This window comes from uncultured Arcticibacterium sp., from assembly GCF_964021845.1.
Classification (GTDB): Bacteria; Bacteroidota; Bacteroidia; order Cytophagales; family Spirosomataceae; genus Arcticibacterium.
Genome location: NZ_CAXHZC010000007.1, coordinates 115344 through 173014, shown reverse-complemented (window position 1 = coordinate 173014; position 57671 = coordinate 115344). Strand labels below are relative to the sequence as shown.

Here is a 57671-nt window from a genome sequence, read left to right as displayed (position 1 = left end):
GCTGACTTTGATGGAAATGGAAGAATGGACCCTGTGATTTCGTGCTATATCCAGGGTGTGAGTTATCCTGCATACAGTAGAGATGAGATTTTAGATCACATAGCACCTTTAAGGAAGGTTTACACCACGTATGAAATTTACTCTGGAGTAACTACAGAGAGCTTTTTAGAAAATTTCCCTGATGTAAAGCCTGAGGTTTTAAAAACAACTAACCTTTCCACGTCTTATTTTAGAAATGATAATGGCAAATTTGTCAAAGTAGATTTACCCGTTCAAATTCAGGCGGCTCCGATTTATACCATGCTTGCCAAAGATGTAAATGGCGATGGTAAAAAAGACTTAATAGCTGCAGGAAATAACACGCACACACGTGTAAGAATTGGCAATATCTCGGCAAATCATGGTCAAGTTTTTCTTAATAATGGTCAGGGTGGTTTTACTTATCTGGCTCCTTCTAAAGTTGGATTAAATCTAAATGGTGAGGTTAGATCTATGTCAGAAGTGAATGGGAAACTGCTCATTGGCCAGAACCAACGCTCACTTCGAGCATTTTCTTATTAATTTTTACGGCCTCACAATATTCTACTAGTAAGTATGTTATGATGTTTCTGTAAAATTTTTCAATTTTTATTTTTGTTTTATAAGATTTCTGTGCTTTCATTTGTGTCATAATTAACCAAATGGTTAAACTAAATAGATAGACCAAAGAGTTGACACAAGAAGCATCTACAGAATCGAAAATTTTAAAAGCCGCAGAGGACATCTTCATAAGAGATGGAATTGACGGTGCCCGAATGCAGGAGATTGCTGACACGGCAGGTATTAATAAGGCCATGTTGCATTACTATTTTAGATCTAAAAAGCTTCTATTTGACAAGGTATTTACTGAGAAAGCAAAGTATTTCTTTCCGGAGGTTTCAAACATTTTCATGTCTGACAGCTCTATGATTGAAAAACTAGATGCTTTTGTAGAAAAGTACATTCTGTTTATGAATGAAAACCCATACATCCCTTTTTTCATAATCAGTACAGTAAATAAGAGAGGCAATGAGGAGTTTATAGATAAACTTCCTTTTAAAGAAACCATAGCAAAGAATTTTATGGAAAGCTATGCTCATGATTTAGAATTAGGTAGGGTACAAAAGGTTGACCCTATGCAGTTGCTGCTTTCAGTACTTGGGATGTGCATTTTTCCGTATCTCTCCAAGCCTATTCTGACTCATAACTTTGGCGGGGATGATGATTTTTTCAAGGAATTTATGCTGGCGAGGATTGTGGAGGTTAAGGCTTATCTCAGGAAAATTTTAATAGTGGATTAGATATGAGAAAAACACTTGTAATAATATTTTTAATGGCTGGTTCTCTTCATGCTCAAACCAATTTGGGTTTAGAAGAGTTGATTGAAAAGGCTCGTGGTTTTAATCCTCAGCAAGAGCAGAAAGGCCTAATTGATGAGATTACTGCTTTGCAAATCAAAAACCTTAAAGGTGCATATTTACCGCAATCTTCTCTGAATGGGCAGGCATCATGGCAGTCAGAAGTGACTTCATTACCTATTAGCATTCCCGGAATTGACATTGAGCTCCCAGCTCAAGACCAATACAAAGTCACTTTGGATATCCAACAAAATATATATGATGGTGGCGTAACCGCTAGTCAAAAATCTATGGCCTTGGCTAATCAAAAAGTAGAGCTCGCCAAAGTGGATGTGGACCTTTACAAATCAGAAGAGCAAGTAACCGCCTTATACTTCGGTGTGCTTTTTGCCAATAGGCAGAAAGAGAACGCAGAATTGATATTAGCCGAGGTAAACGCCAACCTAAAAAGGGTGAAGGCTTCCGTAGATAATGGCGTTGCTATCAAAAGTAACTTACTGGCTTTAGAGGCAAAAAAAATTGAATTAGAACAGAGTCTCTTGGAGATTGAAAAGAAAAAGGAAGCCGCTATCGAGGGCATTTACCTCTTAACGGGAGTTCAACTTGATAAAACTGCAACGCTAGAATCTCCGGCTAATTATCAATTTGACTCATATCAAAATGACCGACCAGAGCTAAACTTACTTTCGGCACAGCAGCAGTCTATACTGGCCTCGGAGAGTTTAATGAAATCAAAGAACAAACCGAAGATTGCCCTTTTTGGAACAGGCGGTTATGGTAGGCCAGGTCTTAACTTTTTGGCTAGAGATTTCTCTCCTTATTTCATAGGTGGTTTGCAGTTAAAAGTACCTTTAAGTCATTTGTATACAGGAAGTCAGCAGAATGATATTCAACAATTAAAGGTAAACCGCTTGAGGCTTGAAAAGCAAAAGGAAAGCTTTGATATAGCATCTAATGTACAGTTGGCTTCTGCCCGAAAGGAGATTGAAAGGCTGGAAAGCTTAATAGAAAGTGACAGGAAATTGATTAGCATCCGAGAAGAAATTACAGGGGTCGCTAGTGCTCAGTTAGAAAACGGAGTTATAACTGCCACAGATTATTTAGAAGAACTTAACAAACAAGATTTGGCGAAGCAAAATTTGATTCTTCATGAGGTTCAAATAATGCAAGCCTACAGAAATATTAAAATCATTTTGGGTCAATAACATGAGAAACAAGCATAAAATGACGGGACAAAATATATTAAAATTAAGCTTTTTGGTGGGCACATTGGCTAGCTGTAGCGGAGGTGAAAATGACTTTGACGCTTCTGGTGTATTTGAAGCCACAGAAATTATAGTTTCTTCAGAGAGTTCAGGTAAAATCTTGGACTTTGGAATTGAAGAAGGTACCGTTTTGACCGCAGGTCAAATTATTGGAAATATTGATTGCGAAAACCTTAACCTTCAAAAATCCCAATTAGAGGCTAGTTATGAGGCTATTGGAGCCAAGAGGAATTCTTCTGGACCGCAGGTTGGTATTTTAAAACAGCAATTAGTAACGCAAAACAAGCAACTAGCCGCTCAGCGTCAACAGTATGCGGTTTTAGCGAAAGAGCAAAAACGCTTACAAAAGCTAGTAGAAGCTGAGGCCGTTCCGGTCAAACAGTTAGATGATTTGGACGGGAGTTTAGAAGTACTTCAAAAGCAAATTGATGCAGCTGAAAGTCAACTTAATGTGACAGAGCAGCAGATAGTTTCTGCGGAGCAGCAAATTGCGATAGGAAACCGTGCGGTAATGAGTGAAGAAAAACCCATGCAAGAGCGTATAGCTCAGGTGGAAAACATGATAGGCAAGTGCCAAATTCAAAACCCTCAAGCAGGTACTGTTTTGGTGAAATATGCAGAGCAAAATGAAGTAACAGCTCCAGGAAAAGCTCTTTATAAATTGGCAGATATGTCAACATTAAAACTAAGAGCATATTTGACAAATGGCCAGCTTTCAAAAGTAAAAGTAGGGCAGGAGGTAACCGTTATGGTAGATGACGGCGAAGACTCTTACAAAGAAATGAAAGGAGTGGTAGAATGGATTTCTGACAAAGCAGAGTTTACGCCGAAAACCATTCAGACTAAAGATGAACGTGCAAACCTAGTTTACGCCTCCAAAATCAAAGTGGAAAACGACGGTTTCTTAAAAATAGGCATGTACGGTGAAGTGAAACTTTAATGGCTAGTGTAAAAGTTGAAAATATCACCAAAACCTATGACGAAGGGAAAGTTGTAGCCCTTGATAACATTAGTCTGACGGTTAATGAGGGCGAGCTCTTTGGTATAATAGGCCCTGATGGAGCTGGAAAAACCACCTTGTTTAGGGTCTTGGCTACGCTGTTAGTTGCTGATTCTGGGAAAGCGGAGGTTGCTGGTTTTGACGTGTTAGATGGCATGTGGGATATTCGAAAAATAGTGGGGTATATGCCCGGCAAATTTTCGCTTTATCAAGACTTGAGCATTGAAGAAAACCTAAACTTCTTTGCCACAGTTTTTGACACCACTTTAGAAAAAAACTATCATCTCATTAAAGATATTTATGACCAGATAGAACCATTCAAACAGAGAGCAGCAGGAGCACTTTCTGGTGGAATGAAACAAAAATTGGCACTATGCTGTGCTTTAATTCACGAGCCTAAAGTACTTTTTTTAGATGAACCGACTACGGGTGTTGACCCTGTTTCAAGAACAGAATTTTGGGACATGCTGGATAAGCTAAAGGCCAAAGGAATTACCATTGTGGTTTCTACGCCTTATATGGATGAAGCTAATAGATGTGATAGAATAGCTCTTATGCAAAACGGGCAAATTTTAGAATTGGATACGCTTCAGAATATAATAGAGCGTCATAAGATAAAAACCTTTGGTGTGAAAGCGGCTAAAAGATATCAACTCATGCAAGATATTAAGACCTATGAAGGTACAAGTAGTTGTTTTGCTTTTGGGGAGAAAAACCACGTGACGCTGAAATCTGATTTGCCAGATGAGGAGGATTTAAAAGCTTATTTGGTAAATCGTGGTCATGCAGATGTTTCTGTAGCGGAAGTGGAACCAGGGATAGAAGATACATTCATTAAACTGATGCTAGAAAATGAGTGATGTGGTAATTCATACGGATGGGCTTACGCGGAAGTTTGGAGACTTTACGGCGGTAGATAATATAAGTTTTGATGTAAAAGCAGGGGAGATATTTGGCTTTTTGGGAGCTAATGGTGCAGGAAAAACCACGGCTATGCGTATTCTTTGTGGTCTCTTGGAGCCTACCTCGGGTATAGGTAGGGTAGCAGGTTTTGACGTGTATAAGGAGAATGAGGAAATCAAGAAAAACATAGGCTACATGAGTCAGAAGTTCTCTTTATATGAGACGCTGACGGTACGTGAAAACATTACTTTTTTTGGTGGCATTTATGGCATCCCTAGGAAGGAGTTGAAAGAAAAAGGAAATGTGTTAATTGATAGGCTTGGCTTAGAAGAGCAAGCAGACAAATTAGTAGGCTCTTTGCCTTTAGGCTGGAAGCAAAAAATCTCTTTTTCTACTGCCATTTTGCATGAGCCTAAAATTGTGTTTTTAGATGAACCTACAGGAGGTGTAGACCCTATAACAAGACGACAGTTTTGGGATATGATTTATGAGGCATCTAACAGAGGGATTACGGTTTTTGTGACTACACATTATATGGACGAAGCCGAATATTGCGACCGTGTAAGCATCATGGTAGACGGAGCCATAGCAGCCTTAGATGCACCGCATGAGATGAAAAAGGCTTTTGAGGCCAAGGATATGAACGAGGTGTTTTTGAAACTGGCTAGGGGAGCCAAAAGAGGAGAATAATGAAAATCTTTTTAGCTTTTGTAAGAAAGGAGTTTTGGCATGTACTGCGTGACAAGCGAAGCATGATTATTTTGATGGGCTTGCCTATTGTGATGATGTTGCTTTTTGGCTTTGCCTTGACTTCAGAGGTTAAAAATTCGAAAGTTGGTATTCTTGATTTTTCAAAAGATGAGACTACAAGTTTATTGGTAGACAGATTTGACCAAAGCAAGTATTTTAGTGTAAACAAGGTACTCAGGAGTGAGAGTGAAATAGAAGAAAGTTTTAGAAGAGGGGAGGTTAGGCTGGTGATTGTTTTTCCTGAAAATTTTCAGGCCGATTTATTACATAGCAACAAAGCTCAGGTGAGGTTAATAGGTGATGCTTCGGACCCAAATACCTCAAATATTATGATAAACTATGCCTCGGCAATATTTGGAGCCTATCAAAATGAGCTTTTGGGTGACAGCAAACTGCCTTATCAAATCAATACCGAAACTCGGATGCTCTATAATCCACAGTTAAAAGGAGCCTATAGCTTTGTTCCCGGTGTGATGACCTTGATTTTGATGCTTTTGGGAGCTATGATGACTTCGGTTTCCATAGTAAAAGAGAAAGAAACAGGGACTATGGAAATTCTCTTAGTGTCGCCCATGAAGCCGCTTTTAGTGGTCTTGAGTAAGGCGGTGCCTTATTTAGTGCTGTGTTTTGTAGATGTGATTATCATTCTTTTGATGGCAGTTTATGTGTTAGACATGCCTATTGTAGGGTCTGTTCCGCTGCTTTTGGCAGAGAGCCTTTTATTCATTTTTACGGCATTGTCTTTAGGGCTTTTAATATCTGCCATAGTTGATACGCAGCAGGTGGCCATGTTTATTTCTTTGGTGGGTTTTCTTATGCCAGCTTTGGTGTTTAGTGGTTTTATGTTTCCTATTGAAAACATGCCGCTACCGCTACAAGTCATCAGTAATGTGGTACCTACCAAATGGTACTATAACATCATTAGTAGTATTATGGTGAAGGGTCTTGGTTTTGCTTTTGTAATGAAACAAACGGCCATTCTTTTAGGTATGACTATATTTTTCTTAGCCATAGCCATCAAGAAATTCAAAGTGAGGTTAGAGTAAAAATGTCTTTGACGAAATGTTTATAACAGGTATAAACTAAAAATATGAATTCCTTATAACTCCCTGTACTGTTTGAGCACGGTCTAAATTCGAGCTTCAAAAAGTTAATTTATAAGCTGCCAGTATTTAGAATTTTGATTGTGTGAGTTTACAGGGTGCAGTTTTTTTTGGTTCGTTTTTTTTCAAACGGTGCGACGCCTCGCAAAAATGAAGTCCCCGCTGGAAAGCGAGCGACAAAAAGAGTTCGTCGTTTTAAATATGAGGCGAAATCTACAATTGTTGATCGCAGAGGTTATTTTTCGGAGTTCGGGATAAAAAAGGGACATCGGTATTTTAAAAATTAATAAAAGTGAACAACCTATTTTTTCTTCTGGAGAAAGAGTTTAAACAGATTTTCCGTGACCCGGCTATTCTGCGTTTAATTCTTTTGATGCCTATTATTCAGCTTATAATGATTCCTTTGGCGGCAGATTATGAGGTGAAACAAATCGATATTTCTGTAGTAGACCAAGACCATTCTCCGTATTCTAAAAGGCTTACAGAAAAACTCACTTCTTCGGGCTATTTTCAGCTAGCCGAATACCATAACTCCTATTCAAAAGCCTTAGAAACCGTAGGAAATGGTAACACGGATATAATTTTAACTATTCCGCCTAATTTCGAAAGAGATTTAATTAAAGAGAATAAAAATACGCTTCATCTGGCGGCAGATGCCGTGAATGGAGTTAGAGCAGGTTTGGGAGTAGCTTATGCGGGTCAAATCATAAACAATTTTAATCAGGAAATTAGAGAAGAATGGGTGCAGTTTCCGAGGATGATGCCATTGCCGCAGATAGAGATTACTTCATCAAATTGGTACAACCCACACATTAACTATTACCTATTTATGGTGCCTGGCATCTTGGTTATTTTGGTAACCATGGTGGGGAGTTTTATAGCCGCATTAAACATTGTAGCGGAAAAAGAGGTGGGTACCATAGAGCAGCTTAATGTTACGCCCTTAAAGAAGCACGAGTTTATTCTTGGTAAACTTATTCCGTTTTGGGTGCTTGGTATGGTTTCTATCACGCTGGGCATGTTGTTGGCTTGGGTAATATTTGGAATTATTCCTGTGGGTTCCTACTTAACCGTTTATGCTTATGCGGCGGTATACCTTTTGGGTGTTTTAGGGATAGGTCTACTGGTAAGCACTTTTGTAGACACGCAGCAACAGGCTACCCTTTTTGCCTTTTTTATTATGATGGTTTTCATTCTTTTGGGAGGGCTTTACACACCTATAGAAAGTATGCCAGACTGGGCACAGTGGCTAACTAAAATTAACCCGCCAGCTTACTTTATTAGAGTAATTAGAGCCGTATTTATAAAAGGAAGCAGTTTTTCAGAACTCCTACCGGACTTCTTTGCCATGGTGGGTTTTGCTATATTTTTCAATTTCTTAGCGGTAAGAAATTACAGTAAAAGAACTTCTTAAGCGAATGGATAATAATTGATACTTAAGGAACGTAGGATTAAAAAATAGAATCCTCCCCAAAGTCTAAATTGGTCAAACAAATTTCCTAGTCCCTGCAAAATCTTCACGGAATTGTTTAGGTGTACAGTTTTTCTTTGACTTGAAAAGTCTATTGAAATAAGAAAGATTATTAAAACCACACTTATATGCTATTTCAGAAATGGTTTCTGTGGTGTCAATTAACCTACGAGAAGCATGTCCTAGCCTGATTTCATTCAGGCTGTCTATAAAGGTTTTTCCAGTTCTTTTTCTAATAAACCTACTAAAAGAAACGTCCGTCATTCCTGCAATTTTGGCTACGGTAGATAGTGTTACTTCTTTAGCATAGTGGGTTCTCATATGCTCAAAAACCGCTTCTATTCTTCGGCTGTTAAAACTTGTTTTATTACCCATGAAAGTATCGTCAGATAACAGACGGATATCTTCTGATATAGAAAGCTCGTGCAGGATACTCATGAGCTCAATTGTACTTTCAAATCCCGTTTTCTCTGTTAGAGATTGAAGTTTTGGTCTTAGTTTTAGAGCCAGTTCTGGCGAGAAAGTTATCCCTCTTGCCGATTTTTCAAATAGTTTGGTTATCAGATAGGATTGATTCTTTTTTAAGAAGTTTTCTCCGAACAAATCCATATGAAATTGGATGGTTATTTCATCAATATGTTTCCCTGTTTTTTCAAAGTTATAATCGTGATTTACCCACCCGTGCGGTAAATTGGGACCAACTAAAACTAGCTCCACATCATTAATAACCTCTTGATGGTCGCCCACTATTCGTTTTACACCTTGTGCATTTAACAAAAAGTTAAGTTCAAATTCTTCATGAAAGTGAAGAGGAAAGTCAAAATTTGTTTTGGTCCTAGTGATAACGTAAAAACAGTCATACTCGGTCAATGGAGTTATTTCTCGGTAAACTTGAGCCATTTAATATATAGGGTAAAAGTATTTGTTTCAAAAATAGTTGATTTTGTATTACATTTCAAACAGTATTTTACTATTATACTAAAACGATTAAGCTTGTTTTCTGTACTTTAATGATAGGAACTAATGAATGTTTGTCAGTTTTAGGTAGATAAAATTGTATTATTAGTATAGTTTAAATTATTGGTTTTCGGTCTCTTTCTATTATTCTGTCTGGCTTAAAAAAAAGTATCTTTTTGGTATGTGGTTCGTGGTTATTTCTATTTTTGACGTTCGGAAGGGTTTATCTGTGTAAGAGTTTTGATGAGTTTCTTCCTAAAAAAATATCAACCAATTATTTACTATCCCTAAACCAATCTCATGTCTGAAAAGAAAACTAACAACATGTCTGCTCTCTATACGCTCATGACCGTATGGTTCTTTTGGAGTTTTGTGGCAGCTTCTAATGGCATTCTTATTCCATTGTTTAAAGAGAAATTTGTCCTATCACAAACAGAAGCACAGTTAGTAGATTTTGCTTTTTACGCAGCCTATTTCGTGGGCTCATGGCTATATCTAATATTTTCTAAGTTAATGAAGACCGACATTCTTAATAAAATTGGCTACAAAAACGGAATAGTCATAGGTCTTGGAATGTCAGCCTTGGGAACACTTTTATTTTATCCAGCGGCAGTAGCAGAATCTTATGAGTTGCTTTTGGGAGGTTTGTTTATAGTAGGTCTAGGTTTTAGTCTTCAACAAACGGCTACGCAGCCATTTATGATAGCTTTAGGGCCTGCCGAAACAGGTGCACAGCGTATTAATATGGGCGGTGCCGTAAATAATTTTGGTGGTACCATTGGTCCAGCCTTAGTTAGCTACGCCATTTTTGGTTCTATTTCTAAAGACGCCGCTTTAAATGCGTCAATTCAAGATGTAAAGATTCCTTATTTGATATTAGGAGCCCTTTTCGTAATTGTTGCTATTTTCTTTTTGGTGTCTAAACTTCCAAGAATAAATAATGAGGAAGAAGTTCAAGTTGATAATAACTTAACTTTTGGTCCATTGATATTGATAGGTATTTTTGCAGTTACATCTATCTTTTTAAGTATTGAAGACGCCATTATGGTGAGTTTTGGTATTATGGTACTTTTCTTAGTTTATGCCTTATACAGAGGATTTACTTCAGGTCCATTATCAGGAAAAGAATCCTCCGTTTTTGATTATCCACAAGCTCTTTTAGGTATGGCCGCCATCTTTGTTTACGTAGGTGTGGAGGTGACAGTAGGTTCCAATTTAGGAGAATATTTAAAAGAGACACAAGACTTAGATTCTTCAGAAATTTCTAAATATGTATCGCTTTTTTGGGGTAGTATGATGATTGGCCGTTGGACAGCCGCTATGCCGGCTTTTAACCCTTCTGCTATGTGGAAGAAAATTTTGACTTGGGTAGTTCCGTTTTCGGCCTTTGGTATTGTATTAGGTGCCAACTCGCTTTATAGCGGCGACGTATCAGACCTTTACCCGTACGTGGGTTGTGTGATAATCATGATTTTAGCATTTATAGCGGCAAAAGAAAAGCCAGTACTAATCCTACTAATATTTACAGCACTAGGAGCTATTATGACTTGTATAGGTATTTTTAGTACTGGAGATGTGGCTCTTTTCTGTCTTATTTCTGGTGGTCTTTTCTGCTCTATCCTGTGGCCAAGTATTTTCTCATTGGGTACGGCCGGTCTTGGTAAATTTACCAATCAAGGTTCAGCATTGCTTATCATGATGATTTTAGGGGGAGCTATTTTACCGGTAATTCAGGGGAAATTAGCAGATATGATAGGCATTCAATTTTCTTATACTTTGGCAGCGGCATGTTTTATTTTCTTATTTGTTTTTGGTTTAGTAGCTCAGAAAACATTGAGAAAGCAAGGCATTGACTTTGATGCTGAAGTAGCTAAAAAGGGAGCTTCAAAAGGCGGACACTAAATATGCAAGAAATTAATATCAGAGAATTTGGAGAAGATGATTTTGAGCAATTGCTTGAGCTTTTCAAAGAATTCTCTGTTTTTGAGAAACGCCCTCAAATGATGGTCAATGATTTAACCACAATGAAGGCCGAGAAAGATTATTTTAAAGGCTTTGCGGCAGTTTTACCTAACGGTCAAATTGTGGGCTACGCTACCTATAACTTTGTATACTATACTTGGAGCGGAAAATCCATTTACATGGATGATTTATACGTCAAACCTGATTTCAGAGGAACAGGCTTAGGCAAAGGGCTTATCAATAAAGTCATAGACTTCGCAAAGGAAAACAACTGTCAAAAAGTAAAATGGCAGGTGTCTCACTGGAATGTCAAAGCCAAAGAGTTTTACAGAAGCCTAGGAGCAGTAATTGACGATAACGAACAAAACTGTGATTTGAAGCTACTATCATCCGATTAAAGAGTATAAATGAATTGAATTCGATATATCGCCCTGTGCTGTCTGAGTACAGTCAAAATCCTCTTTAAATTATTATAATAATATATAGCTGATATTAGGATTTTGAGTGTGCGAGTTTTCAGGGTGTTGCTTTTTTTGTTTCGTTTTTTTACAATAAAAAAATGAAATCCCGGCTGGAAAGCCTGCCGAACAAAAAGCAGTGGCAAAGAAATGAACAGCATTAATTTTGAAAGAAAGTCTACTTTTAACGCGATTATGATGTTTAGATGAATTACATTAATTTAATATTGAAAAAAACGTGAACCCAAAAATCATAGACTCAGCCGAAAGGAAATTTATAGGCATGAGTCTAGAAATGACATACTCAAATAACACCACAGGTCAATTATGGGGTGGCTTTATGCCAAGAAGAAATGAAGTTCAAAACAGAATTCATCCAGGTTATTTCTCTTTACAAGGCACCAACCCTGCCTATACTATGTATGATAGAACCGTAGATAGGACATTTACAAAATGGGCTTTGGTAGAAGTTAACAGCTTTGATGTAGTACCTGATGGCATGGAAACCTTCGTTTTACCAGCAGGTAAGTATGCAGTTTTTCTTCATAGCGGAAAAGGTGTTCCAGCTTTCATAGAGAAAATAAAAACAATTTTAAGCAAATGGCTTCCAAGCTCAGGGTATCAAATTGACAACCGCCCCGACTTTGAAATCTTAGAAGAAAATGCCCGAAATAACCCAGAAGCAGAAGAAGAGATTTGGGTACCTATAAAGTGAGAGTTTTGTATGGCTTCAAAAAGGAGCTTTCAAACTTTATGTAGGCTGATTTAGAGTTGCAATATTTTTAGTAATTTGGTTTATGCGTTTATCTAAACTGATTTTATTTTTATTCTTAACTAGCAGTAGTGTTTTTGCTTATTGTGGAGATAGTGGGATTTGGGTATTTCCAAACGACAGAAAATTAAATAAGAATCCTGTATTTATAGTAGAAGGTTTTGCAAGGAGCCAAAAGGCTATTTTATCCCTAAATAAAGAGCATAAAATATATTTAAAAAGTGGCAATAGTAAAGTTGATCTAGTAGTGTTAGAAACGCTTATAGGTGATTTTCAACTAACGCAGGCTGTTTTGAAACCAGAAGTGGAACTTATTCCAGGTTTAGTGTATAGCCTGGAAATAGATAATCTTAAGAATCCCGAAATACTTAGAAGGTTTAATTTTGAAACAAAGAAATTTGAATCAATAGAATTTATTGTTGGGGAAGAGTTAGATTTAAAGAAACCGAGAATTAAAAGAAAACCTCAAGTTTCAGAAGAGGTTCTTACTTATTGGGGGTGCGGGAAAGAAGTCAAGGTCATCTTCGATTTTAAAGTTAAAGATGATTCTGAGGTGGTAGTAAGAGCATTAGTGAGGAACAGAATGACTGGAAAGGAAACCGAATTCTATGTTTCTTTAATAAATGATAAAATGGTGTTGGGTAAAAATATGTGCTCTGGGGCTTTCTTGTTCGAGGAAGAAGTTCGATATGAGGCCGAATTTGTCGTAATGGACGCTTCTGGTAACAAAACCGCATATTCTAGAAAGCCTATTAATTTATCACGTCCTGCAAAACGAACTTATCCTGAATTTTCAAAATTAGATTTAAAGTTTGAATCAATAGAACTTGATGATTTATAGAACAAAATCATAAAATATGAAAAACCTAAGCCTACTACTTCTAACCCTTTTTGCTTGGCAAAGCCTTATCGCTCAACCGCCACCAGACCATCAATGGGTGGAGGTGATAGTTTCGCCAAATAACGCAGACTGGCTTTATGAAATGGGAGAAGAAGCCGAGTTTACGGTGACCGTACTTAGAAGAAATGTACCCTTAGAAAACGTTACCATAAAGTATAGCATTGGCCCAGAAAAGATGCCAGCTACTTTAGAAAACGAGGTTACTTTGACCTATGGAGCTACTAAAATCATGGGCGGCACCATGAAAAACCCAGGTTTTTTAAGATGCCATGTAAGTACGGAGGTTGATGGTAAAACCTATACAGGTTGGGCTACGGTGGGTTTTGAGCCAGAAAAAATTCAACCAACTGTTAAGAAGCCTGTCAACTTTAATATCTTTTGGAATGAAGCCTTGGCAGAAAACGCCAAACTCCCATTAGACACCAAAATGACACTCTTACCAGAACGCTGTACGGAAAAAGTAAACGTGTATCATGTAAGCTTACAAAACTGGAAACATGGAGCAAGACTTTACGGAATTCTTTGTGTACCCAAAGCTGAAGGAAAATACCCTGCAGTGTTAAAAGTACCGGGTGCTGGCATTAGACCTTATTATGGTGATGTTCAGTTTGCGGAAGACGGCGTTATCAGTTTTGAAATAGGGATCCATGGTATTTCAGTGATTATGCCGCAGCAAAATTATGATGATTTATTGGCTGGTTGGAATAACCACTATTGGAATAATAACCTGAACGACAAAGACACTTATTTCTACAAACGCGTGTATATGGGCGTGGTGAGAGCCAATGATTTCATCACATCGCTTCCGCAGTGGGATGGTAAAAACTTAGGCGTAATGGGAAGCAGCCAAGGCGGTACACTTACCCTAGTTACCGCAGGTTTAGACAAAAGAGTTACGGCAGCTTCACCAGTTCACCCAGCTATGTGCGATTTGACAGGCTATTTAGAAGGTAGAGCGGGGGGTTGGCCACACTATTTGTCAGATACCACTAAATGGTCTAGAGCAAGCCACCAAGATGTTATGGAGACTATTGGCTATTATGACGCAGTGAATTTCGCTAGACAGGTTACAGTACCTGTTTTATTCTCTTTTGGTTATAATGATACCACTTGCCCGCCCACCTCGGTTTATGCAGCCTATAATAGCATCACAAGTCCAAAGGAAACATTTTTAGCCGTGGAGTCTTCTCACTGGGTTTTCCCTGAGCAGCAGCAGAAACAACGAGCTTGGATGATGAGGAAATTGGGGAAGTGAATTCAACCAAAAAATGTTAAATTTGTCTAGGCTAAAATGTTTTGAAAATGACACAATTATTAGTTGAGGTTCCAGAAGGCGAATTAGATTTTTTCAATTCGCTTATAGAAAAGTTTAAATACAACTCAAGAGTATTGGAAGATGAGGGTGAATTCTCGCCGGAGTTAAAGGCACTTTTAGATGAACGATTAGAGGAAGACGAAACGAAGTATGTCTCTTTTAGAGAAAGCCATTTGGAGTTGAAAAAGAAGTACGGAATTTAAGGTAATAATTTACCAAAGGCTGTAGAGTAAATAAATCCCAAAACTATATATCATGTTTAAATTTTTAAAAAATATTTTGTCAAAACCAGAGGGATACAAGGAGTATCAAGATTTATTACATGTTTTTTTAAATGATACGGCACTTTCAGAGAATCAAAAAAGCGAATTAGAGGATTTAGCTAGGTTCTATAACATTTTGGATAGTGATTTACGAGTAATTCATAAAAAGGAAATTACAAATGTTTTTAAAGCAATTACTTCGGATGGTATAATAACCGAAATCGAAAAGGCTCACTTAGAGGACTTAATGAGCTATTTTGGTTTTGCTAGAAGCGACTTTGGTTTTAATCAAAAGGAGTTTAATAAGTGCTATACTCTAGGATTAATTGAAAATGGAGAATTGCCAAAAACAAACATTCCTACCTTAAACTTGATTCTAAAAAAAGATGAGTTTTACCATTGGGGGTGTGAAATGAAATTGAAGCAATTTAAAAAAGTCAATAGTGGTGCATCATACCGAGGTCTATCAAGCTCTGTTAAAATAGCGAAGGGTGTTCGTTATCGAATAGGTTCGTATAAGGTATCATCAAATACAAGAGAAGAATTAAAGGTAATTGACAACGGGTTATTTTGGTTAACTAACCAAAGAGTTGGCTTTCAAGGAACTAAAAAAAGTTTTTCAATGCCTTATACTAAGATACACTCTTTCGAACTCACAAAGGACGGGATTTATTTATTTAAGGATGGAAGAGAGTCACCTTTTATAATGGAGTTAGATGACTATGATGTACCCTGCCTTTTAATATCGACTATTCTGAATTCTTAACATTGAGAAAAAAGCGAACCAAACTGGCTCGCTTTTTATCTGAATAACTAATGTTAAAATCACTTCTGTAAATGCACCGTTCTTTGAGGAAACGGAATCTCTATTTTAGCGTCATCAAATCCTTTCTTAAGCTGCTCATGCATGTAGAAATACACATCCCAGTAATGCTCACTCTTTGCCCATGGACGAACCGCGAAATTGACAGAACTATCTCCTAATTCTGACACAAAAATATCTACAGGTTTAGTTGTCAATACTTGCGGACAAGAATCTGCCACTAGCTGAATTACTTTTTTTGCATGATCTATATCGTCAGAGTATCCTATTCCAAAAGTCATATCTACTCTAATTTCTCCTTGCCCTGAAATGTTCAGAATAACATCACTAGTTACCACGCCGTTAGGGATAATAACTTTTTTATTGTCGGGTGTTAATAAAATGGTGTTGAAGATCTGAATGGCTTCTACCACACCTACTTTCCCACCTAATTCTACTAAATCGCCCACTACGTATGGTTTAAATGTAAGTAGCATTACGCCACTGGCAAAATGCCCTAAGCTACCTTGAAGTGCCATTCCAATGGCAAAAGCCATGGCACCAAAAATAGCAATGAATGAAGCGGTTTCTACGCCAAACATTCCTGCTACTGTAAAAAGCAAAAGAACTTTAAGACCTACCGATACCAGTGATAAAAAGAATGGCTTAACGGTCTCGTCTACCTTTCTTTTGTCAAGAGTATTGGATAACAGATTGGAAATTTTCTTGATTATCCAGAATCCTACAATAAGCGTGAGAAGGGCTAGAAGTATCTTAGGTGCATACTCTATGGCCATGCTGGTTATTTGGTCTATGTATTTTTGCATTTCAGTTTTGAGGTTTATATGATTAATTGCGTTAATTATTCTTTAGACTACATTTTTCTGAAAAGTCATTCTTTTTCACAAAAAAAGGGAAGAACCAAGCTTGATTCTTCCCTTTAATATTAAGATGTTTTTTGTGCCTAAGCAGACTGCTCAATATGCACAGACCTCTGTGGAAACGGAATCTCAATCCCTTCCTTATCAAATGCCTTTTTAATATGCTCTTGCATGTAGAAATTAATGCCCCAGTAATGTTCGTTTTTAGCCCAAACTCTAACCGAAAAGTTAACAGAACTGTCGGCTAGTTCTGACACGAAAATATCAATAGACTTCTCTCTCATGATATTTGGGCAGCTGTCTATTACCTGTTTGATTACACTTCTTGCTTTGTCAATGTCATCACCATAACCAATTCCAAAAGTCATTACTAGTTTCTGTTCTTCTTGACCTGTTATGTTGATAATAACACCGCTAGTGACTACACCATTGGGTATCACTACTTTCTTGTTGTCATGTGTAATAAGAATGGTATTAAAAATATGGATACCCTCTACAGTACCTATTTTGCCACTAATTTCTACCACGTCACCTACTTGATATGGCTTGAATACTAAAAGCAATACACCACTGGCAAAATGTCCTAAACTCCCTTGAAGAGCCATTCCTACAGCAAATGCCAAGGCTCCTAAAACAGCTACAAAAGACGCTGTTTCTACACCGAAAATACCTGCAGCACTAAAGCACAGCAGCACTTTCAATCCTATACTCACCAGCGAAACCAAAAAAGGTTTTACCGTTTCATCAATCTCTCTTTTATCTAAGGTTCTTTTAAACGCTGCGGTGATTTTTTTGATAATCCAAAAACCAACGATAAGTGTAACGATGGTTAAAAGAACTTTTGGTAAAAATTCAACCGCCATACTCGTAACTTGGTCTATATACTTCTGCATAAATCCTGTTTTTTTATTTTTACTTTAAAATATTGTTTGGTGCTTTACTTACGGGAACTAACCATTTTTGTATCGAAAAAGTGTCGAAGAATTGACGAAAAACTGCGTTTCAAGGCTAGAATAAGAGAATTGTATGATTGATTATAATAATAGGAAGTTTAGAGTAATGTCGAATTCGGAGAATGGCGAAACAGATGGGAATACTATTTTCCTATACCAGCAAAGAGGGAACATACTGAGTTGTGATTATAAAGGAGATCAAATTATAGAAGGACACCTTTTAGCAAAAGTAAAACCAGATGGAAGCCTAGAGATGGCCTATCATCAAGTTAATTCAAAAGGTGAATTAATGACGGGGAATTGTCTTTCTACTCCTGAAATCTTATCCGATGGCCGTGTAAGGTTACACGAAAAATGGAAGTGGACTTCAGGTGATTTTTCTGAAGGAGAGTCTACCCTTGAAGAAATAAAGGCATGAGGTATCAAGAGGTTATTGACGAACTCCACCAGCTGGCAAATCCTGAAAAGGTACAATTCAAAAAGGAGAAGTTTGGCATAATTACCAGTGACGCCTTGGGCATTTATCATGCCGATTTAAAGATTTTGGCTAAGAAGATAGGGTCAGATAATGATTTGGCCTTACAACTTTTTGATTCTGACATTTTTGAAGGAAGGCTTTTATGTAGTAAAATCTTCAAGCCGGCAGATGTTACAGAAGCACTCATGGAAAAATGGCTAGTTACTTTTGAAAATTGGGAAATATGTGATTCGTTTAGCATGGGTTTATTTTCAAAATCACCGTTTGCGGTTAAGAAGATTAGGGAATGGTCTACTAGAGAGCAGGAGTTTGAAAAAAGGGCTGCCTTTGCCACCCTCCCATCTTACTGCATGGCAGATAAAAAATCAGAGAATGAGCTTTTCCTTTCTTTCTTGCCAATTATTGAGCGTGAATCTGATGATGAACGACTCTATGTAAAAAAAGCAGTGAACTGGGCTTTACGCAGTATTGGCAAAAGGAATATAGATTTGAATAAAGCAGCCATAAACTTGTCAAAAGAACTTCTGAAAAAAGAAAACAAAGCTGCTAAATGGATAGCGAAAGATGCCCTGAGAGAATTGGAGAAAGAAGGTGTTAACATTTTGGACTATCCCAGAGCCATTTATAGAACATAAGTCAGCATATCTGATTAATTTGGCATCAATTTATTGATCACCCTATGCGTAAAATATTACTGTCTTTTCTTCTTTTAATTTCCATTAGTACCCTGTTTGCTCAAGAAGCAACCAAGAATACGGCAAAACCTTGGGCCTATTGGTGGTGGCCAGGCTCAGCTGTTAATGAGGCGGACCTTGCCGCAAACTTGAAAACTTATGCAGATGCTGGTTTCGGCGGCATGCACATTATTCCTATTTATGGCGTAAAAGGAGAGGAGGATAAGTTTATCCCTTACATGTCTGACAGATGGTTAGAAATTTTAGACTTTACAGTCAAAGAGGCCAAAAAGAAAGGCATGCAGATAGATATGAGTTTAGGAACGGGTTGGCCTTTTGGTGGTTCGGAATTGACTGAAAAAGAAGCTGCAAAGAAATTTAGCCTTGAAAAGGTTAATGGGAAGTACATATTGACGGTGAGCAATACGGGTCAAAAAGTAAAACGAGCAGCTCCTGGTGGGGAGGGTTTAGTGCTTGACCATTTTAGTACCGAAGCAGCCGAAACGTATTTCTCTTTGTTTGGCAATGCCTTTAAAAAGAAAAACTATGGGGTTAGAGCTTTTTATAATGACTCTTATGAGGTTTATGGAGCAAACTGGACTACAGACTTTCTGGCTAAATTTAAAGAACTGCGTGGCTATGATATTGCAGAATATTATGATGTTTTGGTTTTAGATTCCGCCAGAACAGAAAAAGAACAAAGAATATGGGCAGACTATAATCAAACACTGCATGACTTATTACTAAGCACCTTTACTAAAAGTTATACCGACTTTGCCCACAGTTTTGGCAAGTTTGCCAGAAATGAAGCTCATGGTTCACCGGCAAATATTTTAGATTTATACGGTCTTTCTGATGTGCCTGAAACGGAGTTTTTCGGGAGTAAACAATACGACATTCCGGGGTATAGACAAGACGAAGATTATGACCCTAGCCGTTTTGGAACGCCTACAGAATATGTTATGAAAATGGCTTCTTCGCCAGCACATATTTTAGGGAAACCGTTGGTCTCGTCAGAAACAGCCACATGGAACGCCAATCATTTTAAAGGAGCACTTTCGCAAATAAAACCGCTTATTGATGAGTCTTTTGTGGCAGGCGTAAATCATGTTTTTTACCATGGTGTGCCTTATTCGCCACCAAGTGCTGAGTTTCCTGGATGGCTTTTTTATGCCAGTACTAATTTTAATCAAAACTCGCATTTCTTTAAAGAGCTACCACTTTTAAACAGATATATAGAGGTTTGTCAAACGAGATTACAGCAAAGCACCCCAGATAATGATGTATTGGTGCTTTTGCCTTTTTCTGACCTATGGCATTCGATAGGGAATAAATCTAGGATGCACATGGTTGATGTTCATAATATTACCAATGGCGGAATATTTTCTAAGGCCTTATTAAAACTTTTAGATGACTTAAAGGCTGCCGGTATTTCCTATGACTTTATTTCAGACAGCCAGCTGTATGATTTAGATGTGGTGGCTGAGAATCAGTCTTACGTACAAATAAAGAATGGTTTAGCGAAGTATAAGGCTGTTATGGTTCCAAAGTCTGTTCACTTGAAGAAAGAAACGGCTAGTAGGCTGAAGTTTTTCCATGAGGCCAAAGTGCCTGTGGTTTTTGAAGAAATGTTACCTTCTAAGTCTTTCGGTTACCAAAATTTTGAAAAAAGAGATACAGAATTAAAGACAACGCTTTCAGCAATGGGAGAGCAAGTTTCAAAAGCACCTTTGACTACCTTGAATGCGTTTAATGTTGGTGGGGAAGAACTCGGTCAATTAGGTTTGGACTTTGTGAGAAAAATAAATAATAGAGGTCAAATAGAATACTTTGTAAGTAATTTGTCTGCCAATACTGTTGACCAAAATGTATGGTTGAATACTAAGTCGGAGCGTTTCAGAGTATTTTCACCATTGACCGAAGATTCAGGAGTTTTAAAGGCAATTGACCATAATGAAGAAAAAACTTTAATCCCATTTTATTTAGAACCAGGACAAAGTGTTTTCATTGTAGCCGGTGGCGATTCAAAAGAGGCATGGGTTTGGCATAAAACGAATGAAACATTTGAAATCAAAGGAGAGTGGCGGGTCGAGTTTTTGAGAGGAAATACGGAAAAGCCAGCTTCTTATGTAACGTCGGAATTAAGCTCATGGACAAATGCACCAGACAGCAAGGCTCAGTATTTTGATGGCTACGCCAAATACTCTATAGATTTTAGTTTGTCAAATATCCCGATGAATACAGCTGTTTTATCCTTGGGCGATGTCCGTGAAACGGCTAAAGTATTATTGAACGGTGTTGATTTAGGTACGGCATGGAGTTTGCCGTTTAAAATCAATGTTCCTAGAGGAGTTTTAAAAGCAGAGAATCACCTTGAAATAGTAGTAAGGAATACCTCTGCCAATAGAATGAGACTTTTAGATAAAGAAGGTGTAGCATGGAAGAAGTTCTATGATATTAACTTTGTGGACATTACGTATACACCTTTTGATGCTTCAAAATGGGCACCAGTTTCTTCCGGGTTGTTAGGTCCCGTAAAACTTACATTTGAATGATTTTGAAACAATTTTAAATAAAATATCACAGCAATATGAGTTTAGATTTTGACAAAAGTGCTGAGAGGCCAAGTGTTTTTAAAGGTGTTCAGGCTTTCTTAGATGAAAAGGGCTTTAAAGTAGTAGCTACAGATCATAATAGGCCTTGGGGTGGTTTTTTTGTGTTGGAAGAAAGCCAAGCTCCCGACTTCATTAAAAGTTTTTTTCCTCATCTTTCTTTAGAAGATTTTGCAGGTTTTGAAAAACTTAGCCCTAAAATACTTGTAGTAGCACCAGACCAGCGACTTTCGTGGCAATACCATCATCGTCGTGCAGAAATATGGAAGTTAATAGGTGGAGTAGCAGGTGTAGTTATATCTGATACAGATGAGCAAACAGACCTACAGCATCTTCAAATAGGCCAGGTTATAAACCTTAAATGTGGCGAAAGACACAGATTGGTAGGGACTGATGGTTATGGAATAGTGGCTGAAATTTGGCAACACACAGATAAAGAAAACCCATCGAACGAAGACGATATAGTTCGTGTTCAAGATGATTTTGGTAGATAATTTCCTTTCTTTCTTATATTTGGTCAAAACTAGAAACTCCCACATAATTAATCTGATATGAAAATTTCCAGAATAGTAGTTTTGCTTCTATTAGTTTCACTTTTTTCTTGTACTAAAGAAGTCTTAAAAACGAAAAAAACGTATACAGAGAATGCAATTTCAGGAAAAGTTGGAATTCTAAATGTGTGCATCGGAAAGCCATTGCAAGCTGTATTACCCCTTTTAGATGCAGCAGCGTTTAATGGGAAAATGAATAAGTTGTCTGACCAAATTATAGATGCTGAACGTGAGGCTATTCTAGAGTATCAAGTTATTTTAGGTAATAAACTAGTAGAGGAATTCTCATTTGAAGTACTTTCTTCTCAGCGTTTATCTGATTTAGAAGGATATCAGGAAGTGAAGAATATGTTTCATCAGAAGGAGTCTCTTTTGACGGAGAATGATAATTATCCAATATTGATTATAGGAGAAAGGGATGTTGTTCCTTTTTTATTTAATAAAGGAAAATATATCCAATACCTTACTGGAGATATTGATTACTCTAGAGTATTATTGGACATTTGCAAAAAACTAGAGTTAGGAGGAATTGCTATTAATGTAATACATCTAAATGTACAAGGAGTATCCACTTTCGGTGTTGCAGCAAATGCTAGGTTAAACTCTTCAATTTTTCTTTTTAATGACAATGGCAAATTGGTAGGACATACTGATGCTTTCTCAAAAATAAATGGTATTAGAGGTAAGGAAATTGCTGATTATCAAAACTTGCTTGATATGTATGGAGAATTAACATCAAATGCTTTGAAAGACATGAAAAGTAATGATTAGTGGAATGAAAAGGTGCATTTTTTTATTAAAAATTTGTGTTTTGGTCAATTTAAATGTGTTTTGTCAAAATTACGATTTTGGTACAAAACCATATTCAAATGGTTCAATTTCATTGAAAAATGGTGTTAAGTTTGATGCATTACAAATCGATATACAGGCTGATTCTATTTCTTATAATTTGGTGAATAGTTCTTTTAGAAACCACTATCATATGTCTAGGGTAGATTATGTTAAGTTGAATATTGGACATCAAGGAAAGAGGGGAGCATTTTTGGGTGGAATGGCGGCGTTGTCAATAGTGGTTTACTCTGTTTTAGATGTTGGACTAGATGACAAGAAGGTTTTTAACCCTAATATTGTTCGGAATTCTATAATACTTGTAGGAGCAGGAACGGGTATTGGCCTAATTATAGGTATGTCTAAACCGAGGTGGAAAACTATTTTTCCGAATTTGTAATTAGCATGAAGTGCCTATTTTGGAAATTGAATATCTATCTAAATGGTAGAATATATAGATATTATATAACCTTTCTTACGAATTGTGTGCTTGATTTCTAGGCTATCTCAGTTCATTTTTGTATATTTTCAATGATATAAGTTTAAAGGTGTTGGATTTTAACAATTCACAGAGCTACAGTCATTATTCTTTTCATTGACAATTTAAACTTTTACAATTATGAGAACTTATATCAGCTACCTAGCAGTTACTGCCGGCTGCCTATTTATGTGCCAATCTTGTAACTTGGCAAGCCAAACTAAACTTGACGAAGAAAAAGAAACAGCAAAAATAGTCAAGGTTATAGAGGAGGAAACAAGGTGCTTTTTCTTGCGAGATTATGATTGCTGGCAAGACCAATTTACACATACAGATTATTCTTATCAGGCTTGGAGCAATTCCGACGGAACCTTTGATGCGAGTGTGGGCTGGGAAGCCATTGAGAAAAACCTAGGAAAGTATATTAAAGAGAATCCTTCGGATCCTGAGGAGGCAGGTTCAAGTCACCCTATAGTCAGGAGGGAGAATTTAAAGGTAAAGTTTTACGGTAATGCGGCCGCTCATCTAACTTGGGACCAATATAATAGCAATAGAACGCAAGAGTACTTTTTGCATTCAAAAGAAGTTCGTTTGATGGAGATGGTAGATAATGACTGGAAAATTGTCAATGTCTCGGCATTCTGGAATTATAAAAACCGTATTCCAATAGCAGATATTTAAGATTTAGTAAGTCCTTATGCATAAAAAAGCCTGTCTGTCATTCGCTTACCATTCTACTTAGAAGTGGAGGCTATGACGGACAGGCTTAAATTTCTTAAGCTAATAATTACTTAGAATCTCCAGTCGCCTTCATTAGCTCCTTGATATCTTCTATAATTTTATCAGCCAAATTATTTGCAGTAGTATCAAACTCTGATTCTGCATATATTCTAACTATAGGCTCTGTATTAGATTTTCTTAAGTGAACCCATTCGTTGTCAAAAATGATTTTTAAGCCATCTTGGGTGTCAACAGGATACTTTTTATATTTCTCTTTTACACCACCAATGATAGCATCAAGATCCATTGATTTATCTAACTCTACCTTCTTCTTAGCTATAAAATAATTTGGATAGCTTTTTCTTAAGAAGCCAACAGGTTTTTTATAATTGGCCAGCTGAGAAAGGAATAATGCGATTCCTACTAATGAGTCTCTACCGTAATGCAATTCTGGGTAAATGATACCGCCGTTTCCTTCACCGCCAATAATGGCACCTACTTCTTTCATTTTGGTAACTACATTAACTTCACCCACGGCAGAAGCATGGTATTCTCCCTCATGTTTTTCGGTTACTACCTTTAAGGCCATGCTAGAAGATAGGTTAGAAACTGTTTTTAAGCCCTTTTGAGCGGTTTTTGAGAGAATATAGTCAGCTATAGCCACAAGGGTGTATTCTTCGCCAAATGGCTCACCATTTTCGCATATGAATGCTAAACGGTCTACATCAGGATCTACCACTATTCCTAAATCATAATCTCCTTTTTCTAATTCGTTAGAGATTTCAGTTAGGTGTTTGGGAAGTGGTTCAGGGTTATGAGCAAAATGACCGGTAGGTTCGCAGTTAATGCATTTGATGTCTTTTACGCCTAGTTGATTTAATAGCAATGGTACGGCTATTCCACCAGAAGAATTAATAGCGTCAACCGCCACCGAGAAGTTAGCTTTTTTTATGGCTTCTACATCAACTAAGTCAAGAGCTAGAATGGCGTCTATGTGCTTTTGGAGTAAAGTGTCATCGGTACTGTAGGTACCTAATTTCTTAACCTCTGCAAAACTAAAATCTTCACTTTCTGCAATTTCAAGTAATTGTTCTCCATCAAGAGCGGATATAAATTCACCTCTTTCATTTAGAAGTTTTAAAGCATTCCACTGTATAGGATTATGACTTGCAGTCAAAATTATTCCTCCAGAGGCTTTTTCTGTTATAACGGCCATCTCTACAGTAGGGGTAGTAGAGAGTCCTAAGTCAATTACATTAAAGCCAAGACCTATTAATGTATTGCTTACTAAACCAGAAATCATTTCTCCTGAGAGTCTGGCGTCTCTTCCTAGGATGATGTTATGGTTGTTTTCGTTTCTTTTCTTAAGAAAAGTACCAAAAGCAGCAGTGAATTTTACAATGTCTAGAGGGCTAAGGCTGTCTCCGGCTTTTCCGCCAATAGTTCCTCGGATTCCGGAGATGGATTTGATTAAGGTCACAATTTATAATTATGGTGAGAGTGGGACAAAAGTACGGTGAATAAAATGGAATTAGAAGATAAAGTTAGCATTGCTAAAATTATTTCAGTCGAGCTTCTTCATAAAAAAAGACATCCGGGAGTCCCAAATGTCTTTCTAATACGAAAATACTTTAACCTATGATTAAATCACCTTTCAGCGATATTCATACATAATCTAATGTGTTTAAAACACATACAAAGCTATTGAAATGTGTGAGTTATAAGCAAAAGTTATAAAAATTGTTAAAATAGTATCATAGGAAATATAGTTAGCCCGCTTGAAACTCAAGCGGGCTAATATACTTAGTCTACATATTCTCTTTTTCTGTTCTCAATGAGCATTCGCTCTTGAGCAGCTTCTAATTCTATTTTAGAGCCTACTATGATATTTTGATAATCTCTCTTACCTGTTCCAGCAGGAATAAGATGACCAACAATCACATTCTCTTTCAATCCTTCTAAGGTATCTTCTTTACCTTGAACAGAAGCATGAGAAAGAACTTTAGTAGTTTCCTGGAACGATGCTGCTGAGAATACAGATTCTGTTCCTAAAGAAGCAGTAGTAATACCTTGAAGTATGGTTTGAGATACGGCTGGTCTAGCTTCTCTCACTTTCATAATTTTAAGGTCTTCACGCTTAAGTCTACTATTCTCATCTCTGAACTCACGGTTTGTAAGCATTTGTCCAGGTTGATAAGTGGAAGATCCTCCAGCGTCTTCTACTACTTTCATATCAAGAATTCTATCATTCTCAACTCTAAATTTCCATTTATCGATGGCTTGCATCTCAAGGAAAATAGTGTCTCCAGCATCAAGGATATCCACTTTCTGCATCATTTGACGTACAATTACCTCAATATGTTTATCAGAAAGTTTCACACCTTGCTGACGATATACCGCTTGGGTTTCGTCTACTAAGTATTCTTGAACAGCCGTAGGTCCTTTAATTCTAAGAATATCGGCTGGTGTGATGGCTCCATCAGATAACGGTTCTCCCGCTCTGGTGTAATCTCCTTCTTGAACTAAGATTAGCTTAGAAAGAGAAACCATGTATTTCATTTTAGTGCCATCTTTAGCTTCCACGAAAACCTCGCGGTTACCTCTTTTAATACCACCGTAAGAAACTACACCGTCAATCTCAGAAACGACGGCAGGGTTAGATGGGTTACGTGCTTCAAAAAGCTCAGTAACACGAGGAAGACCACCAGTAATATCGGCGTTCATGTTTACAGCTCTTGGTATTTTGGCCAAAATCTGTCCTGCCTTAACTTTCGACTTTTCTTCAACCATTACACGAGCACCTACCGGAAGGTTATAAGACTTATCGTCGTCTTTTTTACCTTTTATGATAATAGATGGGTTCTTAGTACGGTCCTTAGAATCAGTAATAACCTTATCCTTAAATCCAGTTTGCTCATCGGCTTCTTCTCTGAAAGTAATACCTTCTTCGATAGCGTCGTACTCAATAGTACCATCTCTTTCAGAAATGATAACCGCGTTAAACTGATCCCAGTGACAGATGTTATCACCTTTCTCGAGCATTTGACCATCTTCTATCTGAAGTGTGGCACCGTAAGGTATGTTGTTAGTAATTAAGATTTGGTTTGTCTCTGGATCTACAATCCTCAATTCACCACGTCTACCTAACACTACTTTAGCAATGTTACCTTCTTTATCAACTGTATCTACAGTTCTTACTTGGTCAAAGTTAGCAACACCTGGAAATTTCGCTTTGATGTTTGCATCAACCGAAACGTTCATGGCAGTACCCCCTGTATGGAACGTACGTAAGGTTAACTGGGTACCTGGCTCTCCAATAGATTGAGAAGCAATTACACCAACAGCTTCACCTACTTCCACCATTCTATTAGTAGAAAGGTTTCTTCCGTAGCATTTGCCACATATACCTTTTCTTGTTTCACAAGTCAAAGCAGAACGGATTTCAACAGAATCAACAGCAGATTCCTCGATAAGGTCTGCAATTTCTTCTGTGATTTCTTCACCTGCTTTTGCAAGGATAGTTTTAGTAATCGGGTCGATAACATCATCAACAGCCGTTCTACCGAGAATTCTCTCTGATAAAGGCTCAATAATGTCCTCGTTTTCCTTAAGAGCAGAAACTGTAATTCCTCTTAAAGTTTCACAGTCAACTTCATTTACTACTACATCTTGAGCAACATCATGAAGACGTCTTGTTAGGTAACCTGCATCGGCTGTTTTAAGAGCCGTATCGGCCAAACCTTTACGAGCACCGTGTGTAGAGATAAAGTACTCTAATACATCAAGACCCTCTTTAAAGTTAGAAAGAATAGGGTTTTCAATGATTTCACCAACAGAACCTGCGATGTTCTTTTGTGGTTTTGCCATCAAACCTCTCATACCTCCTAGCTGACGAATTTGCTCTTTAGAACCACGGGCTCCAGAGTGCATCATCATATAAACCGAGTTGAAACCTTGATCTTTATCTTCTAATTGCTGAAGAAGAGTTTCTCTTAGTCTTGTATTTACACGAGTCCAAATATCAATGATTTGGTTATAACGCTCACGCTCCGTAATAATACCGAACATGTAATTGCTTTGAACTTCTTCTACTTCTTGACGAGCATTTACAATAAGGTCTTGCTTCTCTTCAGGAATCATGATATCACCTAAACCAATAGATAGCCCACCAGTAAAGGCTGTTTGGAAACCTAATGTTTTGATATCATCAAGGAAGTCAGCAGTTCTCGCAAAACTTACTTCTTTGAAAACTTGACCAATAATGGTTTGAAGTTTCTTCTTAGTAAGAAGTTCGTTAATATAACCTACTTGCTCAGGAACAAACTGATTGAATAAAATTCTACCAGCTACAGTTTCTATGATTTTACTTTCAATGACACCAGCTTCGTTCTTAACATTCAACTTACAATTAATGTAAGCATGCTTAGATACTACGCCTTCATTCATCGCAATAATGACCTCTTCTGGAGAGTAGAAAGTCATGCCTTCACCGTCAATCTTCTCTTCTGGAGTTGATCTCTTACCTTTTGTTACATAGTAGAGACCCAAAACCATATCCTGTGATGGTACCGTAATAGGTGCACCATTGGCAGGGTTAAGAATGTTATGAGAAGAAAGCATCAATATAGAGGCTTCCAAAACAGCTTCTTGTCCCAAAGGAACGTGAACGGCCATTTGGTCACCATCGAAATCGGCGTTAAATGCAGTACAAACTAATGGGTGAAGTTGAATTGCTTTCCCTTCTACCAATTTAGGTTGGAATGCTTGGATACCCAATCTGTGAAGCGTAGGAGCACGGTTAAGCATAACCGGATGACCTTTCAACACATTTTCAAGAATATCCCAAACTACTGCGTCTTTTCTATCAACTATTTTCTTAGCCGACTTAACCGTTTTCACTATACCACGCTCAATAAGCTTACGGATAATGAATGGTTTGAAAAGCTCAGCAGCCATTCCTTTTGGAAGACCACACTCGTGAAGTTTTAATTCTGGTCCTACCACAATTACAGAACGACCAGAGTAATCAACACGCTTTCCTAATAAGTTTTGACGGAAACGACCTTGCTTTCCTTTCAGCATATCTGAAAGAGATTTCAATGCACGGTTTCCATCAGAACGTACAGCGTTAACTTTTCTTGAGTTATCAAAAAGAGAATCTACTGCTTCTTGAAGCATACGTTTTTCATTACGTAAGATAACTTCAGGAGCCTTAATTTCTAATAATCTCTTAAGTCTGTTGTTACGAATAATAACACGACGATAAAGATCATTTAAATCAGATGTGGCAAAACGACCACCATCTAAAGGCACAAGAGGACGTAATTCTGGTGGAATTACTGGAACCATCTTGATAATCATCCATTCTGGACGGTTTTCAATTCTGGTGTTAGCATCTCGAAGAGCTTCTACAATTCTCAATCTTTTTAAAGCTTCTGCTTTTCTTTGTTGAGATGTATCAGTAGCTGCTTGGTGACGTAATTGATAAGATAACTCATCAAGTTTTAATCTACCAAGTAACATTTCTAGAGCTTCTGCACCCATTTTAGCGATGAACTTTTGAGGATCATCATCAGGAAGCATTTGATTTTCTCTAGGAAGCTTATCTACGATATCTAGGTACTCTTCTTCAGTAAGGTAATCCATGTAAGAAATACCATCTTCTTCTTTAGCACCAGCCTGAATTACTACGTATCGCTCGTAGTAAATAATTTGATCAAGTTTCTTAGACGAAAGTCCAAGCAGGTATCCAATTTTGTTTGGAAGACTTTTGAAATACCAGATATGAGCTACTGGAACCACAAGTTCAATGTGACCCATACGCTCTCTACGTACCTTTTTCTCAGTAACTTCTACACCACAACGGTCGCAGATGATACCTTTATAACGAATACGCTTATATTTTCCACAGTGACATTCCCAGTCTTTTACTGGACCAAAAGTACGCTCACAGAACAAACCACCCATTTCTGGTTTGTAGGTTCTATAGTTGATAGTTTCTGGTTGAGTAACTTCACCAAAAGAGCTTTCCAGAATAGATTCTGGAGAAGCCAAACTAATGGTTATGCTATTGAAGTCGCTGTTTAACTTTTTGTTTTTCTTAAAAGACATTTTCTTCTTTTTTAAATGAAAATGATAAATTATTTCAAGGTAATCTCAAGAGCCAATCCTCTCAATTCATGTACAAGTACATTGAATGATTCTGGAATTCCTGACTTAGGTAGATTTTCCCCTTTCACGATTGCCTCATAGGCTTTGGCACGGCCAACTACGTCATCAGATTTTAATGTCAAAATCTCACGAAGAACATGAGAAGCACCAAATGCCTCTAATGCCCACACTTCCATCTCTCCAAAACGCTGTCCACCAAACTGAGCTTTACCTCCCAATGGCTGTTGCGTAATTAACGAGTATGGTCCAATAGACCTCGCGTGCATTTTATCATCAACTAAGTGACCTAGTTTCAGCATGTAAATAATACCTACTGTTACTTTTTGGTCAAATTTCTCACCTGTAAGACCATTGAAAAGAACTGTTCTACCAAAATCTGGAAGACCAGCTTCTTTCAGTTCAGCGTCTACCTGTGTAGCTGTGGCACCATCGAAAATTGGCGTTGCATATCTTCTGTTGAGTTTTCTACCGGCCCAGCCTAATGCAGTTTCATAAAGCTGACCAATATTCATACGAGAAGGTACACCTAATGGGTTAAGAACGATATCAACTGGGCTACCGTCTTCTAGGAATGGCATGTCTTCATGACGTACTATTCTTGCTACAACCCCTTTATTACCATGACGACCGGCCATCTTATCACCAACTTTCAGTTTACGCTTTTTAGCGATATAAACTTTAGCTAGTTTGACAATACCTGCTGGTAATTCATCACCTACTTCTAATACAAATCTCTCTCTCTTAAACTCACCGATAATCTCACTACGCTTAGAAAGATAGTTTTTAACTAATCTTACTAAAAGTTGGTTTGTCTCTTCAGTTTTAGTCCAACCTTCTAGCATGATATCTCCCAGTAAGTTAGACTCTTCAGGTACACTGTATGTACTTTCGTCTACGTATGGGTTTTTCTCTGGGAAAAGGTTGTTAGTTATGTTTGACTTGTTGAATTTAACTCCTTTAGAAATTAATTCATCACCAAATTTATGCTTAACGCCATTGGTAGTTTTTCCCGAAAGAACAGCTACCATTTTGTCAATCATAATGGTTTTGATTTCAGAAAGGTTTTTGCTATGCTCTTTAAGCAAAGTTTTCAACTCTTCTTTATGCTTAACTCTTTCTTCTTTTGAAGGTCTAGAGAAAAGCTTAGTATCAATAACCACACCTCTTAATGAAGGAGATGCTTTTTTAGATGCATCTTTTACATCACCAGCCTTGTCTCCAAAAATGGCACGAAGAAGTTTTTCTTCTGGAGTTGGGTCTGACTCTCCTTTAGGAGTAATCTTACCAATCAGAATATCACCCTCTTTAATATGAGTACCTACTCTTACTATTCCATTTTCATCAAGATTTTTAACAGTCTCTTCAGAAACGTTTGGAATTTCAGCAGTAAGTTCTTCTTGACCTCTCTTAGTATCTCTTACTTCTAAGTCGAACTCTTCAATGTGAAGCGATGTGAAAATATCGTCTCTTACTACTCTTTCAGATATTACAATCGCATCCTCAAAGTTATAACCCTGCCAAGGCATGAAAGCCACTAGCATGTTTCTACCTAGTGCTAGTTCACCACCTTGTGTAGCGTAACCTTCTACTAAGATTTGACCTTTTTGTACTCTATCCTTCATACCAACAATTGGTCTAAGGTTAATACAAGTGTCTTGGTTAGTTCTTCTAAATTTAATTAAGTCGTAAGTTTTCTCACTAGTGTTAAAGTTGACCATGATGTCATCTTCGTTCCAGTCATAATTAACTACGATTTTATTTGCATCAACGTACTCAATAGTTCCAGGCCCTTCGGCTACTACCATTGTTCTAGAGTCACGAGCAATTCTACTCTCAAGACCGGTTCCTACAATAGGAGCTTCTGGTCTTAATAAAGGAACTGCCTGACGCTGCATGTTAGAGCCCATCAAGGCACGGTTGGCATCATCATGCTCCAAGAATGGAATGATGGAAGCGGCAACCGAAACAATTTGATTTGGAGCTATATCCATGTAATCTACATCTGTCGGGTCTTTTAAAGGGAAGTCACCTTCAAAACGGCATTTAAGAGTAGCTGTAGTAAAAGCTCCTTTATCATCAGTGTCTGGCGTAGCCATGGCAATGTTCTTACCATCTTCTTCTTCAGCAGTTAAGTATTGAACATCACCAGATAATTTTCCGTCCGCAATTTCCATGTAAGGAGTTTCAATGAATCCCATTGAATTAACCTTTGCATAAGTACAAAGCGAAGAAATAAGACCAATGTTTGGTCCCTCAGGAGTTTCAATAGTACAAAGACGACCGTAGTGCGTGTAGTGAACATCTCGAACCTCAAAACCTGCTCTTTCTCTTGAAAGACCTCCAGGTCCAAGAGCCGACATTCTTCGTTTATGCGTAATTTCAGCCAATGGATTAGTTTGGTCCATGAACTGAGAAAGCTGGTTAGTACCAAAGAATGAGTTAATTACTGAAGAAAGAGTTCTTGCATTAATCAAGTCAACTGGTTTGAAATCTTCGTTATCACGAACATTCATTCGCTCTTTGATGGTACGAGCCATACGAGCAAGACCTACACCAAACTGGCTAGACAACTGCTCTCCAACTGTTCTAACACGACGATTGGAAAGGTGGTCAATATCATCAACAACAGTTTTTGCATTAATCAAGGTGATTAAGTACTTAACTATTTTTATGATATCTTCTGTAGTTAATACTCTCTTGGTCAATTCCGTATCCATTTCCAATTTGGTATTGACACGGTATCTTCCTACTTCACCAAGGTCGTAACGTTTTTCAGAGAAGAATAAACCTTGAATAATTTCACGAGCAGTAGCTTCATCAGGTGCTTCTGTGTTTCTAAGTTGACGGTAGATTTGTTCTACAGCCTCTTTCTCAGAGTTAGAGCTATCTTTTTGAAGCGTATTATAAATAATGTTGTAATCTGCTATGTTAGCATCTTCACGGTGAAGAATAACAGACTTTTGGTCTGTATCCAAAATTAATTGAATATCTTCTTCAGTGATGATGGAGTCCCGCTCCATAATTACCTCGTTTCTATCAATAGAAACAACCTCACCTGTATCCTCATCAACGAAATCTTCCGTCCAAGTTTTAAGAACCCTTGCAGCTAGTTTTCTACCAATTGCTTTTTTTAGGTCTTTTTTACTTGCCGTAACTTCTTCCGACAATTCGAAAAGGTTAAGGATATCTTTATCAGAACCAAATCCAATAGAGCGAAGAAGTGTAGTTACTGGGAATTTTTTCTTTCTGTCAATATATGCATACATCACATTATTAACATCAGTAGAAAATTCAATCCAAGAACCCTTCATCGGGATTACTCTTGCTGAATAAAGTTTCGTTCCGTTTGTATGCTTACTCATAGAGAAGAATACACCTGGAGAACGGTGGAGTTGAGAAACGATAACCCTTTCTGCACCATTGATAACAAACGAACCTCTGTTTGTCATGTAAGGGATATTCCCTAAGAATACCTCTTGCTCAATAGTTTCGAAATCTTCGTTATCATCATCATTACAAAGCAATCTTAATTTTGCTTTTAATGGAACAGAGTAAGTTAATCCTCTGTCAATACACTCATCGATGGAGTATTTTGGTGGGTCGACGGTATAGTCGACGAATTCAAGCACAAAGTTCTCCCTAGAATCTGCTATCGGGAAATTGTCCATAAATACTTTGTACAAACCTTCAGCACGGCGGCTTTCAGCTGGAGTATCTATCTGGAAAAATTCCTGAAAAGATTGAAGTTGAATATCCAAGAAATCTGGATACTCTAAAGCAGGGTGAACATTGGCAAAACTCTTCCTTCCGGTTGCTGTCAAATTCAAAGCTTTAATTGTTTAAATTAAAAAAATTATAACTTGTTGGTATTAAAAAACGTCTAGCGTTTTTACCAAAGAACTCGCAGTGAAGCCAATTGATGCCCCTTTGCAACTGTCCTACGAAAAACAGCAGTGTATCGGGCAAAAACCTTATTAATTAGTCAAGAGTTTAACGTCTTGAGTATCTTTTATTGTGTGTTTTAGAATACGGTTGTTATTTACAGCAAAAGACTCGACCGATTTTCAAGAGAAAATCGGACCGAGTCTGATGATTGGTTGAAGTATAGCTTACGCTAATTCTACTTCAGCACCAGCTTCTTCAAGCTGCTTTTTCAAAGCTTCAGCTTCGTCTTTTGCAACACCTTCTTTCACTGCTTTTGGAGCAGAATCAACTAGGTCTTTAGCGTCTTTCAAGCCTAAGCCTGCAAGATCTTTCACTAATTTCACTACTTGAAGTTTGCTTCCACCAGCTGCTTTAAGAATTACATCAAAAGTTGATTTTTCTTCAGCGGCTGCACCAGCGTCACCACCTGCAGGACCTGCTACCATTACAGCTCCACCAGCTGCTGGCTCAATACCGTACTCATCTTTAAGAATGTCAGCTAACTCGTTTACTTCTTTAACAGTAAGGTTAACTAATTGTTCTGCGAAGGCTTTTAAATCTGCCATTATTTCTAAAAATTTAAATAGTTTATATTTTGATTAAAATTAGGCGGCTTCTTTCTCTGAAAGAGTTTTAAGAATACCTGCCAGTTTGTTACCACCACTCTGCAGACCACCAATAACGGTTTTCGCAGGAGATTGAAGTAACATGATTACGTCGCCAATTAATTCGGCTTTAGATTTCAAGCTAGCTAGCATATCCAGTTGATCATGACCTATAAATAGTTCAGCGTCAATAGATGCACCTTTTAGTAAAATCGAATCCTTGTTTTCTTTCAAGAAGTCTTTGATAAGCTTGGCAGCGTCTTTCCCTGATTCAGGGTGAAACATGATGCCTGAAAAACCTGTCAAAACTGACTCTTTGAATGGCGTGTAATCTGTGTCTAGTGTTTCTAGAGCTTTCTCTATAAGAGTGTTTTTAACAACTTTATATTCTATACCTCTTTCAAAGCAAAGTCTACGTAGCTTATTAGTAGTAGCTACAGTCATTCCACTTGCGTCAGTGATATAAAAAAATGGGTTGTTAGCAAACTTCTCAGACAGATCCTGAATTATCGCTCCTTTGTCTTGTCTATTCATGATTACAATCCGTTTATTCCGGTAAGATCAACTTTTATTCCTGGGCTCATAGTACTAGACAATGTAATGCCTTTTACGTATGTTCCTTTTGCAGAAGATGGCTTCAACTTAATGATTGTTTGAATCAATTCATTAGCGTTAGCTTGTAACTGCTCAGCTCCAAAGGATGTTTTGCCAATACCAGCGTGAATAATACCAGTTTTATCAACTTTAAAGTCAATTTTACCAGCTTTTACTTCAGTAACTGCTTGACCAACATTTGGTGTTACTGTTCCTGCTTTAGGATTTGGCATAAGACCTCTTGGTCCTAAAACTCTACCTAAACGTCCCAATTTCGCCATAACAGCAGGCATAGTGATAATTACATCTATGTCTGTCCATCCTTTTGAAATTTTGTCGATGTATTCATCAAGGCCTACGTAATCAGCACCAGCGTCTTTAGCTTCTTGCTCCTTGTCAGGAGTACAAAGAACTAAAACTTTGATCTTCTTACCAGTTCCATGAGGAAGAGCCACAACACCACGAACCATTTGGTCCGCCTTACGTGGGTCTACACCCAATCGGATGTCTAAATCAACAGAAGCGTCAAACTTAGTGTATGAAATCTCTTTCAACACTGAAGTAGCCTCAGCCAAAGTATAATCCTTAGTAGAATCATATTTTTCGAGTGCTTCTTTTCTTTTTTTGCTTAATCTTGCCATTTGTTTGTTTTGGTAAATAACGCCACTGTTACGTGGCTCCCATTAATAATTTAATTAGAATGGTGCAGCACCTTTGATTCTAATACCCATATTAGCTGCACTACCTGCTACCATTTTCATGGCAGATTCAACAGTAAAACAGTTAAGATCTGGCATCTTAGTTTCGGCAATAACCTTAACTTGATCCCAAGTTACAGTTCCGACCTTTGCACGATTTGGCTGGTCTGAACCTGACTTAACTTTTGCTGCATCTTTAAGTAATACGGCTGTAGGGGGAGTTTTAATTACGAACTCAAATGATTTATCTGTGTAGTATGTTACTAACACAGGAACCACTTGTCCCATTTTATCTTGTGTTCTAGCATTAAATTGCTTACAGAACTCCATGATATTAATACCCTTAGAACCTAAGGCAGGACCAATAGGAGGTGCAGGGTTAGCTTGACCACCCTTTGCCTGTAATTTTAAGTATCCTGCGATTTCTTTCGCCATAGTTTTACTTGTTTAATATTGAGAAATACGAAATGACGAACCACAAATTAATTTCAATAACGTAAGTCACAATCAGCTATTTCCACTTAAATGCTCATTCGTTTCTCCAAAAGATCAATTCCATTCTCAGGGGAAGCCTAGCAGCTGCTTGGAAGAGCAAACTGACAAGAAAACAATTGACCTTCTGCCGTCCTAAAATCACACGATTCTTCAAACGGACTGCAAAGGTAATTTATTATTTTCTTGTACACAAGGTTATTTAGAATAAAATCCTGATAGTGACGGAGATGAAGGTGGTAGAAAAGGAAAAGCTCACTGTGGGTACAGGGAGCTTTAATATAAATGATGAAAATATGTTATGACAATTTTTCTACTTGGACGTAACTTAATTCTACCGGTGTGCTTCGACCAAATATTTTGACACTAACACTAAGTTTCTTTTTGTCTTCGTAAATTTCTTCAACGCTACCTTCAAAGGTAGAGAAAGGTCCGTCAATAACTTTCACGGCTTCTCCAACGACAAATGAGATGTTAGAATCAATAGCTTCTTCCTCAACTTCGTTTTGAACACCTAAGAATCTATTAACCTCTGAAAGTCTTAGTGGTTCTGGTTCAATAGATGAATTGCCATCTTTTCTTAAGAAGCCAATAACGCCTGGTAAGCTTTTAATCATGTGCATTACCTCTCCGTTATTTAAATCGGCCTGAATTAGCATATAGCCAGGCATGAAGTTTTTTTCACGAACACGCTTTTTACCGTTCTTAACTTCTACTATTTTTTCGGAAGGAATTAAAATCTGAGGAATAAAGTCTTTAAGATTTGCTCTTTCAGCTTCATTCTCAATGTACATTTTGATCTTCTTCTCTTGACCAGAAACAGCTCTTACTACGTACCAGTTTATTTCTTCCATAATTCTTTAGAATGATTGATAAAGTAACTTCAGACCATTGTCTATAACGAAATCAATGGCTCCAACCACTAATGCGAAAATGATAGAGGCAATAAGTACCAAAGTAGCACTAGCCTGTAATTCGCTGAATTTAGGCCATGTTACCTCATTGGTAATTTCATGCCAAGACTCTTTTACAAAACTTTGTAATTTTTCCATTTTATCAAATTAAAGCACGGGCACAAGGATTCGAACCCTGATCAACGGTTTTGGAGACCGCTATTCTACCATTGAACTATGCCCGTGTATAAAAAAAAAGTACTCCGTTTGAGGGAGTATTTGGGCTGCAAATGTAGGAAGAAAAATTACTTTATCAAATGTTTCTTCTAGCCTTTTTGTTTTGATAAGATTTTTCTTGTCACAATAATGCTAATTAGGCAGAAAAGTGAGCCTAAAATGAAGGGTGCACCAGGGAAATAAATTTCGGTATCTTTTGCGGAGAAATAGCCGAATAGTCCTAGCATGAGTGGTTGGCCTACAATGGCGGCAATACTTAACACACTTGTAAGAGCTCCTTGTAGTTCTCCCTGTTCATTTGGTTTAACTTGACTAGATATGATGCCCTGAAAGGCAGGATTAGCCAAGCCACTAAGTGCGAAGGGCACCATGATGGCATACATCATCCAGCCATGAGTCGCAAAAGCGAATGCAAGAAGACCAAGCATATTTATGGTTAGCCCAACAAAGAGTGATTTTATTTGACCTATTTTAGGTATGATGACTCTAATTAGGCCACCTTGGACAATGGCTATCATGAGACCAACAAAACCTAAGGAAAGACCTACTTGCATTTCGGTCCATTTAAATTTTTCTATAGTATAGAAAGACCAACTAGATTGAACGGCATGGCCGGCTACATAAACTAGAAATAGTGATGCAACTAAGGAAAGAATAAAGGGATAGCGTTTGAGGTTTAATAAACTACCAATAGGATTGGCTCTTTTAATATCAAATTTTCTTCGATTTTCTAGGGCTAAAGATTCGGGAAGTACGAAATAGCCATAAAGCCAATTTAAGAAAGATAATGCCGCAGATGCATAAAAGGGGAGTCTAGTGCTATAGGAACCTAAAACACCACCTAGCGTTGGTCCTATGATGAAACCTAGGCCGAATGCAGCCCCTAGAAGACCAAAGTTTTGAGCTCTTTTCTCTGGCGTACTTACATCAGCAATATAAGCGTTTGCAGTAGTGAAACTGGCTCCAGTAATGCCAGCAATGGTACGGCCTAGAAATAACCAGCCGACGGTAGGTGCGAGTGCTTGGAAAAGGGAGTCAACTCCAAAACCCAGTAAAGAAAAGAGTAAGACTTTCCTTCTGCCATATTGGTCACTTAGCCCACCTATGATAGGAGAAAATAGGAATTGCATGGAAGCATAGATCAAAACAAGGCCCATAGCATAGTGACTAGCGTCACTTATAGTTCCGCCTACTAATTCTTGGATAAGAGCAGGAATTATCGGAATTACAATGCCAATGCCTATTACATCTATAAGAACTGTTATAAAAATAAAGACAGTAGCTGCTTTTCTTGTTTTCATTTTATAGGGTGTCTTTTACACAAAAAAAGCACTCCGCAAGGAGTGCTTTTTTATATCTAAAATAATTCGAGATTATTCTATTATTTCAGTTACCTGACCTGCACCTACAGTACGTCCACCTTCACGTATCGCGAATCTAAGACCTTTATCCATAGCAATTGCATTAATCAAAGTAACTTCGATAGTTACGTTATCACCTGGCATAACCATTTCTACGTTTGCAGGTAGCATGATTTCACCAGTTACGTCTGTTGTTCTGAAGTAGAACTGAGGACGATATTTGTTAAAGAATGGAGTATGACGACCACCTTCTTCTTTAGAAAGAACGTAAACCTCACCTTTAAACTTAGTGTGTGGCTTAACAGAACCTGGCTTACAGATTACCATTCCACGCTTAATTTGAGCTTTCTCAACTCCTCTTAATAGTAAACCAGTGTTATCACCAGCTTCACCTCTATCAAGAATCTTACGGAACATCTCAACACCAGTTACAGTTGACTTCAAGTTTTCTGCACCCATACCTAAGATGTCTACAGCGTCACCAGAGTTAATTACACCAGTTTCGATACGACCAGTAGCTACTGTTCCACGACCAGTGATAGAGAATACATCTTCAACTGGCATTAGGAAAGGCTTATCAGTCGCTCTTTCCGGAAGAGGGATGAAAGAATCCACTGCTTCCATTAGTTCTTCTATAGTTTTAACCCATTTCTCTTCTCCGTTCAAGCCACCAAGTGCTGAACCTTGAATTACAGGAATGTTATCACCATCGAATTTATAGAAAGATAATAGCTCACGGATTTCCATTTCTACTAATTCAAGTAGTTCAGGATCGTCAACCATATCAACTTTGTTCATGAATACTACTAATTCAGGAACACCTACCTGACGAGCAAGAAGGATGTGCTCACGTGTTTGTGGCATAGGACCATCAGTAGCAGCAACAACAAGTATAGCACCATCCATTTGAGCCGCTCCAGTAACCATGTTTTTCACGTAATCCGCGTGACCAGGACAGTCGACGTGTGCGTAGTGACGGTTAGCAGTAGCATACTCAACGTGTGAAGTATTAATAGTAATACCACGCTCTTTTTCTTCAGGAGCATTATCAATAGATGAAAAGTCTCTTAAAGCTGAAAGTCCTTTACCTGCTAGTACTGTTGTAATCGCAGCAGTCAAAGTTGTCTTTCCGTGATCGACGTGACCAATAGTACCAATATTTACGTGAGGCTTACTACGGTCAAAATTCTCTTTTGCCATATTGTTATTAAATTAAATTATATTAAATCCGATGTAAAAATCAAAATAAAAAATCACATAGAAAAACTTCTAGTGATAAAGACCTCCTTCAAGTCAAAATGAGGAGAGCCTTCGAGCAGAATTGAACTGCCGACCTCTTCCTTACCAAGGAAGTGCTCTACCCCTGAGCTACGAAGGCTTTTTAGAGCGAGTGACGTGGTTCGAACACGCGACCTACAGCTTGGAAGGCTGTCGCTCTACCAGCTGAGCTACACTCGCATTTCTGCGTCTAAAAAACTGTGGGGGCGGATGGATTCGAACCACCGTAAGCGAAAGCTAGCAGATTTACAGTCTGCCCCATTTGGCCACTCTGGTACACCCCCAAAAATCGTAATATTTACTAGACAAAGAACTTGTTCCTGAAAAAGGAGTTGCAAAAGTAGGTCGATTTTTTGAATTGGCAAAGCATTGATTAAAAAAAACCTATTTTTTTTCAGGGTAGGAAAAATCGTTTTGGCTACTCTAGTCAAAAGAAAGTTTTAAAATCCTAATTACGAAGCATTTGCTTATAATCGTATGCCAAAACTGTATGCTTGTAAATCTTTAGCATTTATTTGATTTGATTCAAAAAGCGGTCTTAAATCATACCTAAAGAAAAATGATAAGCCACCTTTTTTTCCAATTTCGGATGTAAGGCCGTAGTTAAACCTATTAAGGTTAAATCCATCTCGTATCTTTTCTTTGTTCCCATCTAAATCTTTTGTTTTGGTATGGCTACCTATTCTATAACCCATGTAACCTCCTAAGCTTAATTTAAAACCTTGCTTTTTTGTTCCCAAACTTAAAAGCAAAGGAAGGTTTATGTAAGGCACAGTTAGTTTTGATTTTTTGGTTTCAAATTCTAATGTTTCGAAAGTGACTTGCCCATTCTGATTTATAATACCATTGCTGTTTTTGAACATGAGATTATATATGGCAAACTCTGGTCCGTAGCTAAAAGCTAGGTCGAGATTTCTGCTTTTTGAGAGCGTTGCATTTTTTCTAAATGAAAAAGCAACGTATCTGGAGCTCCAAGGTCTAAGCTTGCTTAGCTGAGATGGAACTGTGGTAGATGCATTCTTATAATTATTAAGACCTATGTAGAAACCGAAATCGCTTCGGGGGAAGAATTTGGGGCTTGTTTCAGGAGGATAGTCGTTTTGATTATCTTCGGAGTCCCAATCATCTTCATGTATGTAATCATCCTCATAGTCATCAAATTCTTCAAGAAACTTCTGTTGGGTTGCTATTCCTACAATTTGAAGTTTTTGACCCGATGGGCTAGTTACATTAAGTGTATCGCTTTGATATTTCTCATGCTGGATGTCATTCAAAATACTTTGCGTTTTTTCTTTGCTAAGACCAAGGTCGGTTAATAGTCTTTCGAGATTAAATGTAATAGGAATGTCCATTTCCTTGTTTCCGGTGCTTATAACGGTAACTCTTTTATTGAGCGAATTATCAGAAAATGAAATAATGGTGGTGTCTGCAGCTGTCCATTCCATACTGTAAGCTGTTTGGAAAGATAATAGGCTAAGTAGTACTAAAAGTTTTTTCATTTTAAAATAGCTGATGAAATAAGATTATTGCTTAGAAAGTTTTCCTTTAACCCATCTGAATCGTTCTCTAAATTGCATGGTTTCATGCCCAATAAAGCCGTCTTCATTATTGAGGATGGACTGTTCGTTTGATGCCGTAATAGCATTGAAACTTGCTTTTTCTCCATGTTTCAAATGTTTTAGTTCGGTGAATACTTTCGCCATTAAAGAACGGTCTTCCTCTAATATATCTGAACCTAGGTATTCGGCTTCTGCCAAAGTAATAGGTGAATCAGAATTTATTTCTGGTAAATATATCTCTTCTGTATCAAGTTCTGAGGCAACAATGATTATAGTCTCGCCAACACTAGTCTGAAAGAGCTCACGGGAATCTTGTAAATCTTTTGCGGCTAAATCAGCCTTTTGTTTAGTTTTTTCATCTTCAGCAGCTTGCAGAGCCAAGGTAAGTTTGTCTTGAATTAACTCGTCTGTTTCTATTAGCCCTGTTAAGCTTTTTACTGGTTTTGACTGAATTGGCTGTTGCGTAAGACTTTGCTGAGCTTTTGCCATTCTAGGTGTACTTGTCTTTTTAACACTACTTATTTTTATCACTTCTTCATTTACTACTTCTGGAGCTGGCGTTTCGTTTTCCGAAATAACCGGTGCTTTCGTTTTAGATGATTCCACAGAATGCTCCGCCAAAGCTGCATCTGGTTTAATATCAGAGCTATTATTAAGTAAAAACCAACTTAAGGTACCAATTAAGACAATTCCCGCAGCTGCGGAGAAATACCAGAAAGGTTTTCTTGAAGATTCCTCAGTGTCGATATTAGCCAAAAACTTTTCTTTAGCCTCTAGTGAGGGTTCCATTTCAAAACCAGAAAGCTTTTGGCGAAAAAGCTCATCAATGGGATGTTTTTTGTTGTTTTTAATTGAATTCATTTTTTAAGCTGTTATCCTGATTTTCTATTTTCTTTTGGAGCATTGCTCTTGCTCTGCTCAGTTGAGACTTGGATGTACCTTCCGAAATGCCTAATTGTTCTGAAATTTCGGAATGACTAAAGCCTTCAATGGCGTAGAGGTTAAAAACTGTTTTATAGCCTTGCGGCAAAGTATTTATCATGGAGAGTAAGTCTTCCGCTTCTAGCTTAGAAGAAGCTTGTGTCTCAAAATTTGAGACAGCAACGTCTTCAATCCCAACCTCTTTGGTTTTAATAGACCTTAATTTCATTAAGGCTTCGTTTACCATTATGCGTTTAATCCATCCTTCAAAACTTCCTTTGAAGTTAAACTGGTCAATTTTCTCAAAGATTTTCATGAAACCTTTGAGCATTACATCTTCTGCAGCCATTTGGTCACCCATATAACGCATGCATATACCGAACATCAAACCTGAATAGCGTTCGTATAAGTGATTCTGAGCTTTTTTGTCTCCTCGTTTTAATGCTTTTGCCAGATTGTGTTCTGAGCTAAACAAGGATAAAATTTTTGTCATAAATGGCCTGTTTCAAATTTAAGATGCACTTTTTATCTAGGATGGTTGCACGAGCTATTAAAAAAGTTTAAGTCTGTGAATCTAGCAAACTTATTTTTTGGACATATAGGATCATGTTTGAATTAAGTTTTTTGCCATCGACCCAATGAATGGTTTTAACGAATGATTTTGAGGGTAAATCGACTCTACACTACTGACCTTAGAATTATGCGTACTTTAACAAATGAGGGCATGAAGTAAGTCGGAATTCTATTAGAATTGGGCTTTAATTTCTGCACTCCTATAAAGAATTTGAAATTCAATGTAGAATTTAGGTTAAAAGGTGAGCATATTACCCCTCTGAGTTTTTAGAGGGGTTAATATTTTAAATAGTATTTATTTTAGTTTAAAAGCCTCGTTTTAAGTAGTCTTATCAAAGCAGATAGTATTGTTTTTTATATTTGGCACGGTAATTGAAAATAGATTACTTATAAAACTCGTGCAAAATGAAAAAACTTACCATACTGGCTTTGGCTATCTCTTTATTTACTCTTGGTGCTTGGACTTCTGAAAAAGATGTCAATACTGTAAAATTTTATAGTGGTACCTATGATAACTTCCTTCGTTCGGCCAAAAAACAACATAAACCAATCATATTAGATTTTTGGGCTTCATGGTGTGGACCTTGTAAAAAGATGGATAGAGAAACCTTTTCAAATCCTGATTTAGCGGAGTACTTGAATGAGAATTATCTGGTTTATAGAGTGAATATAGATTCGGAAGACGGTAAGGCAATTATAGAACGTTTTGGTGTCAAAGAATTTCCAACGCTTTTGGTAGCTGATTATAAAGGAAATGAGGTGACAAAACTAAAAGGGTTTTATTACCCGAATTATTTAACAAAAACATTGGATGGTTTGGATGAGTCTCATAGACTTTTGGGTTCTTCAAAGAAAGAACAATATGTAATGAACTAACGTAGCTTTTCGATATAAACACTTAAGCCAACCAGTCTGGTTGGCTTTTTTTTTGCAAAAAAATAAATCTCGTTTAAAGACCTGTTATTTTTGCAGCATGAGTTTACAAAATGATTTGCTCTTAAGAGCGGCCAAAGGAGAAGAACAAGAAAGAGTACCCGTGTGGGTAATGAGGCAGGCAGGTAGAATATTAAAAGAATACCGTGCGGTAAGAAAAACAGCGGGCAGCTTTATTAACTTGGCCAAAAGTCCTGAAATGGCAGCAGAAGTAACACTGCAGCCAGTTGATATTTTAGGCGTAGATGCAGCAATTATATTTTCGGATATCTTAGTGGTGCCTGAGGCTATGGATTTGCCATATGAGATGGTAGAAAAGGTAGGGCCTATTTTTAGAAAGACCATTAAATCTAAGGCTGAGGTTGATGCTCTTAATACGAATGATATAGAAGACAGGCTTTCTTATGTGTTAGATGCTATTAAATTAGTTAAAACAGGATTGTCTGAAAGAGTTCCTTTGATAGGTTTTGCTGGAGCTCCCTTTACTATTTTCTGTTATATGATAGAAGGGAAGGGTTCTAAGACATTCTCTGAAGCAAAGAAAATGCTTTACACGGAGCCTGAATTGTCACATCAGTTATTGCAGAAAATTACAGATGTAACCATAACTTATTTGAAAGCCCAGGTGGCTTGCGGAGCTAATTTGGTTCAGGTTTTTGATAGCTGGGCTGGGATACTATCGCCAAGTCAATACGCCGTTTTTGCTACACCTTATATTTCTCAAATATGTAAGGCTATTAATAATGTTCCAGTAACTGTTTTTGCCAAAGGTGCATATTTTGCTAGAGAGGAAATAGGCCAGTTAGACTGTAATGTAGTAGGAATGGACTGGAACATGGATATTACGGAGTCTAGAAAGTTAATACCAAATAAGACTTTGCAGGGTAATTTAGATCCCTGCGTGCTATACGGCTCTTTCAAAGAAATAGAAAAAGAGACTACCGAAATGCTAAATAAGTTTGGCAAGCAGAAGTATATCGCCAATTTAGGGCACGGGGTATATCCTGACATGAATCCAGATAATGTGAAATGTTTTATAGATACAGTGAAGGCTTGGTAACGCAATCAAGGGTTTTACCTTTTAAAAAGATGTACAAGAATGAAGTACGTAATTTATATTTTCCTTTTTTCGACTTTTGCCTGCGTTCGGACTGTTCCCAGTGGGGGTGAAAGCAACGTTGAAAAAGAAAGTTTTCGTGGGATTCATAAGAAGATAGCAATCTTACCTTACGAAAGCCTTGAACAAAAGCAGTTTTTTGTCACGCTTGCGGAGCAGGTAAGCAAGGGTAGACAGGAGGTATCGGTTCAAAGTTATATAGAGACCAATAGAATTTTAAAGGATAAGGGCATAGAAAAAGAGGGTTTTGATTCTAGTGAGCTCGGTCGGGTTTTAGGAGTTGACGCCATCATTATTTGTAAGTCTTCTTTGGAAGAGTCTGTGGGTGGAAGAGATGCCGTTACAACAGTGTTTTGCTCAATTTATGATACTAAGACCTTAAAGCTTGTTTGGAACGAAAAAACAGAGGTAAGTAGTAAATATAATTTAGGAGAAGTTCGCCCGTCGATGCTTCGTAGGGGGATTCTGACATTAGTTAAAGAACTTCCGTATTAATTTTTTGGCTTTTAAGGCAGAGTCAAGCTAGCTGATCGTTTGATTTATGAAAATTCAAATAGTAAGTTTGATTTCGTTGAGAACCTTTTTATATTTTTAGTTAATTGTTTATCAGTAGTTTATATTTATTTGGGCTTTGGTGAATCCAAAGTGTCATTTAAACTAAACTATTATGAATAGAAATTTTATCATATGTTTCATATTGACCATCTCTTTTTCGGCCTGTCAAAGGAGATTTAATAAAGTTGTTGAATACCCAACGAGCCTTCAAGAGTCTTATATTGTTAATCAAGATACGCATATAGGGAAGGTGGCCGTGCTTCAAAGCAAGACAATGCCTTACGCATTTTCAGAAGAAAAAAATCAATGGTATGAATCAAGTCTATTAAGACCTAGTTACCTTCAAAGGGAGTTGTTTATTGGTTTGGCAAAGAGAGTAGCAGAGGGTAAGCTTGATTTGGCACTTCAGAGTTTTTTAGAATCTAACTCAAAAGTAAAGCGTCATAAATTACAATATTCCAGCTTGTCGAGAGCCGATAGGGTTTATATTGGAAATACGTTGGATGTTGATGGCTTGATAGTTTGTGAGTTTTATGACGGCGTAAATGATTGTGACTGGATTGAAAACTATGATGAAATTGAACGTATAGAGAAAATAGTCTTTTATATTTCCATGTTCGATGCGAGAAATGGCAAGTTGGCTTGGAGAGAAAAAACAACTGTTTCTGTAAATGGGAGATCCAATAAACTTGGAAATTTGGTCTCAGGTAATATTAGTTCTCTTTTGAAAGATTTACCTCGAAGGGTGGAGAGGGCTGGTGGCTACAAAGAAATAACTTTTTTATAGAAGCTTTTGAAGTATATATTAGATACAACAAATATGTGCATAAAAGCGTATTAATAAGTATGAAAAGAATATTGACGGCTTTAGTGGTTCTTACTTATATAGTGACAAGCTGTGCTTCAAATGCTCCATATGTTTCGGCAGATGTGCAGAGTGCTATTTCAAGGCATCAAAAAATTGCGGTACTTCCTTTTGAAGTAAGCTTTAATGAGGAATATAAGCAGAATAGACGAGGACGAACTGGTGCTGAGTATTGGCGAGAGCAAGAGAGGTTAGCAGGTTTAGATATGCAGAAGGAGTGTTTTATTTCTGTTGCGAAACAAGTAGAAAAAGGGAAATTTGAAAAAGTAGTTCAGGATTTCTTAACTACAAATAGGCTTTTGGAGTCTTCAGGTGTTAAAATTTATGACATACCTAAATTAGATAAAGGAGACTTATGCCGTGTGCTTAATGTGGATGCTGTAGTTTGGGGAGAAACGAGTATTGTGGTTAATCCACCCTTTGGCTTTAGTGCTTTACCTGGCGGAGCAACTACTTATGGGAATTTATACGACGGAAGAACAGGCGAGTTACTATGGCAAAAAAAGTTGAGCCAAAATCCAACTAGCAGAATGGATACGCCGCAAAGACTTGGTGCAGAAACGGCAAGGCAATTGGCGAAAATTTTGCCTTATAATGGAAGACGTTAGGAGCTTTAATAATAATTTAAAGCTAGGCTTTTAATTCTTTTTCTAATTTATCTATTGTAATAGTAGCATGCTTACGCATTAGTAGTTCTGCTTTTTCTCCGTTTCCTTCTCTAATGGCTTCTATAATTTCCATATGTTCAGGAAGTGTTTCTTCTGGAGTTCTTAATAATCCATAGGTAAAAGTCATTTGTAGGTAGTTAGCTAAGGCATCCATCTTTTGTAAAACGGTGTTATTACTTAATTCACAGATGGTATTGTGAAAATCTTGGTCTGCTTTGCGATAGCTTTCATTATTTATATCACTATTATTTAAGTAGGGTTTAAAAAAGGACGCCAGCTTATCCGCTATTTTTTCATGGTCTACGTTTTTGGCAAGCTTTCTGGCGGCCAATCCTTCTAATACTTCTCTACATTCAAAAGCGTCAATCTTGTCTTTTAAGTTATGTTCTTTTACGAAGTAGCCTTTTCTTGGTATGGATTCAATCAAAAACTCACTTTCTAACATTTGGAGGGCCTTATGCAGTGGCATACGACTTATCCCCAGTTCTGCAGCTATTTTTTCCTGAACCAGTTTTTGCCCCTTAGCTAGGTTACCTTTTAGGATTCTTTTTTTTAATTCATGGTATGCTAGCTTACTTAGGTCGGAGTGTTTTATCATGGATACTGTATTTTGTATACAAAAGTATTGGAAAATTACTAGATTTGTTAGGATTGGTAATTTAAAGAGTTTACTAGTTTGGTATAGCTCTTTATTAAGTTATAGTATATGAGTTACTTATGTCCTTTTTAAGTCCATTTACTTTATAAATTTCAACCTGAAGAGAACAACAAAAACTTTTTTTTAAATGAGAAAATTTCAACCGCTCAGTCGTATTTTCGGCACCTTGGGCTTTATTTTTTTAGTGGGGTGTGTAAAACCTCAAACAGAAAGCTGGCAATGGAGAACTTTATCTGTCAATGGAGAACCAGTGGCTCGTCACGAAGCAGGCTTAGTAGCTCATGAATCTAAAATATACCTTTTAGGAGGTAGAAGGATAAATGAAACTTCAGTATTTGACCCAGCTACCAATTCTTGGGAATCTAAATCGGAAACGCCCATTGAATTACATCATTTTCAGCCAGTAAGTTTTGGTGGTGCTATTTATATAGTGGGTGCTATGACTGGACAATGGCCAAACGAAAAGCCCTTATATAGGGTAGTGATTTATCATCCAGAGAAAGACAAATATGAATTTGGACACACTATTCCTGAAGATAGAAGAAGGGGTGGGGCAGGAGCTGTGGTTTATAAAAATAAAATTTATGTGGTAGGTGGAATTACTAATGGACACATGGATGGCTCAAAAGCTTGGTTAGATGCTTATGACCCTAAAACAGGAGAATGGGAGGTTTTGGAAGATGCTCCTAGTGCTAGAGACCATTTTCAGGCCGTGGCCGTTAATGATAAATTATACGCATTTGGTGGTAGAAATAGCTCTAGAAGAACTGGAGAAGATATGTCGAGAACTATTCAGCATGGAAATATTTATGATTTTATAAAGGACAAATGGCAGCCGGTGACTAGTAATTTGGCCCTACCTACTCAGAGGGCAGGGAGTTTTACTTTTGCTCATGATAATTTGGTGCTAATAGGTGGTGGAGAGCAAGCAGGAATGGACTTTGCTCAAAATGAGGTGGAAGCTTTCAATACCGAGACTGAAACGTGGGAGGAATGGCCATCATTTAATAGGGGAAGGCACGGAACGGGTTTCGCAGTAGTTGGAGATTACGTTTACATCGCTTCAGGCTGTGGGAAACCAGGAGGAGAGCCCGAGTTGAAATCGGTGGAGCGTTTATTGTTACCAAAAAAATCCTCCATAATATCTGCCAAAGGCGTCATAAAGACCCCGGTTTATACCAAGTTTAATACAGTGACCTTGGCTTTTGAGGGACCTCAAACTTCTGAAAGTGCTGCGGATAATCCATTTTTGAATTACAGATTATTAGTAGAATTTAAGCACAATGAAGGCAATCAAATCATTAGAGGTTTTTACGCAGCCGATGGAAACGCCGCAGAAACCAGTGAAGATGCAGGGGCTATTTGGAATGTAAGGTTTACGCCAGATAAAATTGGTGATTGGACTTATAGGGCTAGCTTAGAAAAAGGTGAAAACATAGCTTTAAGTAATGATGAGAATACAGGTGCTGCTGTTTCCATCACTAATTCTGAAGGTAAGTTTATTGTAGTTCCTTCTGATAAAGACGAAGCAGATTTTAGAGCAAAAGGTCGTTTAGTGGCAAGTGAAGGATTCTTCAAATTTAGTGATACCAATAAATATTGGATGAAAATGGGAACCAATAGTCCAGAGAACCTTTTGGCTTATGAAGGTTTTGATGGTACTTTCAGAATTTCGGCGGAAGAAAGTGAAGGGGAGGCTACCGCTTCAGATGAATTGCATAAATATGAGAACCACGAAAAGGACTGGAAATTAGGAGACCCAAATTGGCAAAACGGAAAAGGCAAATCCATCATTGGTGCCATGAATTACTTGGCATCAAAAGGAATGAACACGGTGTATTTTTTAAGCATGAACATTCTAGGAGATGGAAAAGATGTGTGGCCTTATACCAGCGAAAAAGACTTTACAAGGTTTGACGTGAGTAAGCTAGAACAATGGCAAGTTTTATTTGACCACATGCAGTCAAAAGGTCTTCTTCTTCATGTTGTGGTTCAAGAAACGGAGAATGAAACCATGCTAGATGGTGGAGATACCGGGCCAATGAGAAAACTTTACTTTAATGAATTAATTGCAAGGTTTGGTCATAACTTAGGTCTTGTATGGAATTTAGGCGAAGAAAATGGACCCGCGAGCTGGTCGCCAGATGGGCAAAACGACATTCAAAGGAAAGCAATGGCAAAGTATCTTAAAGAGAATGACCCATATAATCACCCTGTATTATTGCACACACACTCTGAAGACCCTTTAAGGTCTGATATTTTAGAAGATATAGTGGGGTATAAATATGTGGATGGATTATCTCTTCAGCAGGCTGAACGTACCGAAACGGCAGAGGTAATAGAACATTGGAAAAAGGAGGCAAAAGAAATGAATCATGAATGGCTAATTACCATGGATGAGATAGGTAAATGGCATACAGGTGCTGTTATGGATGAAGAAAATCCAGGTCATGATTCACTTCGTCATTACGTACTTTGGGGCTCATTAATGTCAGGAGCTGCCGGTGTAGAGTGGTATTTTGGTGCAAAGCATCCTCATAACGACTTGACTTCCGAAGATTGGAGAAAAAGAGACCAACTTTGGGAGCTTTCTAATCATGCTAGAGTCTTTTTTGAAAACTATATTCCTTATTGGGATATGACACCAGCACATCATTTGATAAATCAAGAAGAGGCGTATTGCTTTGTGAAACCAAGCGAATTTTATGCAGTTTATCTTCCTAAAAAAGGGGAGGCTAAAATTGACCTAACAGGAGCTATCGGGAATTTCACTATGCAATGGTATGACCCTTTGAAGGGAGGAGAACTTCAAAACGGTAGTTTGAAGAACATAAAAGGTGGTTCTGTTCAAAGTTTAGGTAATTCGCCTAATAATAAGGAACAAGACTGGGTAGTGCTGATAAAGAAGTAGGATTACAAATTATTCATTTAAAATGAGGCGATTGACTTTAATCATTCGTCTCATTTTTTTGTTTTTAATATGTCTCAAAAGCTAACGTCAAGTATGCTAATATCAGGATAGCAAACCTAGCTCCTTAGAGTTAGGAGTTTAATCAATTTAAAAGGCGGGGATAAAAGGGTATAAGACACCTATTTGAGCTGTCTGTGTTTAATTTCTCCTTTTCTAAAACTTTTTGGTGTAGTCCCTGCATTTTTCTTGAACCATTTATTACAGTTACTTTGATTTGAAAAAGAAAGTTGATTCGATATTTCTTTCATACTGTGGCTGGTATTAACAAGTAATTCCTTGGCAAGTTTTAGTTTCAAATCATTGTAATAACATAGAATTCCTTTGCCATAAAAGGCTTTAAAATCTACGCACATTTTTGTTTTAGATATTCCAAACTCCTCTGCTAAACTTTTTAAAGATGGAGGGTTGGAGGTTAAATTTTGGGTGAGCTTCTTTTCTATTTGAATTAGTTTTTTGAAGTCTTTATCATCAAGTGCTGAGGTCGTTGTTTTTGGTGAATCTTTTAAAAATTTTATCACAAAGAAGTAATCTCCGAGCATTTTTAAAAAGTCTCCAAATTTTTCAAATTTATTGCCATGCAATTGGTCATGGAATAGATTAAGGGTTTCAAATAGTTTATCAAAGCTTAATACTTTATTGAGAGCAATTATTTCAGATGATTTACCTTTTTTATATAAAGGCTCATGAAAGTTCAGCCTCGTATTGTTAGGTAACATTTCATCTAGTGCATTTTGATTCAAAAACAATAAGTGAAATGTGCAGGCTTCGTTTTCCTTTATTATAAAACTTGGCATGTCACTAAACTGTGATAAGAGATGACATGAAATGGTTGTGTTGTCTTTCTCAAAGCTAGGAATTGCGGTGGTGTCACTAGTAAAGCTCTCCTGAGTATTTATGTTTAGAAATTTAACGGCTTTAGGAGAGCCTTTATGGAATAATAATAATTTATAATTTTTTGCAGATTCTGTTTGACAAAAGTTGAACTTAATAGGTTGGTTTAGCTTAATGTTAAATTGTAAATAATTTATGTTTTGGTCAATTATTTTAAATGAATAACTGCCAGAACCAAGTTTTTCGCTTAAGTCAAATTTATTTATGGTTGGGGAGAGTTCATGATATTGTAAAATATTCTCCCAGAATGTAAAAGGATCTTTTACATTGAAATTAAATTGAATCATAAGGATTTTATAGTTTCATGGTGCTTTAAAGAAACATATTTAACCTGTTTCTTTATATTCTAAATCAATCGAAAATAATTAAATAATCAAAGGTGAGCCAATCTAAGAGCTTATTTGATAGACGAAAAAAGGTAATGATTATTGTCTTCTACGTATATACACGTAGTGTAAGGTAGTTTACCGCTATACGTAACTTATCCTTCCGTTCATTTAAGTATTCCATTTGTTCGAATTTTGCCATCTTACATTCGACAGGTATATAAATTGTTTCAAGCGTTTTTATAAAAAACTTACAAATGCTATGAGACAAAACATCAAATTTATTTTCTTTATTCTATTTCTTTTTCCCTCCTTTTTATATGCTCAAACTCCAGAAAATAATGGTACCTGTACCGACCCAATAGTAGGAGCAGGAGTTTTCATAAATGAAGCTAGAAGTGCTGGAATTAATCTTCTCGGGGGAGTTTCTTCTTCAGGAAGCTCTATAGACGGAGACTTAAGCAATTATACTGAAATGCAAACCGGAGTAGCATTGCTTGGAGGAGGTACTTCATTGTCTATTAAAGATTCCGTTTATCTCTACCCTTCTGGCTATAAAGCAGGTTTTGTGGTACAAACAGCGGGAGGCATTCTTAGTGCCGATGTTTTATCTAATCTTACCATTAATCTTTACAAAGATGACGTTTTAGTCCAGACTGGAACTACTGGTAGTGGATTAGTTTCATTGGGTTTACTGAGTGGTTCATCAGGACTTCAAAAAATTGGTATCACATCCACTTCTGATTTTGATGAAATTCAGATTTTTGTTGATGGTACTTTGTCATTATTGACTAACCTGCGTGTATATTATGCATTTGAAGAGCCTACTAGTTGCCCAGATAACTGTATTGAAGCTGTAACAGCTGCTTCTGGAGCAAGTATTGTTAATACTCGTACAGGAATAAGCGGTATTTGTGTATTATGTTCTGTAAGTGATAGGGCAAATGTGGTAAATAATGATACTACTCTTTTTGGCACCATTAGTCAGACGGTTGGGGTGCTATCTAGTGGTTCTATTTCGGTAAGTGCCGGCTCCATCAAGCCAGCGGGAACAGAAGTGGGATTTGCCATTTCACCTTCTTCGGGAATTTTGGATATTGGTGCTCTTGAGAATATTTCAATATCTACCTATGAGGGAGGAGCATTTAAACAATCATTTTTAGCTAATAACTCTCTGGTTAAGGCGAGTGTTTTGGGCAACTCTTCCATACAAACCTTATCATTTAAAACAACACAAAGTTTTGATGAAATTAGGCTTACTGTAAGTGCGGTGCTGAGTGTATTGTCTGATGTGAGAGTTTATTATGCTTATACAGCTATTGATACCGATGGAGATGGTGTTTATGACTGTTTAGACAAATGTACAGGAAATGATTTAAGAGATAACGATGGAGACGGAATTCCAGATGACTGTGATCTAGATGATGACAATGACTTGATTTCCGATATTGATGAAAATACAAAATATTTCACAGATCCTTTTGATGGAGATACAGATGATGATGGTCTTTCAGACTATGTAGAAATTTTTGGAAATTCTCCTTTAGTATCTCCTACAGACCCTCTTTTAACAGATACTGATAATGATGGAATACAAGACGGTACTGAGGTTGGTCTTACTTTAGCAAATAAATATACCAATGTGTCTGTTTTTATACCAGATAGTGACCCAAGCACTACCACAAACCCACTAGAGCCTGATACAGATAATGATGGATATACGGACGGTGCTGAAGATAAAAACTTTAATGGCCAGGTAGACGCATTAGAGAGTGACCCTAATAATCCATGTGACCCTGTGGCTTGTAGTATAGATTTGAATCTTATGAAGTTAGTAAATAGGCAAGTGGCTGCTATTGGTGACACGCTAGTGTATTCGCTCACTTTGGTGAATGAAGCTTCGGGTATTGCTGCTACAGGAGTTGCGGTTTTAGATCAACTACCCGCTCAAACACAATATGTTGAACATGTTTCTTTTGCAGGAACTACTTTTGACCCAATAAGTGGGATTTGGGATATTGGAAATGTGATGACATCAGTAGATACTGTTACCTTAAGTATTTCAGTAAAAGTTATTGGCTCTGGTGTTATCTCTAATTCAGCTGAAGTAATAGCCGCGGACCAAACAGATGTAGACTCTACCCCAGCGAATGGCAATCTGAATGAAGATGACCATGGTTTGGTTTGTTCTAGTGTACCTTATGAAATTTGTGGAGGTGATTCTTTAACCTTAAGTGTGGCAGCGGGGTATACCTCGTACCAATGGAATCTTAATGGTTCTCCTATTTCTGGTGAAACGGGTAATACGCTTGTGGTTTCATCGCAGGGTTCTTACACGGTCGACATTGACAATGAGTCTGGTTGTGCTACTGGGCTTTGCTGTCCTTTTATCGTAATTGGTGGAGTAGCTACTGAGGTTACAATTGCCGGAACGGATAGTCTATGCTCTGGAAGCTCTATAAACCTTACTGCAAGCACTAGTACGGGAACTATAACAAGTTATTTATGGACACTACCAAACGGTTCATATTTGTCAACTAATGGAGTGAGTATTAATTCTGCCACTGTGTCAAATAGCGGTCAATATATTTTGCAGGCTACCTTCGAAGGCGGCTGTATTGCTATTGACACTTTCAATGTTGTGGTTAATCAAAGCCTGGCGGCACCAAACATAGTAACGCTATGTGATAATAATGGAACAGACGATAATGGGGCAGATGATAAATTTAGTTTCAATATTACACCTACAGGAGCTTTGGGGCATACCTATTCAATTACCGGGAATGGTTTAAATGTAACAGGGCTGAATGTAGGACAACCGAGTGGCGAAACTGGAAGCTTTGATATTTCTAGTGGTTCATTTAGTGTAACTCTAACTGATGAAATGAATAATTGTAGTACAGATATTGTGGTATCGCCACCTTTCAATTGCTCTAGTTGTAAAGCGGCCTTATGTATTCCAATAACTATTGTAAAAACGAAGTAATATCAAAAAAAGGCCGTTTCACTTAATAGTGGACGGCCTTTTTATGTGTTCTGGCTTATTCAGGACTAGACATAAACCCTATAATCAACTCTGGTCACGAAACAACTATGTTTCCATTTAAGGATGGTATAGCGGCTTTAGTTATACGGGACGGAAATGAACACAATACAATTCAATATGCTCCAGATGGCGTTAATTTTAAAATTGCTGCTATTTCTGAGTTTCTACCTACAGCAGCTGGTCCATATATTCCTGATGCGTTTACAAATACCAAAAATGGGCAAGGGATCACATGGGGTATTTCGCACCTGACTAATGTCACCACTTGGGAAAATAATCATTCTATACTTTTAAAGTTTGACTGCGATTTAAGTCAAAAACTTGATGATCCAGAAATGAAAAGAGCCCACAACTATTTTAAACCCGAATTTTATTACAAAATGGGGTTAAGCAAGAAGCAGAAAGAACGAATTGAAAAAGAAAACAATAGTTTAGAATAAAATATCAAAGCCTGATTCAAAAAAAAATGAGAATCAAAACCTGAATTATCTTAATCCTATTTCTAGTAAATATGATTGTTTCCTTAGCTAAAGGTTCTGCAAACTTAGATAAAAAGATAAAGTTGGTTCAGATTTTAGGAATAAACACAAAGGTGAAATGGAAGCAAACAGCCGAAGGTTTGATTATCTCAAAACTAGCTAATTTGCCGCTTTCGCATGCTACTACTATTAAGGTAGAATTTAAGAAGTAATAAATAAAAACGAGGGGTTTTTCTAAAGAATAGAAAGTGCATTTAATCTTGAGACGCTTTTTAGTCCATTTCTGGATTTTGCAAGACTATTCCTTGCTCTCTAGCTTTCATGTATTCTGCTTTTGAGGGTCTTGGACGCAATCGGTATTTTGTTGGTAATCCCGTTTCTCTAAAGAAATCATCTTGCGTTCTTTCCGGTGGTAAAAAGTCATTGGTGCTTTCTCTGATAAAGTTAAGTTTTGTTCTCATCTCCTCTAAGACTGAACTGTACTTAGCATTAATAGCCAAATTATGAAGTTCGTTTGGGTCGGCAACAATATCATAGAGTTCTTCCTCTTGTCTCGGTGCATTAAAGCACCAAAGTTGGGCTTCAGTTAAGTTACCCTTTTTCTTTTCTGCAATCATACTTTGCCAACTTAAGTCACGAACTATATCAGCAGATGGTGTATTCGGCAAATCTGGGTAATAGTTTTTGATGTATTTAAACTCCTTTGTACGTATTGCTCGCGTGTAATCTTCAAAATCATGGAAATGGTCTTCGGCATATATTTCTTTACGTATTTCTTTCTTCTCCGCAGACAAAGTAGGAAGGAAGTCTACCCCATCAAATTCTGCTAAAGGTTCTAAGCCAGCTACCCGCATGAAAGTAGGTGCTAAGTCAATAGAGCTTATCAAATTATTATTAATTGACCCTTTCTTAATTTGGGCAGGCCATTTAATTATCCATGGTGTTTTTATACCCCCATCGTACAAAGTGGTTTTATCTCTAGGGAAAGCTCTTCCATTATCAGAGATAAAAACAATCATGGTGTTTTCTGATACACCTTGAGCCTCAAGTTCAGCAACCACCTTTCCTATGTAGTTGTCCATTCTGGTTATTTCTTCATAATAAAGGGCAAAATCCTTTTTTACACTATCAGTTTCAGGAATGTATGGTGGAATTCGTACTTCATCGAGATTATAGGGCTTATCGCTTATGCCTTCATAGAATGGTCTATGGGCATCAAAAGAGGCTAACCAAGTAAAGAAAGGCTTATCCTTTGGTCTTTCTTGAAGAAGTTTTATCCAATTATCACATCCACTTCCGTCCCCTTCAAGTTTCCTATCAAGACCCAAAGGTGCATCTAGCCATTGCATTTCATGTAGTACATCAAAATCATCAATAACGGCATCGCCCATATGGTACTTTCCTGCAAGACCAGTCCAGTAGCCCGCATTTTTGAGTTCTTGTACAAATGTCCTTTTGTCTTCAGGTAATGGCCAAGATAATTGCTCTGCATCTGTATTATGTGGATATAGACCTGAGATGATACTCGTGCGACTCGGGCTACATGAGCTGGTGGTAAGAAAGGCTTCCGTAAAGAGCATCCCATCGGCGGCAAGTTTATCTAAATTTGGTGTTCTCACAGATGGGTGGCCATAAGGACTAATGTCATTCCAGCTAACGTCATCCGCAATAATAAGTACAATATTAGGCTGAGCCTGATGTTGAGATTCTTTACACGAAATTATCTGAAGAGAAAGGAATAAAAGAAGAAGAAATCTATACATTTTCAGGTAGCATTAGTTTTACTTAAAAATAAGGGCTATTCATGGAGCATGAAAGGAAATGCACTAGACAAGAACTGATAAGATTGTTTTTCAAGTTTGTTTATTCATTTTAAATCTTGTTTTTGCCTGTGGGAACAAAGACTGTTTTATGAGCCTATTTTTTTTACCCTTTGACTTAGAACGCATTTCGGAAAATTCAATAGAAAAGCCTAGATATTAAAGCTAAAAACATTTTTGTTCCTTAGAACCCAGTAATGTAAGTCCCTGAATATTATCTTCACCGACATTATTTTTTTAGAAAAAAACTCTTTTATATGAAAAAGCAATCCTTGCTGAAAGTCACCGTATTGTCCTTGCTAAATTTTGCATTATTTTCATGCTCGCCACAAGCAGAAAAAGCGGATACAAATGAGGATTTAAGCAAAGGTGAAACTTTAGCCAAAAACTATTGTGCAGGATGTCATTCATATGTTAATCCCGAATTATTACCTAAGGCTTATTGGAATAGCGTGCTATCTAAAATGTCTATGCATTTTGGAGTAAATGACGGAAGTACACCAAATCAGCTAAATACAAAAGAGGCTTTGGTTAGGCTTGACAGTGCTGGCGTTTTTCCTAAA

The 57671-nt window shown here is 37.4% G+C and carries 52 protein-coding genes and 4 tRNA genes (2 of these 56 cut by a window edge); 32 read left to right on the top strand and 24 right to left on the bottom strand.

The window, feature by feature from the left end:
• From AADJ06_RS18370 to AADJ06_RS18335, 8 genes are all read left to right on the top strand, one after another.
• On the top strand, positions 1-561 hold the final stretch of the coding sequence (locus tag AADJ06_RS18370; protein WP_341227951.1) for a VCBS repeat-containing protein. The gene continues 2646 nt to the left of window position 1, outside the view; the window shows 561 of its 3207 coding nt (coding positions 2647-3207); its start codon lies beyond the left edge, outside the window; its stop codon occupies positions 559-561.
• Positions 562-710: 149 nt separating this feature from the next.
• Entirely contained in the window at positions 711-1319 is a 609-nt protein-coding gene (locus AADJ06_RS18365; RefSeq protein ID WP_341227950.1) for a TetR/AcrR family transcriptional regulator, read from the top strand.
• A 2-nt stretch (positions 1320-1321) separates the two neighbouring features.
• Positions 1322-2581, top strand: a complete 1260-nt coding sequence (locus tag AADJ06_RS18360; RefSeq protein ID WP_341227949.1) for a TolC family protein — start codon at positions 1322-1324, stop codon at positions 2579-2581.
• A 1-nt stretch (position 2582) separates the two neighbouring features.
• A complete protein-coding gene (locus AADJ06_RS18355; protein ID WP_341227948.1) occupies positions 2583-3581 on the top strand; it encodes an HlyD family efflux transporter periplasmic adaptor subunit in 999 nt (332 codons plus the stop codon).
• Entirely contained in the window at positions 3581-4501 is a 921-nt protein-coding gene (locus tag AADJ06_RS18350) for an ABC transporter ATP-binding protein (RefSeq protein WP_341227947.1), read from the top strand. The genes AADJ06_RS18355 and AADJ06_RS18350 overlap by 1 nt, the downstream gene beginning before the upstream one ends.
• Positions 4494-5234 (top strand): ABC transporter ATP-binding protein, encoded by a 741-nt coding sequence (locus AADJ06_RS18345; protein WP_341227946.1) that lies wholly within the window; start codon positions 4494-4496, stop codon positions 5232-5234. Before AADJ06_RS18350 ends, AADJ06_RS18345 begins: the two co-directional genes overlap by 8 nt.
• Complete coding sequence (locus AADJ06_RS18340) at positions 5234-6340, top strand: ABC transporter permease (protein ID WP_341227945.1); 1107 nt, start codon at positions 5234-5236, stop codon at positions 6338-6340. Before AADJ06_RS18345 ends, AADJ06_RS18340 begins: the two co-directional genes overlap by 1 nt.
• Before the next feature lie 349 nt (positions 6341-6689).
• The gene (locus AADJ06_RS18335) at positions 6690-7811 is read left to right on the top strand and encodes an ABC transporter permease (protein WP_341227944.1); all 1122 of its coding nucleotides are present in this window, start codon (positions 6690-6692) and stop codon (positions 7809-7811) included.
• Positions 7812-7883: 72 nt separating this feature from the next.
• Here AADJ06_RS18335 and AADJ06_RS18330 read toward each other — a convergent pair whose 3' ends face one another.
• Complete coding sequence (locus tag AADJ06_RS18330; RefSeq protein WP_341227943.1) at positions 7884-8768, bottom strand: AraC family transcriptional regulator; 885 nt, start codon at positions 8766-8768, stop codon at positions 7884-7886.
• Between the two features lie 357 nt (positions 8769-9125).
• Between AADJ06_RS18330 and AADJ06_RS18325 the strand changes: the two genes are divergently transcribed.
• The 7 genes from AADJ06_RS18325 to AADJ06_RS18295 all read left to right on the top strand — a co-directional run bounded on the left by AADJ06_RS18325 (position 9126) and on the right by AADJ06_RS18295 (position 15262).
• Entirely contained in the window at positions 9126-10727 is a 1602-nt protein-coding gene (locus tag AADJ06_RS18325) for an MFS transporter (protein ID WP_341227942.1), read from the top strand.
• A gap of 2 nt (positions 10728-10729) precedes the next feature.
• Positions 10730-11185 (top strand): GNAT family N-acetyltransferase, encoded by a 456-nt coding sequence (locus tag AADJ06_RS18320; RefSeq protein WP_341227941.1) that lies wholly within the window; start codon positions 10730-10732, stop codon positions 11183-11185.
• Between the two features lie 298 nt (positions 11186-11483).
• Entirely contained in the window at positions 11484-11960 is a 477-nt protein-coding gene (locus AADJ06_RS18315; protein WP_341227940.1) for a GyrI-like domain-containing protein, read from the top strand.
• An 82-nt stretch (positions 11961-12042) separates the two neighbouring features.
• Positions 12043-12858: a hypothetical protein gene (locus AADJ06_RS18310; RefSeq protein ID WP_341227939.1), complete on the top strand. Its 816-nt coding sequence runs from the start codon at positions 12043-12045 to the stop codon at positions 12856-12858.
• 16 nt (positions 12859-12874) lie between these two features.
• Positions 12875-14173 (top strand): acetylxylan esterase, encoded by a 1299-nt coding sequence (locus AADJ06_RS18305; protein ID WP_341227938.1) that lies wholly within the window; start codon positions 12875-12877, stop codon positions 14171-14173.
• A gap of 47 nt (positions 14174-14220) precedes the next feature.
• Positions 14221-14436: a hypothetical protein gene (locus AADJ06_RS18300; RefSeq protein WP_341227937.1), complete on the top strand. Its 216-nt coding sequence runs from the start codon at positions 14221-14223 to the stop codon at positions 14434-14436.
• 52 nt (positions 14437-14488) lie between these two features.
• A complete protein-coding gene (locus AADJ06_RS18295) occupies positions 14489-15262 on the top strand; it encodes a hypothetical protein (protein WP_341227936.1) in 774 nt (257 codons plus the stop codon).
• A gap of 59 nt (positions 15263-15321) precedes the next feature.
• Here AADJ06_RS18295 and AADJ06_RS18290 read toward each other — a convergent pair whose 3' ends face one another.
• Both AADJ06_RS18290 and AADJ06_RS18285 read right to left on the bottom strand, forming a co-directional pair.
• Entirely contained in the window at positions 15322-16125 is an 804-nt protein-coding gene (locus tag AADJ06_RS18290) for a mechanosensitive ion channel domain-containing protein (RefSeq protein ID WP_341227935.1), read from the bottom strand.
• Between the two features lie 137 nt (positions 16126-16262).
• A complete protein-coding gene (locus AADJ06_RS18285; protein ID WP_341227934.1) occupies positions 16263-17072 on the bottom strand; it encodes a mechanosensitive ion channel domain-containing protein in 810 nt (269 codons plus the stop codon).
• A gap of 133 nt (positions 17073-17205) precedes the next feature.
• On the opposite strand from AADJ06_RS18285, the gene AADJ06_RS18280 reads away from it, so the two are divergent.
• The 7 genes from AADJ06_RS18280 (at position 17206) to AADJ06_RS18250 (ending at position 23434) form a co-directional block, all read left to right on the top strand.
• Complete coding sequence (locus AADJ06_RS18280; RefSeq protein ID WP_341227933.1) at positions 17206-17550, top strand: n-acetylglutamate synthase; 345 nt, start codon at positions 17206-17208, stop codon at positions 17548-17550.
• Positions 17547-18245, top strand: a complete 699-nt coding sequence (locus AADJ06_RS18275) for a DNA alkylation repair protein (RefSeq protein WP_341227932.1) — start codon at positions 17547-17549, stop codon at positions 18243-18245. Before AADJ06_RS18280 ends, AADJ06_RS18275 begins: the two co-directional genes overlap by 4 nt.
• Positions 18246-18289: 44 nt before the next feature.
• The gene (locus AADJ06_RS18270) at positions 18290-20839 is read left to right on the top strand and encodes a glycosyl hydrolase (RefSeq protein WP_341227931.1); all 2550 of its coding nucleotides are present in this window, start codon (positions 18290-18292) and stop codon (positions 20837-20839) included.
• A gap of 35 nt (positions 20840-20874) precedes the next feature.
• Positions 20875-21390 carry a phosphoheptose isomerase gene (locus AADJ06_RS18265; protein WP_341227930.1) on the top strand — a complete coding sequence of 172 codons (516 nt, stop codon included), beginning with the start codon at positions 20875-20877 and terminating at the stop codon, positions 21388-21390.
• A 57-nt stretch (positions 21391-21447) separates the two neighbouring features.
• Positions 21448-22218, top strand: a complete 771-nt coding sequence (locus AADJ06_RS18260; protein ID WP_341227929.1) for a hypothetical protein — start codon at positions 21448-21450, stop codon at positions 22216-22218.
• A gap of 4 nt (positions 22219-22222) precedes the next feature.
• Positions 22223-22675 carry a hypothetical protein gene (locus AADJ06_RS18255; protein ID WP_341227928.1) on the top strand — a complete coding sequence of 151 codons (453 nt, stop codon included), beginning with the start codon at positions 22223-22225 and terminating at the stop codon, positions 22673-22675.
• Between the two features lie 219 nt (positions 22676-22894).
• Complete coding sequence (locus AADJ06_RS18250; RefSeq protein ID WP_341227927.1) at positions 22895-23434, top strand: hypothetical protein; 540 nt, start codon at positions 22895-22897, stop codon at positions 23432-23434.
• 106 nt (positions 23435-23540) lie between these two features.
• On the opposite strand, the gene glmM is transcribed toward AADJ06_RS18250, so the two are convergent.
• From glmM to AADJ06_RS18160, 18 genes are all read right to left on the bottom strand, one after another.
• Entirely contained in the window at positions 23541-24953 is a 1413-nt protein-coding gene (gene glmM, locus AADJ06_RS18245; protein ID WP_341227926.1) for a phosphoglucosamine mutase, read from the bottom strand.
• Between the two features lie 323 nt (positions 24954-25276).
• Complete coding sequence (gene rpoC, locus AADJ06_RS18240; RefSeq protein WP_341227925.1) at positions 25277-29584, bottom strand: DNA-directed RNA polymerase subunit beta'; 4308 nt, start codon at positions 29582-29584, stop codon at positions 25277-25279.
• 29 nt (positions 29585-29613) lie between these two features.
• The gene (gene rpoB, locus AADJ06_RS18235) at positions 29614-33471 is read right to left on the bottom strand and encodes a DNA-directed RNA polymerase subunit beta (RefSeq protein ID WP_341227924.1); all 3858 of its coding nucleotides are present in this window, start codon (positions 33469-33471) and stop codon (positions 29614-29616) included.
• A gap of 282 nt (positions 33472-33753) precedes the next feature.
• Positions 33754-34134: a 50S ribosomal protein L7/L12 gene (gene rplL / locus AADJ06_RS18230; RefSeq protein ID WP_341227923.1), complete on the bottom strand. Its 381-nt coding sequence runs from the start codon at positions 34132-34134 to the stop codon at positions 33754-33756.
• A gap of 39 nt (positions 34135-34173) precedes the next feature.
• On the bottom strand, positions 34174-34707 hold the full coding sequence (gene rplJ, locus AADJ06_RS18225; RefSeq protein WP_341227922.1) for a 50S ribosomal protein L10: 534 nt from the start codon (positions 34705-34707) through the stop codon (positions 34174-34176).
• Between the two features lie 2 nt (positions 34708-34709).
• Entirely contained in the window at positions 34710-35408 is a 699-nt protein-coding gene (gene rplA, locus AADJ06_RS18220) for a 50S ribosomal protein L1 (protein ID WP_341227921.1), read from the bottom strand.
• A gap of 54 nt (positions 35409-35462) precedes the next feature.
• Positions 35463-35900, bottom strand: coding sequence for a 50S ribosomal protein L11 (gene rplK / locus AADJ06_RS18215; protein ID WP_341227920.1), 438 nt, complete (start codon positions 35898-35900; stop codon positions 35463-35465).
• A gap of 356 nt (positions 35901-36256) precedes the next feature.
• Positions 36257-36811, bottom strand: a complete 555-nt coding sequence (gene nusG, locus AADJ06_RS18210; protein WP_341227919.1) for a transcription termination/antitermination protein NusG — start codon at positions 36809-36811, stop codon at positions 36257-36259.
• Between the two features lie 6 nt (positions 36812-36817).
• Positions 36818-37009 carry a preprotein translocase subunit SecE gene (secE, locus tag AADJ06_RS18205; protein ID WP_111372623.1) on the bottom strand — a complete coding sequence of 64 codons (192 nt, stop codon included), beginning with the start codon at positions 37007-37009 and terminating at the stop codon, positions 36818-36820.
• Between the two features lie 15 nt (positions 37010-37024).
• A tRNA-Trp gene (locus AADJ06_RS18200) sits at positions 37025-37095 on the bottom strand.
• A gap of 81 nt (positions 37096-37176) precedes the next feature.
• A complete protein-coding gene (locus AADJ06_RS18195) occupies positions 37177-38388 on the bottom strand; it encodes a TCR/Tet family MFS transporter (protein ID WP_341227918.1) in 1212 nt (403 codons plus the stop codon).
• 72 nt (positions 38389-38460) lie between these two features.
• Complete coding sequence (tuf, locus tag AADJ06_RS18190) at positions 38461-39648, bottom strand: elongation factor Tu (RefSeq protein WP_341227917.1); 1188 nt, start codon at positions 39646-39648, stop codon at positions 38461-38463.
• A 106-nt stretch (positions 39649-39754) separates the two neighbouring features.
• A tRNA-Thr gene (locus AADJ06_RS18185) sits at positions 39755-39826 on the bottom strand.
• A 7-nt stretch (positions 39827-39833) separates the two neighbouring features.
• Positions 39834-39906: transfer RNA gene (locus AADJ06_RS18180), tRNA-Gly, on the bottom strand.
• A 21-nt stretch (positions 39907-39927) separates the two neighbouring features.
• Positions 39928-40010, bottom strand: a tRNA-Tyr gene (locus AADJ06_RS18175).
• 183 nt (positions 40011-40193) lie between these two features.
• Positions 40194-41225, bottom strand: coding sequence for a porin family protein (locus AADJ06_RS18170; RefSeq protein WP_341227916.1), 1032 nt, complete (start codon positions 41223-41225; stop codon positions 40194-40196).
• A gap of 24 nt (positions 41226-41249) precedes the next feature.
• Positions 41250-42146 carry a hypothetical protein gene (locus tag AADJ06_RS18165; protein ID WP_341227915.1) on the bottom strand — a complete coding sequence of 299 codons (897 nt, stop codon included), beginning with the start codon at positions 42144-42146 and terminating at the stop codon, positions 41250-41252.
• Positions 42133-42699 carry a sigma-70 family RNA polymerase sigma factor gene (locus tag AADJ06_RS18160; RefSeq protein ID WP_341227914.1) on the bottom strand — a complete coding sequence of 189 codons (567 nt, stop codon included), beginning with the start codon at positions 42697-42699 and terminating at the stop codon, positions 42133-42135. Before AADJ06_RS18160 ends, AADJ06_RS18165 begins: the two co-directional genes overlap by 14 nt.
• A gap of 485 nt (positions 42700-43184) precedes the next feature.
• On the opposite strand from AADJ06_RS18160, the gene AADJ06_RS18155 reads away from it, so the two are divergent.
• The 5 genes from AADJ06_RS18155 to AADJ06_RS18135 all read left to right on the top strand — a co-directional run bounded on the left by AADJ06_RS18155 (position 43185) and on the right by AADJ06_RS18135 (position 46857).
• A complete protein-coding gene (locus tag AADJ06_RS18155) occupies positions 43185-43655 on the top strand; it encodes a thioredoxin family protein (RefSeq protein ID WP_341227913.1) in 471 nt (156 codons plus the stop codon).
• Between the two features lie 97 nt (positions 43656-43752).
• Complete coding sequence (gene hemE, locus AADJ06_RS18150; protein WP_341227912.1) at positions 43753-44772, top strand: uroporphyrinogen decarboxylase; 1020 nt, start codon at positions 43753-43755, stop codon at positions 44770-44772.
• Between the two features lie 39 nt (positions 44773-44811).
• Positions 44812-45324: a hypothetical protein gene (locus tag AADJ06_RS18145; RefSeq protein ID WP_341227911.1), complete on the top strand. Its 513-nt coding sequence runs from the start codon at positions 44812-44814 to the stop codon at positions 45322-45324.
• A 172-nt stretch (positions 45325-45496) separates the two neighbouring features.
• Entirely contained in the window at positions 45497-46171 is a 675-nt protein-coding gene (locus tag AADJ06_RS18140) for a hypothetical protein (RefSeq protein ID WP_341227910.1), read from the top strand.
• 59 nt (positions 46172-46230) lie between these two features.
• A complete protein-coding gene (locus tag AADJ06_RS18135) occupies positions 46231-46857 on the top strand; it encodes a hypothetical protein (protein WP_341227909.1) in 627 nt (208 codons plus the stop codon).
• A gap of 22 nt (positions 46858-46879) precedes the next feature.
• Here AADJ06_RS18135 and AADJ06_RS18130 read toward each other — a convergent pair whose 3' ends face one another.
• Positions 46880-47515: a GntR family transcriptional regulator gene (locus tag AADJ06_RS18130; protein WP_341227908.1), complete on the bottom strand. Its 636-nt coding sequence runs from the start codon at positions 47513-47515 to the stop codon at positions 46880-46882.
• A 187-nt stretch (positions 47516-47702) separates the two neighbouring features.
• Here AADJ06_RS18130 and AADJ06_RS18125 point away from each other — a divergent pair, with 187 nt between their 5' ends.
• The gene (locus AADJ06_RS18125; RefSeq protein ID WP_341227907.1) at positions 47703-50486 is read left to right on the top strand and encodes a DUF5060 domain-containing protein; all 2784 of its coding nucleotides are present in this window, start codon (positions 47703-47705) and stop codon (positions 50484-50486) included.
• A 179-nt stretch (positions 50487-50665) separates the two neighbouring features.
• On the opposite strand, the gene AADJ06_RS18120 is transcribed toward AADJ06_RS18125, so the two are convergent.
• Positions 50666-51724, bottom strand: a complete 1059-nt coding sequence (locus AADJ06_RS18120; RefSeq protein WP_341227906.1) for a helix-turn-helix domain-containing protein — start codon at positions 51722-51724, stop codon at positions 50666-50668.
• A gap of 301 nt (positions 51725-52025) precedes the next feature.
• Between AADJ06_RS18120 and AADJ06_RS18115 the strand changes: the two genes are divergently transcribed.
• The 3 genes from AADJ06_RS18115 (at position 52026) to AADJ06_RS18105 (ending at position 55500) form a co-directional block, all read left to right on the top strand.
• Entirely contained in the window at positions 52026-54749 is a 2724-nt protein-coding gene (locus AADJ06_RS18115) for a hypothetical protein (RefSeq protein ID WP_341227905.1), read from the top strand.
• A gap of 107 nt (positions 54750-54856) precedes the next feature.
• A complete protein-coding gene (locus tag AADJ06_RS18110; protein WP_341227904.1) occupies positions 54857-55249 on the top strand; it encodes a hypothetical protein in 393 nt (130 codons plus the stop codon).
• A 71-nt stretch (positions 55250-55320) separates the two neighbouring features.
• Positions 55321-55500: a hypothetical protein gene (locus AADJ06_RS18105; protein WP_341227903.1), complete on the top strand. Its 180-nt coding sequence runs from the start codon at positions 55321-55323 to the stop codon at positions 55498-55500.
• Positions 55501-55560: 60 nt separating this feature from the next.
• On the opposite strand, the gene AADJ06_RS18100 is transcribed toward AADJ06_RS18105, so the two are convergent.
• Positions 55561-57051, bottom strand: a complete 1491-nt coding sequence (locus AADJ06_RS18100) for a sulfatase (RefSeq protein WP_341227902.1) — start codon at positions 57049-57051, stop codon at positions 55561-55563.
• Positions 57052-57365: 314 nt separating this feature from the next.
• Here AADJ06_RS18100 and AADJ06_RS18095 point away from each other — a divergent pair, with 314 nt between their 5' ends.
• Positions 57366-57671: the 5' portion of an FG-GAP-like repeat-containing protein gene (locus tag AADJ06_RS18095; RefSeq protein WP_341227901.1), read on the top strand. 1266 nt of this gene lie beyond the right edge of the window; 306 of the gene's 1572 nt are visible here — the first part of the coding sequence; its start codon is at positions 57366-57368; its stop codon lies off the right edge, out of view.

What these genes read in the sequence shown, in the direction of transcription:
- AADJ06_RS18265 (WP_341227930.1), top strand. Translation starts at nt 20,875, where the DNA reads ATGAGTTTAGATTTTGACAAAAGTGCTGAGAGGCCAAGTGTTTTTAAA.
- AADJ06_RS18135 (WP_341227909.1), top strand. Translation starts at nt 46,231, where the DNA reads ATGAAAAGAATATTGACGGCTTTAGTGGTTCTTACTTATATAGTGACA.
- secE (WP_111372623.1), bottom strand. Translation starts at nt 37,009, where the DNA reads ATGGAAAAATTACAAAGTTTTGTAAAAGAGTCTTGGCATGAAATTACC.
- AADJ06_RS18130 (WP_341227908.1), bottom strand. Translation starts at nt 47,515, where the DNA reads ATGATAAAACACTCCGACCTAAGTAAGCTAGCATACCATGAATTAAAA.
- nusG (WP_341227919.1), bottom strand. Translation starts at nt 36,811, where the DNA reads ATGGAAGAAATAAACTGGTACGTAGTAAGAGCTGTTTCTGGTCAAGAG.
- AADJ06_RS18250 (WP_341227927.1), top strand. Translation starts at nt 22,895, where the DNA reads ATGAGAACTTATATCAGCTACCTAGCAGTTACTGCCGGCTGCCTATTT.
- AADJ06_RS18255 (WP_341227928.1), top strand. Translation starts at nt 22,223, where the DNA reads ATGAAAAGGTGCATTTTTTTATTAAAAATTTGTGTTTTGGTCAATTTA.
- hemE (WP_341227912.1), top strand. Translation starts at nt 43,753, where the DNA reads ATGAGTTTACAAAATGATTTGCTCTTAAGAGCGGCCAAAGGAGAAGAA.
- rplL (WP_341227923.1), bottom strand. Translation starts at nt 34,134, where the DNA reads ATGGCAGATTTAAAAGCCTTCGCAGAACAATTAGTTAACCTTACTGTT.
- AADJ06_RS18345 (WP_341227946.1), top strand. Translation starts at nt 4,494, where the DNA reads ATGAGTGATGTGGTAATTCATACGGATGGGCTTACGCGGAAGTTTGGA.
- AADJ06_RS18325 (WP_341227942.1), top strand. Translation starts at nt 9,126, where the DNA reads ATGTCTGAAAAGAAAACTAACAACATGTCTGCTCTCTATACGCTCATG.
- AADJ06_RS18330 (WP_341227943.1), bottom strand. Translation starts at nt 8,768, where the DNA reads ATGGCTCAAGTTTACCGAGAAATAACTCCATTGACCGAGTATGACTGT.
- AADJ06_RS18165 (WP_341227915.1), bottom strand. Translation starts at nt 42,146, where the DNA reads ATGAATTCAATTAAAAACAACAAAAAACATCCCATTGATGAGCTTTTT.
- AADJ06_RS18195 (WP_341227918.1), bottom strand. Translation starts at nt 38,388, where the DNA reads ATGAAAACAAGAAAAGCAGCTACTGTCTTTATTTTTATAACAGTTCTT.
- rpoC (WP_341227925.1), bottom strand. Translation starts at nt 29,584, where the DNA reads ATGTCTTTTAAGAAAAACAAAAAGTTAAACAGCGACTTCAATAGCATA.
- rplA (WP_341227921.1), bottom strand. Translation starts at nt 35,408, where the DNA reads ATGGCAAGATTAAGCAAAAAAAGAAAAGAAGCACTCGAAAAATATGAT.
- tuf (WP_341227917.1), bottom strand. Translation starts at nt 39,648, where the DNA reads ATGGCAAAAGAGAATTTTGACCGTAGTAAGCCTCACGTAAATATTGGT.
- AADJ06_RS18280 (WP_341227933.1), top strand. Translation starts at nt 17,206, where the DNA reads ATGATTGATTATAATAATAGGAAGTTTAGAGTAATGTCGAATTCGGAG.
- AADJ06_RS18275 (WP_341227932.1), top strand. Translation starts at nt 17,547, where the DNA reads ATGAGGTATCAAGAGGTTATTGACGAACTCCACCAGCTGGCAAATCCT.
- AADJ06_RS18160 (WP_341227914.1), bottom strand. Translation starts at nt 42,699, where the DNA reads ATGACAAAAATTTTATCCTTGTTTAGCTCAGAACACAATCTGGCAAAA.
- AADJ06_RS18300 (WP_341227937.1), top strand. Translation starts at nt 14,221, where the DNA reads ATGACACAATTATTAGTTGAGGTTCCAGAAGGCGAATTAGATTTTTTC.
- AADJ06_RS18285 (WP_341227934.1), bottom strand. Translation starts at nt 17,072, where the DNA reads ATGCAGAAGTATATAGACCAAGTTACGAGTATGGCGGTTGAATTTTTA.
- AADJ06_RS18360 (WP_341227949.1), top strand. Translation starts at nt 1,322, where the DNA reads ATGAGAAAAACACTTGTAATAATATTTTTAATGGCTGGTTCTCTTCAT.
- AADJ06_RS18350 (WP_341227947.1), top strand. Translation starts at nt 3,581, where the DNA reads ATGGCTAGTGTAAAAGTTGAAAATATCACCAAAACCTATGACGAAGGG.
- AADJ06_RS18320 (WP_341227941.1), top strand. Translation starts at nt 10,730, where the DNA reads ATGCAAGAAATTAATATCAGAGAATTTGGAGAAGATGATTTTGAGCAA.
- AADJ06_RS18270 (WP_341227931.1), top strand. Translation starts at nt 18,290, where the DNA reads ATGCGTAAAATATTACTGTCTTTTCTTCTTTTAATTTCCATTAGTACC.
- AADJ06_RS18145 (WP_341227911.1), top strand. Translation starts at nt 44,812, where the DNA reads ATGAAGTACGTAATTTATATTTTCCTTTTTTCGACTTTTGCCTGCGTT.
- AADJ06_RS18100 (WP_341227902.1), bottom strand. Translation starts at nt 57,051, where the DNA reads ATGTATAGATTTCTTCTTCTTTTATTCCTTTCTCTTCAGATAATTTCG.
- AADJ06_RS18355 (WP_341227948.1), top strand. Translation starts at nt 2,583, where the DNA reads ATGAGAAACAAGCATAAAATGACGGGACAAAATATATTAAAATTAAGC.
- AADJ06_RS18170 (WP_341227916.1), bottom strand. Translation starts at nt 41,225, where the DNA reads ATGAAAAAACTTTTAGTACTACTTAGCCTATTATCTTTCCAAACAGCT.
- rplK (WP_341227920.1), bottom strand. Translation starts at nt 35,900, where the DNA reads ATGGCGAAAGAAATCGCAGGATACTTAAAATTACAGGCAAAGGGTGGT.
- AADJ06_RS18105 (WP_341227903.1), top strand. Translation starts at nt 55,321, where the DNA reads ATGATTGTTTCCTTAGCTAAAGGTTCTGCAAACTTAGATAAAAAGATA.
- AADJ06_RS18305 (WP_341227938.1), top strand. Translation starts at nt 12,875, where the DNA reads ATGAAAAACCTAAGCCTACTACTTCTAACCCTTTTTGCTTGGCAAAGC.
- AADJ06_RS18115 (WP_341227905.1), top strand. Translation starts at nt 52,026, where the DNA reads ATGAGACAAAACATCAAATTTATTTTCTTTATTCTATTTCTTTTTCCC.
- rplJ (WP_341227922.1), bottom strand. Translation starts at nt 34,707, where the DNA reads ATGAATAGACAAGACAAAGGAGCGATAATTCAGGATCTGTCTGAGAAG.
- AADJ06_RS18155 (WP_341227913.1), top strand. Translation starts at nt 43,185, where the DNA reads ATGAAAAAACTTACCATACTGGCTTTGGCTATCTCTTTATTTACTCTT.
- AADJ06_RS18340 (WP_341227945.1), top strand. Translation starts at nt 5,234, where the DNA reads ATGAAAATCTTTTTAGCTTTTGTAAGAAAGGAGTTTTGGCATGTACTG.
- AADJ06_RS18140 (WP_341227910.1), top strand. Translation starts at nt 45,497, where the DNA reads ATGAATAGAAATTTTATCATATGTTTCATATTGACCATCTCTTTTTCG.
- AADJ06_RS18295 (WP_341227936.1), top strand. Translation starts at nt 14,489, where the DNA reads ATGTTTAAATTTTTAAAAAATATTTTGTCAAAACCAGAGGGATACAAG.
- AADJ06_RS18310 (WP_341227939.1), top strand. Translation starts at nt 12,043, where the DNA reads ATGCGTTTATCTAAACTGATTTTATTTTTATTCTTAACTAGCAGTAGT.
- AADJ06_RS18110 (WP_341227904.1), top strand. Translation starts at nt 54,857, where the DNA reads ATGTTTCCATTTAAGGATGGTATAGCGGCTTTAGTTATACGGGACGGA.
- AADJ06_RS18290 (WP_341227935.1), bottom strand. Translation starts at nt 16,125, where the DNA reads ATGCAAAAATACATAGACCAAATAACCAGCATGGCCATAGAGTATGCA.
- AADJ06_RS18120 (WP_341227906.1), bottom strand. Translation starts at nt 51,724, where the DNA reads ATGATTCAATTTAATTTCAATGTAAAAGATCCTTTTACATTCTGGGAG.
- AADJ06_RS18260 (WP_341227929.1), top strand. Translation starts at nt 21,448, where the DNA reads ATGAAAATTTCCAGAATAGTAGTTTTGCTTCTATTAGTTTCACTTTTT.
- AADJ06_RS18125 (WP_341227907.1), top strand. Translation starts at nt 47,703, where the DNA reads ATGAGAAAATTTCAACCGCTCAGTCGTATTTTCGGCACCTTGGGCTTT.